Annotated in this window: 46 protein-coding genes and 1 tRNA gene (1 of these 47 running past the window's edge); 17 read left to right on the forward strand and 30 right to left on the reverse strand. The window is 60.7% G+C overall.

Annotation, left to right across the window (positions count from 1 at the left end; genetic code table 11):
• Window positions 1-274: 274 nt before the first annotated feature.
• The 9 genes from rplT to recJ all read right to left on the reverse strand — a co-directional run bounded on the left by rplT (window position 275) and on the right by recJ (window position 11,211).
• Window positions 275-634 carry a 50S ribosomal protein L20 gene (rplT, locus tag DWZ22_RS02050; RefSeq protein ID WP_006234421.1) on the reverse strand — a complete coding sequence of 120 codons (360 nt, stop codon included), beginning with the start codon at window positions 632-634 and terminating at the stop codon, window positions 275-277.
• Between the two features lie 47 nt (window positions 635-681).
• Window positions 682-873, reverse strand: a complete 192-nt coding sequence (gene rpmI / locus DWZ22_RS02055) for a 50S ribosomal protein L35 (RefSeq protein WP_117734492.1) — start codon at window positions 871-873, stop codon at window positions 682-684.
• 32 nt (window positions 874-905) lie between these two features.
• Complete coding sequence (infC, locus tag DWZ22_RS02060; RefSeq protein ID WP_117734493.1) at window positions 906-1,475, reverse strand: translation initiation factor IF-3; 570 nt, start codon at window positions 1,473-1,475, stop codon at window positions 906-908.
• A gap of 430 nt (window positions 1,476-1,905) precedes the next feature.
• Window positions 1,906-1,992, reverse strand: a tRNA-Leu gene (locus tag DWZ22_RS02065).
• Window positions 1,993-2,031: 39 nt separating this feature from the next.
• Window positions 2,032-3,465, reverse strand: coding sequence for a transglutaminase-like domain-containing protein (locus tag DWZ22_RS02070; RefSeq protein WP_118405304.1), 1,434 nt, complete (start codon window positions 3,463-3,465; stop codon window positions 2,032-2,034).
• A gap of 252 nt (window positions 3,466-3,717) precedes the next feature.
• Complete coding sequence (gene fba / locus DWZ22_RS02075) at window positions 3,718-4,584, reverse strand: class II fructose-1,6-bisphosphate aldolase (RefSeq protein WP_035137086.1); 867 nt, start codon at window positions 4,582-4,584, stop codon at window positions 3,718-3,720.
• Between the two features lie 195 nt (window positions 4,585-4,779).
• Window positions 4,780-5,463 (reverse strand): MBL fold metallo-hydrolase, encoded by a 684-nt coding sequence (locus tag DWZ22_RS02080; RefSeq protein ID WP_118405305.1) that lies wholly within the window; start codon window positions 5,461-5,463, stop codon window positions 4,780-4,782.
• Between the two features lie 84 nt (window positions 5,464-5,547).
• On the reverse strand, window positions 5,548-7,908 hold the full coding sequence (locus tag DWZ22_RS02085) for a bifunctional (p)ppGpp synthetase/guanosine-3',5'-bis(diphosphate) 3'-pyrophosphohydrolase (RefSeq protein ID WP_118405306.1): 2,361 nt from the start codon (window positions 7,906-7,908) through the stop codon (window positions 5,548-5,550).
• A 15-nt stretch (window positions 7,909-7,923) separates the two neighbouring features.
• Window positions 7,924-11,211, reverse strand: coding sequence for a single-stranded-DNA-specific exonuclease RecJ (recJ, locus tag DWZ22_RS02090; RefSeq protein ID WP_118405307.1), 3,288 nt, complete (start codon window positions 11,209-11,211; stop codon window positions 7,924-7,926).
• Window positions 11,212-11,486: 275 nt separating this feature from the next.
• On the opposite strand from recJ, the gene DWZ22_RS02095 reads away from it, so the two are divergent.
• Window positions 11,487-12,485, forward strand: coding sequence for a bile acid:sodium symporter family protein (locus DWZ22_RS02095; RefSeq protein WP_118405308.1), 999 nt, complete (start codon window positions 11,487-11,489; stop codon window positions 12,483-12,485).
• Between the two features lie 30 nt (window positions 12,486-12,515).
• Here the strand turns inward: DWZ22_RS02095 and DWZ22_RS02100 are convergent, their stop codons facing one another.
• The 8 genes from DWZ22_RS02100 to DWZ22_RS02135 form a co-directional block, all read right to left on the reverse strand.
• Window positions 12,516-13,313 (reverse strand): DUF4931 domain-containing protein, encoded by a 798-nt coding sequence (locus DWZ22_RS02100; RefSeq protein WP_117842902.1) that lies wholly within the window; start codon window positions 13,311-13,313, stop codon window positions 12,516-12,518.
• Between the two features lie 3 nt (window positions 13,314-13,316).
• Window positions 13,317-13,994 (reverse strand): copper homeostasis protein CutC, encoded by a 678-nt coding sequence (locus DWZ22_RS02105; RefSeq protein WP_118405309.1) that lies wholly within the window; start codon window positions 13,992-13,994, stop codon window positions 13,317-13,319.
• Window positions 13,995-14,319: 325 nt separating this feature from the next.
• Entirely contained in the window at window positions 14,320-15,021 is a 702-nt protein-coding gene (locus tag DWZ22_RS02110; RefSeq protein WP_035137222.1) for an ABC transporter ATP-binding protein, read from the reverse strand.
• 12 nt (window positions 15,022-15,033) lie between these two features.
• The gene (locus DWZ22_RS02115; protein WP_089573307.1) at window positions 15,034-15,894 is read right to left on the reverse strand and encodes an ABC transporter ATP-binding protein; all 861 of its coding nucleotides are present in this window, start codon (window positions 15,892-15,894) and stop codon (window positions 15,034-15,036) included.
• On the reverse strand, window positions 15,884-16,963 hold the full coding sequence (locus tag DWZ22_RS02120; protein WP_118405310.1) for a branched-chain amino acid ABC transporter permease: 1,080 nt from the start codon (window positions 16,961-16,963) through the stop codon (window positions 15,884-15,886). Before DWZ22_RS02120 ends, DWZ22_RS02115 begins: the two co-directional genes overlap by 11 nt.
• A 9-nt stretch (window positions 16,964-16,972) precedes the next feature.
• Window positions 16,973-17,854 carry a branched-chain amino acid ABC transporter permease gene (locus DWZ22_RS02125; RefSeq protein ID WP_117734504.1) on the reverse strand — a complete coding sequence of 294 codons (882 nt, stop codon included), beginning with the start codon at window positions 17,852-17,854 and terminating at the stop codon, window positions 16,973-16,975.
• Window positions 17,855-17,993: 139 nt separating this feature from the next.
• Window positions 17,994-19,181, reverse strand: coding sequence for an ABC transporter substrate-binding protein (locus tag DWZ22_RS02130; RefSeq protein WP_117734505.1), 1,188 nt, complete (start codon window positions 19,179-19,181; stop codon window positions 17,994-17,996).
• Window positions 19,182-19,452: 271 nt separating this feature from the next.
• Window positions 19,453-20,619: an ABC transporter substrate-binding protein gene (locus DWZ22_RS02135; protein WP_117807946.1), complete on the reverse strand. Its 1,167-nt coding sequence runs from the start codon at window positions 20,617-20,619 to the stop codon at window positions 19,453-19,455.
• Between the two features lie 249 nt (window positions 20,620-20,868).
• Here DWZ22_RS02135 and DWZ22_RS02140 point away from each other — a divergent pair, with 249 nt between their 5' ends.
• Together DWZ22_RS02140 and DWZ22_RS02145 are read left to right on the forward strand one after the other, a co-directional pair.
• Window positions 20,869-22,212: a homoserine dehydrogenase gene (locus DWZ22_RS02140; protein ID WP_118405311.1), complete on the forward strand. Its 1,344-nt coding sequence runs from the start codon at window positions 20,869-20,871 to the stop codon at window positions 22,210-22,212.
• Between the two features lie 221 nt (window positions 22,213-22,433).
• Window positions 22,434-23,183, forward strand: a complete 750-nt coding sequence (locus tag DWZ22_RS02145; protein ID WP_117734508.1) for an SDR family NAD(P)-dependent oxidoreductase — start codon at window positions 22,434-22,436, stop codon at window positions 23,181-23,183.
• A 161-nt stretch (window positions 23,184-23,344) separates the two neighbouring features.
• Here DWZ22_RS02145 and DWZ22_RS02150 read toward each other — a convergent pair whose 3' ends face one another.
• Complete coding sequence (locus tag DWZ22_RS02150) at window positions 23,345-24,907, reverse strand: cation:proton antiporter (protein WP_118405312.1); 1,563 nt, start codon at window positions 24,905-24,907, stop codon at window positions 23,345-23,347.
• Window positions 24,908-25,091: 184 nt separating this feature from the next.
• On the opposite strand from DWZ22_RS02150, the gene DWZ22_RS02155 reads away from it, so the two are divergent.
• Together DWZ22_RS02155 and DWZ22_RS02160 are read left to right on the forward strand one after the other, a co-directional pair.
• The gene (locus DWZ22_RS02155) at window positions 25,092-28,838 is read left to right on the forward strand and encodes a phosphoribosylformylglycinamidine synthase (RefSeq protein ID WP_118405313.1); all 3,747 of its coding nucleotides are present in this window, start codon (window positions 25,092-25,094) and stop codon (window positions 28,836-28,838) included.
• A gap of 100 nt (window positions 28,839-28,938) precedes the next feature.
• The gene (locus DWZ22_RS02160; protein ID WP_117734511.1) at window positions 28,939-29,874 is read left to right on the forward strand and encodes a DMT family transporter; all 936 of its coding nucleotides are present in this window, start codon (window positions 28,939-28,941) and stop codon (window positions 29,872-29,874) included.
• 135 nt (window positions 29,875-30,009) lie between these two features.
• Here the strand turns inward: DWZ22_RS02160 and DWZ22_RS02165 are convergent, their stop codons facing one another.
• The 4 genes from DWZ22_RS02165 to DWZ22_RS02180 all read right to left on the reverse strand — a co-directional run bounded on the left by DWZ22_RS02165 (window position 30,010) and on the right by DWZ22_RS02180 (window position 33,431).
• Window positions 30,010-30,921 carry a GGDEF domain-containing protein gene (locus DWZ22_RS02165; RefSeq protein WP_118405314.1) on the reverse strand — a complete coding sequence of 304 codons (912 nt, stop codon included), beginning with the start codon at window positions 30,919-30,921 and terminating at the stop codon, window positions 30,010-30,012.
• 339 nt (window positions 30,922-31,260) lie between these two features.
• Complete coding sequence (locus tag DWZ22_RS02170; protein ID WP_118405315.1) at window positions 31,261-32,283, reverse strand: 2-keto-3-deoxygluconate permease; 1,023 nt, start codon at window positions 32,281-32,283, stop codon at window positions 31,261-31,263.
• A gap of 142 nt (window positions 32,284-32,425) precedes the next feature.
• A complete protein-coding gene (locus DWZ22_RS02175; RefSeq protein ID WP_117807956.1) occupies window positions 32,426-32,749 on the reverse strand; it encodes an AzlD domain-containing protein in 324 nt (107 codons plus the stop codon).
• Window positions 32,739-33,431 carry an AzlC family ABC transporter permease gene (locus DWZ22_RS02180; protein ID WP_158558449.1) on the reverse strand — a complete coding sequence of 231 codons (693 nt, stop codon included), beginning with the start codon at window positions 33,429-33,431 and terminating at the stop codon, window positions 32,739-32,741. The genes DWZ22_RS02175 and DWZ22_RS02180 overlap by 11 nt, the downstream gene beginning before the upstream one ends.
• Before the next feature lie 137 nt (window positions 33,432-33,568).
• Here DWZ22_RS02180 and DWZ22_RS02185 point away from each other — a divergent pair, with 137 nt between their 5' ends.
• Window positions 33,569-34,381: an HD domain-containing protein gene (locus tag DWZ22_RS02185; RefSeq protein ID WP_118405316.1), complete on the forward strand. Its 813-nt coding sequence runs from the start codon at window positions 33,569-33,571 to the stop codon at window positions 34,379-34,381.
• On the opposite strand, the gene DWZ22_RS02190 is transcribed toward DWZ22_RS02185, so the two are convergent.
• Genes DWZ22_RS02190 through DWZ22_RS02200 form a run of 3 tightly spaced genes read right to left on the reverse strand, consistent with a single transcriptional unit; the run spans window position 34,378 to window position 38,003 of the window.
• Window positions 34,378-35,583, reverse strand: coding sequence for an electron transfer flavoprotein subunit alpha (locus DWZ22_RS02190; protein WP_117763716.1), 1,206 nt, complete (start codon window positions 35,581-35,583; stop codon window positions 34,378-34,380). The genes DWZ22_RS02185 and DWZ22_RS02190 overlap by 4 nt on opposite strands.
• Window positions 35,584-36,399: an electron transfer flavoprotein subunit beta/FixA family protein gene (locus DWZ22_RS02195; RefSeq protein ID WP_117794384.1), complete on the reverse strand. Its 816-nt coding sequence runs from the start codon at window positions 36,397-36,399 to the stop codon at window positions 35,584-35,586. It lies immediately after the preceding gene.
• Window positions 36,400-36,401: 2 nt separating this feature from the next.
• Window positions 36,402-38,003: an FAD-binding oxidoreductase gene (locus DWZ22_RS02200; RefSeq protein ID WP_233546425.1), complete on the reverse strand. Its 1,602-nt coding sequence runs from the start codon at window positions 38,001-38,003 to the stop codon at window positions 36,402-36,404.
• Between the two features lie 345 nt (window positions 38,004-38,348).
• Here DWZ22_RS02200 and DWZ22_RS02205 point away from each other — a divergent pair, with 345 nt between their 5' ends.
• From DWZ22_RS02205 to DWZ22_RS02215, 3 genes are all read left to right on the forward strand, one after another.
• Window positions 38,349-38,645 (forward strand): hypothetical protein, encoded by a 297-nt coding sequence (locus DWZ22_RS02205; RefSeq protein ID WP_089573322.1) that lies wholly within the window; start codon window positions 38,349-38,351, stop codon window positions 38,643-38,645.
• Entirely contained in the window at window positions 38,642-39,151 is a 510-nt protein-coding gene (locus DWZ22_RS02210) for a hypothetical protein (RefSeq protein ID WP_117734518.1), read from the forward strand. Before DWZ22_RS02205 ends, DWZ22_RS02210 begins: the two co-directional genes overlap by 4 nt.
• 89 nt (window positions 39,152-39,240) lie before the next feature.
• Window positions 39,241-39,840, forward strand: coding sequence for a hypothetical protein (locus tag DWZ22_RS02215; RefSeq protein ID WP_117734519.1), 600 nt, complete (start codon window positions 39,241-39,243; stop codon window positions 39,838-39,840).
• Window positions 39,841-39,871: 31 nt separating this feature from the next.
• Here DWZ22_RS02215 and DWZ22_RS10115 read toward each other — a convergent pair whose 3' ends face one another.
• The gene (locus DWZ22_RS10115) at window positions 39,872-40,084 is read right to left on the reverse strand and encodes a hypothetical protein (RefSeq protein ID WP_147352251.1); all 213 of its coding nucleotides are present in this window, start codon (window positions 40,082-40,084) and stop codon (window positions 39,872-39,874) included.
• 39 nt (window positions 40,085-40,123) lie between these two features.
• On the opposite strand from DWZ22_RS10115, the gene DWZ22_RS02225 reads away from it, so the two are divergent.
• The 5 genes from DWZ22_RS02225 to DWZ22_RS02245 all read left to right on the forward strand — a co-directional run bounded on the left by DWZ22_RS02225 (window position 40,124) and on the right by DWZ22_RS02245 (window position 48,089).
• Entirely contained in the window at window positions 40,124-41,554 is a 1,431-nt protein-coding gene (locus tag DWZ22_RS02225) for a hypothetical protein (protein ID WP_117794339.1), read from the forward strand.
• A gap of 118 nt (window positions 41,555-41,672) precedes the next feature.
• Window positions 41,673-42,389: a DUF554 domain-containing protein gene (locus DWZ22_RS02230; RefSeq protein ID WP_199407129.1), complete on the forward strand. Its 717-nt coding sequence runs from the start codon at window positions 41,673-41,675 to the stop codon at window positions 42,387-42,389.
• An 87-nt stretch (window positions 42,390-42,476) separates the two neighbouring features.
• Window positions 42,477-44,237: a TerB N-terminal domain-containing protein gene (locus DWZ22_RS02235; protein ID WP_233546426.1), complete on the forward strand. Its 1,761-nt coding sequence runs from the start codon at window positions 42,477-42,479 to the stop codon at window positions 44,235-44,237.
• Complete coding sequence (locus DWZ22_RS02240; RefSeq protein ID WP_117743407.1) at window positions 44,230-45,534, forward strand: ATP-binding protein; 1,305 nt, start codon at window positions 44,230-44,232, stop codon at window positions 45,532-45,534. The genes DWZ22_RS02235 and DWZ22_RS02240 overlap by 8 nt, the downstream gene beginning before the upstream one ends.
• 116 nt (window positions 45,535-45,650) lie before the next feature.
• Window positions 45,651-48,089, forward strand: coding sequence for a DEAD/DEAH box helicase (locus DWZ22_RS02245; RefSeq protein WP_117794340.1), 2,439 nt, complete (start codon window positions 45,651-45,653; stop codon window positions 48,087-48,089).
• Between the two features lie 118 nt (window positions 48,090-48,207).
• On the opposite strand, the gene DWZ22_RS02250 is transcribed toward DWZ22_RS02245, so the two are convergent.
• The 4 genes from DWZ22_RS02250 to DWZ22_RS02265 all read right to left on the reverse strand — a co-directional run bounded on the left by DWZ22_RS02250 (window position 48,208) and on the right by DWZ22_RS02265 (window position 52,701).
• A complete protein-coding gene (locus tag DWZ22_RS02250; protein ID WP_117807967.1) occupies window positions 48,208-49,083 on the reverse strand; it encodes a spermidine synthase in 876 nt (291 codons plus the stop codon).
• A complete protein-coding gene (locus DWZ22_RS02255) occupies window positions 49,084-50,991 on the reverse strand; it encodes an elongator complex protein 3 (protein WP_118345704.1) in 1,908 nt (635 codons plus the stop codon).
• A gap of 97 nt (window positions 50,992-51,088) precedes the next feature.
• Window positions 51,089-51,985: a DUF4097 family beta strand repeat-containing protein gene (locus DWZ22_RS02260; RefSeq protein ID WP_158573287.1), complete on the reverse strand. Its 897-nt coding sequence runs from the start codon at window positions 51,983-51,985 to the stop codon at window positions 51,089-51,091.
• A complete protein-coding gene (locus DWZ22_RS02265; protein ID WP_117734526.1) occupies window positions 51,985-52,701 on the reverse strand; it encodes a helix-turn-helix domain-containing protein in 717 nt (238 codons plus the stop codon). The genes DWZ22_RS02260 and DWZ22_RS02265 overlap by 1 nt, the downstream gene beginning before the upstream one ends.
• 265 nt (window positions 52,702-52,966) lie before the next feature.
• Here DWZ22_RS02265 and DWZ22_RS02270 point away from each other — a divergent pair, with 265 nt between their 5' ends.
• The 3 genes from DWZ22_RS02270 to DWZ22_RS02280 form a co-directional block, all read left to right on the forward strand.
• Window positions 52,967-53,839 carry a class I SAM-dependent methyltransferase gene (locus DWZ22_RS02270; protein ID WP_117794343.1) on the forward strand — a complete coding sequence of 291 codons (873 nt, stop codon included), beginning with the start codon at window positions 52,967-52,969 and terminating at the stop codon, window positions 53,837-53,839.
• A 117-nt stretch (window positions 53,840-53,956) separates the two neighbouring features.
• A complete protein-coding gene (locus DWZ22_RS02275) occupies window positions 53,957-54,796 on the forward strand; it encodes a tRNA (guanosine(46)-N(7))-methyltransferase TrmB (RefSeq protein WP_118405318.1) in 840 nt (279 codons plus the stop codon).
• A gap of 309 nt (window positions 54,797-55,105) precedes the next feature.
• Window positions 55,106-57,671: the 5' portion of an RNA helicase gene (locus DWZ22_RS02280; protein ID WP_118345706.1), read on the forward strand. Its footprint extends 116 nt past the window's final position; 2,566 of the gene's 2,682 nt are visible here — the first part of the coding sequence; it begins with the start codon at window positions 55,106-55,108; its stop codon lies off the right edge, out of view.

The following is a 57,671-nucleotide window of genomic DNA, read 5'->3' on the forward strand; positions in this document are numbered from 1 at the left end:
GAGATATATTGCCAGACCGGAGGGGCGCCGGGGGCGGGAATTCCACTCTTCACAAGTCCTACACAATACATCGCTTCCTATATAAGTAATAGAAAGGCTGGTGCAGAAATACTGCACGTATCAGATGATGACCCTTCGGTTAAGAGATATATAAAGATCGGTCACCTGTAAGTGTCTATCTACCCACGCTTTTGCTATATAAACCAGCGCTTCAGATAAAAAGAGGGAGCGCCGCGCACAACGCGACACTCCCCTAGCGATTCAAGAGAATCTATTAAGCCTCGAGAGCCTTCTTGGCGATGGTAGCCAGCTCGTTGAAGGACTCGATGTCCTCGTAAGCCATCTGAGCCAGGACCTTGCGGTCGAGCTCAATGCCGGCAACCTTCAGGCCGTGCATGAACTGAGAATAAGAAATGTCGTTCAGGCGAGCGGCAGCGTTGATACGGGTGATCCAGAGAGAACGGATCTCGCGCTTCTTGTTGCGGCGATCACGATACTGATACTGCAGGGAGTGCTGGACCTGCTCTTTAGCATGCTTGTAAGTACGCGAAGCGGCACCGTAGTAACCCTTCGCACGGTGCATAACGGTACGGCGCTTCTTCTTGGCGGCAACAGCGCGCTTAATACGTGCCATGTTCTATCAACTCCTAGACGGTAAAACGAAAAAAAGGGAACGCGAACTTAGGCGAGACGCGACTTAATGACCTTGCGGTCGGCAGCGGCGATCTCGGTCTCCTTGCGGAAGCCACGCTTACGCTTGGTGGACTTCTTGCTCAGGATGTGGCTCTTGAAAGCCTTGGCGCGCATGAGCTTGCCGGTACCAGTCTTGCGGAAACGCTTCTTGGTGCCGCTGTGGGACTTCATCTTAGGCATGAAATACTCCTTAATCGGTTACAGAACACTAGTTACTTAGTATCGTTTGCCGCTTTTTCCTCATCGAAAGCGCCCTTAATCGGGGCGAGCAGCATAAGCATGTTACGGCCTTCCATCTTAGGCTTGGACTCGACCGTAGCGTAAGGCTTGAGATCCTCGGCGAGACGCTCGAGAACGTTAAGACCCTGCTCCGGGTGAGCCATCTCACGGCCGCGGAACATGATGGTGATCTTAACGCGTGCGCCCTTCTTGAGGAAACGCAGAACGTGGCCCTTCTTGGTCTCGTAGTCGCCAACGTCGATCTTGGGTCGGAACTTCATTTCCTTGACCTCGACCTTGGACTGGTTCTTACGAGCGGCCTTGGCCTTCATGGCCTGCTGGTACTTGAACTTACCGTAGTCCATGACCTTGCAGACCGGCGGCTCCGCGTTGGGAGCGATCTCGACCAGGTCGAGACCCTGATCGTCGGCGACGCGCTGGGCATCGCGGATGGCGAACAGGCCGAGCTGAGAGCCATCGACGCCAATCAAACGGCACGAAGATGCAGTGATCTCGTCGTTGATGCGGGTGTCATCAGACTTAGCTATTTTCCCTACCTCCATTCATAAAAAATAACCCGGCGCTTCTTTGCAACCAGGTCGTACACATAGACATCCTCGGTATGAGGAAGGGAATCTAAGTTGTATGACCAGTCAGCTGCTCATTGGCGCCAAAAGGTGGGAACCCTCAGGTTCCTCTTTAGGGCATTGCGGGAACAACGCCTTGCGAATAATAACACGTACCGCGCGTTATCACATTACGTACACGAAAAAGGGGGCCGCAACCCCCTTGAAGCGCAGGTGCATGTATGGTGCCCGAGGCGAGACTCGAAGGGCCTTCGCTTCGCGAAGCCCCGGGCTTCGGGCGCACGGCGCCCTCGCCACGCTCCGCTACAAACAGGCCACAGGCCTGTTTGCCTAACGCTCCGCGCGCTCACGCGAGTTCGGCACGAAAAAGGGGGCCTTGACCCCCTTGAACGCTCACTTGCATGTATGGTGCCCGAGGCGAGACTCGAACTCGCACGTTGTTGCCAACGGTGGATTTTGAGTCCACTGCGTCTGCCAATTCCGCCACTCGGGCACGTAATGCGTGAGTTAGTTTATCACAGCTTTCAACTGATTACGCCGAAAATGGAACTTCGAGCATTTCGACGAGTTCGACCGTGCGGAGCATCTCGCGCTGACGGCATCCGTGTCCGTTAACCGAGGCTTCGCCCATCTGGTTGTCATAGGGGTCCTCGCGCATGCCGTCGAAAGCAGGCACAAACTCTGCCTGGAATCGATTGTTGGCCACCATACGCCACGGGTCGAGATTGCCAAAGTAGTGACGACGGCGCCACTCCTCCCCCATCCTGCGAGCAGAAGATCCAAATGACACGTCGGCGTTGAGCCAACCGGTCTGCGGCGTATAGAACTCTGCCCAGTCGTGCGACCCCACCGAATCGGGCGCAACGTACAGGCCGCTCTGCCAACGGGCAGGCACGCCCGCGATACGGCACATGGTGATAAACGTGAGCGCCATAACGCCGCAATCGCCGCGGAGCGAATGCGCGCAGTCATCGGCAATAGATCCCAAAAGCAAGTACGGCGGCTGATAGCGATAGTCGATATGCTGCGTCAGGTAATCATAGATAGCACGGGCGCGATCGAGCGGATCCTCGAGTCCGTCAACAACACCGGCCGTCAGCTGCAGCAGATACGGCGTGAATGCAATGTGCGGACGGTCCTCGGAAATATCCTCGGGCAGAGGCGCGTCCATACGCGGATGAACCGGAAGTGTGCCACCGTAGACATCACAATAAGCAGCATCGATGTGATAACGATAGGTCACCGAGAATGAGCGTTCACTCGAAGAAGACCACGAGGCGGTACGTGCCGAAGCGTTCGCGGGAGCAACAGCACCCTCCGGCGTCATGTCGAGAATCTCGACCCGAGACTGCTGGCGACAGGTGGCGGCAACGGGAAGCCAAGCGCGAACGGTCTCCCCCTCTAGAGCGCCGGGGACAGACACAGACGCTTTAAGCGTAATGACGCGAGCCAATCCGTTTTGCGACTCCATCTCCTTGAGCATCTCGTTGCGCAGTGCAATTCCGTCCGTAGGATCGGGACGCATGCCGGGGACCTCTTTGGGATATACGCGAAGCGAATCGAGGAAGTTGTCGAGAACGAGCAGCTCGCCATCGATAAAGCGCCAGTCAATACGCTTACGGTCAATCAGATCGTCAAACTGCTCCTCGGTAAACTCAGGCCACTCCTCGCGAATCATCGCAATAGCTCGATCGCGCGACACCGAAAAATGAAGTGGCGTCTCAAGCATGCGATACCGCTCGGCACGAACGCAGGCTGCCAGCGAAGGCTCAGGATTCTGCCCCAAAAGACGATCACAAGCCGCAACAGCCTGCACCAAATATCCGGCATCCTTGAGTCGAAGAATCTCGGGCGGCAGTCCAATATCGAGATGACGAAAGTCATCACAGCAAACATCAACAGAGCAACCAACAGGACCCTCGTCAATAACCTTCCCATCCGAAGGCAGCACATTAATAACAGCCATACCAAACTCCAAGTCATTAGAACTCTTGAAGTCCATTGTAGCGAGATAAAAAAAGAAAGCCCCAATTAAGGAGCCCTCAACACCGCTGAACGGTAGTCAATAAATATTCAGCCCAGTAACCCTGCGGCGGTAAACGAAGGAAGCCCCGTCCCCCGGAGCTGATTCCGTCTCGCGACTTCTGGCAAAGCCAGGTGAGCGCGAGGGAAACAGCGTAGGGGAAACGGGGCCTCCGGCGGGAAGTTAAACCGCTACTTACGCCTTGTTGACGGAGCCAAACTCCTCCATGAGCTCCTTGGTGCGGGCAACGATGTTGTCGCGACCAGGCTTGAGGAGCTTGCGGGGGTCAAAGCCCTTGCCCTGCTGATCCTTGCCAGCCTCGATGTACTCGCGGACGCCCTTGGCGAAGACGAGCTGCAGGTCGGTGTTGACGTTGATCTTGGAGATGCCCAGGGAAATGGCCTTCTTGATCTGATCCTCGGGGATGCCGGTGCCACCGTGCAGGACGAGGGGCAGGTCGCCGGTCTGGGCCTTGATCTCGCCCAGACGCTCGAAGGAAAGGCCAGCCCAGTCAGCGGGGTACACGCCATGGATGTTACCGATGCCGCAGGCGAGGAAGTCGACGCCCAGATCAGCAATCTGCTTGCACTCAGCAGGATCAGCGAGCTCGCCGCTGGAGGTCACGCCGTCCTCGGTGCCGCCGATGCCGCCGACCTCGGCCTCGATGGACATGCCCTTGGAGTGGGCAAGCTCAACGAGCTCCTTGGTGCGGTCGAGGTTAAGCTGGAAGGTCTCCTCGTGAGAGCCGTCATACATGATGGACGTGAAGCCGGCCTCGATGCACTTGAAGCAGTCCTCGTAAGAACCGTGATCGAGGTGAAGGGCGACGGGAACGGTAACGCCCGTGGCCTCGACGGCAGCCTTGACCATGTCGGCGCAGACCTTGAAACCGCCCATCCACTTAGCGGCACCAGCGGTGCACTGAAGGATCAGCGGAGACTTGGCCTCCTCGGCGGCCTGGAGAATAGCCAGGGTCCACTCGAGGTTGTTGGTGTTGAAGGCACCGAGACCGTACTTGCCGGCCTCAGCCTTCTTGAGCATGTCTGCTGCGTTGACGAGCATAAAAGAAACCTCCTGTAAGGTTGCTCCGATAACGCCTGAGATTTTACCACGGCGTACCCGAGCATAAACGTTCGTTTGTTCACGAATATCGTCCAAACAGACTTTTTTTGACCGTTTGCCCTACGGAATTGACCCGTTGGGGAAAAATAGCTTGACGTTTGGACGCTTCTCGTGCTTCAAAAGCCGACTATTAAGCTACATCTGCATGAACGGGTTCTGCATGAGCTCGCGTGCCATGGTGGTCGAATCGCCATGGCCCGTTAAGCAAACGGTATCGGGCGGGAGAAGCCGGGCGAGCTTGGAGAGCGAGCGCAGAATCGCTGCCTCGTCGCCACCGGCAAGATCGGTGCGTCCGTGGCTGCCCGGGAATAGCGTGTCGCCCACAAAGGCAATGTTCCCCTGCTCGGTGGCAGCAAACAAGACGATCCCGCCCGGCGTATGCCCAGGTGACTCGATCACCTGCAGGCAGATATCGCCCACCTCGATAGCATCGCCCTCGGCGAGCAGGCGCGTCGGCTCCCCGGGGTCGGGTGTCTCAATGCCCCACATAGCTCGCTGCTCCCCGATGTTCGCATACGGCACCGCCACATCCTTAGCACACAGCTCATACTGGCAACCCTCGCCAGCGGTGGTTCGCACGCCGGCAACACCACCAACATGATCGGCATGGCCATGAGTGCATACGGCGCCAAGCACGCGTACGCCGGGATGCTCGGCTCGAATATGTTCCACCAAACGCTCGCCTTCCCATGCGGGGTCGATAATCACGCACTCATTGTCCGAAATAACAGCATAGCTATTGGTCTGAATGGGACCGTTTACGAGCGTCTCAATCTCGACCGATCCCTTGGGAGTTAAATCCAAGGGCACAGCACTCATGTCCCTCTCCTCTCTATAGAACTCGAGGCATCAAACGATGCCTCGAGCGTAGCGAATATCGATAATGTGGCACGTTCGTCGCGACTAAACGCGGCGCTTAAGCTGGGCTCCACCCTCGCCGGGCATCAGGCGGCGAGCATCGTAGACCGAATCGACGCTGCTGATGGAAGCCAGCAGCGGATCCAGACCACTCGCGTCCGAGATCTCGACCATAAAGCGCAGGGTTGCAATACCCTCGCGGTTGGTCGACGTGGCGGCAGAAAGGATATTGCCGCCCGCATCGCCAATGGCAATGGTGACATCCTTGAGAAGGCCCATGCGGTCCAGGCACTCGACCACGATCTCGACCTGGAAGAGGGTGTCGGCAGCGCCGTCCCACTCCACTTCGATCATGCGCTCGGGATGCTCCATAAGACCCTTGACGTTGGGGCAATTGGCGCGATGCACCGAAACGCCACGACCGCGCGTGATGAAGCCGACGATGTCGTCGCCCGTCACCGGATTGCAGCAATGCGCCAGACGGACCAGCAGGCCGCTGTTGCTCTCGCCCTTGACGATAATGCCGTTGCTGGCGCTCTTGCCGCGCTTTTGCGGCTTGCGGTTGGAACCGCGGGCAGGCTGCTTGACGACCTCGGCAATAGCCTCGGCCTTGGAGAGCTGCTCCTCGGGCTTGGGGTCCAAGATTTGCTCGACCTTGTTACCCACAGCGCGAGGGGCAACCTTGCCGGCGCCGACGGCGGCAAACAGGTCCTCGAGCTGCTTGTAATTAAACTGCTCCGCCACGGCGTTGAGCGCACGCGTGGATCGCGGCGTAGAGATGCCATACCCGCGCTTGCGCAGGTCCTTGGCCAGTATATCGCGGCCGGCAGCAGCGTCATCGTCTTTGGTCGCGGCGGCGAAGTAACGGCGGATCTTTGACTTGGCCGAAGGTGTCTTGACGATCTTGAGCCAATCGCGCGACGGCTTGGAACTCTTGTTGGTCAGAATCTCGACACGATCGCCCGTCTTGATCTCGTGCGTGAGCGGGGCCACCGCACCGTTGATCTTAGCGCCGACGCAGTGGTTTCCCACCTCGGTGTGAACGGCATAGGCAAAGTCGAGCGGCGTGGAGCCGGCACGAAGCGCCATGACCTCGCCCTTGGGCGTAAAGACGAAGATCTCCTGATCGAACAGATCGACCTTCAGCGAATGCAGGTATTCCTTGGCATCGGTGATCTCGTCAGACGCAGCCCAATCGAGCGAATGTTTGAGCCAGTTAATCTGGTCGTCCAAGCGCTGGGCATCATTGGTCTTAGCCGCAGACGATCCGCCCGACTTCTTGTACAGCCAGTGGGCGGCGATGCCGTACTCGGCCTGCTCGTGCATCTCGTAGGTACGAATCTGAATCTCGAGCGGACGAGCCGTGGGGCCGATAACCGTCGTGTGGAGCGACTGGTAGTTATTGACCTTGGGCATGGCGATATAGTCTTTAAAGCGACCGGGCATGGGGTGCCATAGTGTGTGCACCGCGCCGAGCGTGGAGTAGCAATCGCGCACCGAATGCGTGATGACGCGCAGTGCCACCAGGTCGTAGATCTCGGAAAATTCCTTGCCCTTGCGCTTCATCTTTTGGTAGATGGACCAATAGTGCTTGGAACGGCCGTTGATCTGGAAGTCCTCCAGGCCAATGCGGTTGAGCTCGTCGGTGAGTGTCTTGATGGTCTCGGCCAGATAGCGCTCACGGACCTCGCGCGACTCCGCCACCATGCGTGCGATGCGCTGGTAGGCGTCGGGTTCAAGGTAGAAGAAGGACAGGTCCTCGAGTTCCCATTTAATGGAGCTCATGCCCAGACGGTCGGCCAGGGGCGCATACACGTCCATGGTCTCGCGGGCCTTAAACAGGCGACGGTCCTCACGCAGGGCCGCAAGGGTGCGCATGTTGTGCAGACGGTCGGCAAGCTTAACGATGATGACGCGGATGTCCTTGGACATGGCGAGGAACATCTTTCGCAGCGTGAGCGCCTGTTTCTCGTCCATGCTGTCGACTTCGATGTTGGTGAGCTTGGTCACGCCATCGACGAGCTCGGCCACCGTATCGCCAAACAGGCCGGAAACATCGGCAAGCGAGGTCTCGGTATCCTCGACGGTATCGTGCAGCAGCGCGGCGCACACCACATCGCAGTCCATCTTGAGATCGGCCAAAATGATGGCCACCTCGACGGGATGGTTGATGTACATCTCACCCGAGCGGCGCTTTTGGTTGCAGTGCTTCTCGGCAGCAAAGCAATAGGCCTGCTCCACCTTAGAAAAGTCGTCCTCATTCATATATTTGAGGCACAGGCGCTCCAGCTTGTCGTAGCTGTCCGCCATAATCTCGGGCGGCAGCTCATCGGCATGCTTATAGTGCTCCATCTCCGAGAACGGCTGGAGGGCGGAATCATGGGCGGTACGGGCTGCGGCATCCATCGAGGTCCCCTTCCCCTAGGCCCGCGGTACGATCGGGCGGTTAACTTTGGCTAGCATATCAGAAGCGCACGAATCGAGCGCCCAACTCCGGAAAGCCGAGAACTCCATGCGCGAACGCAAGCCCTCCAAATAGCGAATTGACCTGCTCAATTGCACACGGCCGGGGTTTTCGGCCATCGCGATGCGACGGGTGTCGTCAAACCCCGAAACGCGACAGAAGCCAAGCTCTTCGAAGATTCCCAGGCCACTTTCCACCGAGCGCTCGTCGACCGGCGTGCGAGCATCGATGGCAAGGCACATCTGCGCGATGTCGATATCGCTCGCGCTAAAGGAATCGTCCCCGGTCTTGCCGCGGTTGGAGCGCCACATGGTTTGCAGCGCGCGATAGAGCGTGACGAGCTCGTCGCGCTCAGGCGCATAGCAGTCGAGTAGGCGCTCGTTAATGCGGGCGTCGCGCGACGAATAGAGCAGGTGAATCACGGCGGGCTGTCCATCGCGACCGGCGCGGCCACTCATCTGGTTAAACTCAATCGCGCCAAACGGCATGTGATAGAGCACGACATGGCGAATATCGGGAAGGTTGACGCCCTCGCCAAAGGCAGAGGTCGAGACGATGCAACTGAGGTTTCCGTCACGAAACGCTTCCTCGACACGGCGGCGATCGGAGCGTGCGAGCCCCGCGTTATAGAACGCGATATGAGTCGCACAGTCGGGCACGCGTTTGCGTAGCGTCTTGGCAAGCGCCACGGACTGGTCGCGCGAGTTGACGTAGATGACGGTCTTCTCCCCCGTCGCGACGATGGACACCAGGCGGTTTTCGCGGCTCGCAAGATCGCGGTCGTCCTCGAGCCGCAAGTTCTCGCGCACGGTCTCGTCGACCACCGTACGGGTAATCGGCAGCACGCGAGCAAGCTCTGCCACGACCGGAGCCGTCGCGGTGGCGGTCGTGGCCAGAACGACCGGATCGCCCATGGTCTTGAGGATATCGGGCATGTCGAGATAGGCGCTGCGGTCGCCGCCCTTGGCAAGACCGGCATGATGCGCCTCATCGATAACGACAAAACCGATGCGCCCCGAACGCGCAAAGCGGTCGCGGTGAATGGACAGGAACTCGGGCGTCGTGAGCACGATGCCGGTGCGGCCCGAAGCCAAGCCGGCAAACACGTCATCGCGCGCCGCCTCCACGGTCTCGCCGGTCAGCACGCCAACGCCAATGCCGAGCGCAGCCATCGTCGACGAGAGGTGATAGGCCTGGTCGGCAACGAGCGCGCGCAGTGGATAGACAAAGATGCTCGCACGCCCGCGAAGGACCGCCTCGCGCGCGGCGTGCACATGGAAGATGAGCGACTTGCCACGTCCCGTCCCCATAACGGCCAAAACACTCTGGTGGTCGGCGAGCGCATCGAGCGCCTCGACCTGCGCGCGGTGCGGCTGGTTCGAGCCGATAAAGCTATGGATAAGCGAGCGCGTCAGCTCGGTATAGGAAAGCTGGGCGAGCGTTTGGCGCTTGCGGGACTCCAGACGAAGACCGGCGTCCGCAGGCTCCACGCCGCGGCGAAGCTCACATGCCGGGTCGTCAACGCTGGGCGCCGTGGTATCGCGGACCAAGACATCCTTGATCATGAGCTTTGGCTTTACGCGACCTTGCCAATGCTCGGCCACGGCCTCGAACACCAAGTCGACGGCGCTATCGCAATTGATGAGCTTATCGATCTGCGGCACGCGGAACATAATGGCCGGCACACTCGCGGCGCCATCGGTCGCCACGAAGCGCATGTGCTCGCCGGTTTTGCCCACCACGGCGCGATCGCACATTGTCACGCCCTCGGCCGCCAACAGCGGCACCTTGTTGCCCTGGCCAAACGGCTCAAGACGAGAAATCTGCTCGATAGTCTCGATATTTAGCTCGGAGAGGTCAACGGTGGCGGCAACCTCGTCAGTGTCCTCAAAGTCCTCGGCGGGAAGTTCGGACAGCACGGCGGAAAGACGACGACGGAACTCGTCGAGCTTGGACGCCTCGATGGTCACGCCCACCGCACCCGCATGCCCGCCGCGACGAATCAGCAGATCGGAGCAGCGCTCGACCGCGTCGAACAGGTTGACTTTGCCCACCGAGCGACCCGAACCGCGAGCAATACCGTCTTCGATCGAGAACAGCAGCGCCGGCACGTGATAACGGTTGGTCAGACGGCTCGCCACGATACCCTTGACGCCCTCGTGCCAGCCCTCGCCACCCACGACGATTGCGCGCCCGCCATCATAGGTCTCCTCGACCTTCGCCATGGCATCGCGTGTGAGCTCCGCCTCGATCTCGCGGCGCTGACGGTTGATCTCCTCGAGCTCGGCCGCCAGCGCGCTTGCCTCGATAGGATCGCGGGCAAGCAGCAGGTCGAGCGCCAGCTTGGGATCAGCCATGCGGCCGGCAGCATTCAGACGAGGGATGAGCGAAAACGACAGGCCGTCGGCCGTAATGGTAGAAAGGTCGGCCTTGGCAAGTGCGGCCAGTGCGATATAGCCGGGGCGGGCGGTCACGCGCATCTGCTGGATGCCCTCGGCGACCAGCGCGCGGTTCTCGGGCGTCAGCGGCATCATGTCGGACACGGTGCCCAGCGCCGCGACCTCGATCAGCGAACGCCAATACGACGGCTTGCCCAAACGCTCGCCCAGGACCTGCACCAGCTTGAGCGCCACGCCGGCACCGGCAAGCTCGCGCGAGGGACCCTCGTCCTCGAGCTTGGGGTCGGTCAGGGGCACGCCCTGCGGCACCTGGTCGGACGGCTCGTGATGGTCCGTGACCACCAAATCGATCCCCAGGCTCTCCAGATAGGAGACCTCCTCCTTGGCGGCAATACCGTTATCGACGGTCACAATCAGGTTGGGTTGGGCGAGCTCGTTGACGCGGTCGAGCGCCGCACGCGACAGGCCGTAGCCCTCGTCAAAGCGATGCGGAATAAACGGCGTGACATCGGCGCCAAACGTGCGCAATGCCTCGGTCAACAGGCAGGTCGACGTAATACCGTCAACATCAAAATCGCCAAAGACCGCAATGTGCTCGTGGCTGCGAATAGCGCGCTCAACGCGGTCGGCGACGACCGCCATGCCCGGAATAACGAGCGGGTCGGCCCAGTCGCGATCGAGCGAAGGCGTCAAAAACAGCTGGCCTTCTTCGATGGATGTAATGCCGTGCGCAACCATAATGCGCGCCACCAGCCCGGGTATGCCCAGGCCAGCCGAAAACTCCTTTTCGAGCTCGGGGTTTTGCCGAGCGACCGCCCAGCGATGCGTCGTCTTAAGCGATGACATAGGCGCCCACCCCCGATAGGGGCAGGTCGCCGCGATACCTCTCACGGTTCATAGCGATGAGTCCTCTGTGTATGCCCGCTTCGGCAGGCAGATCTGTTGAACGGATTTATTATACCGTGCGGCACGGACGCACAACGTCCAGCACGCCGCGGTTTCGATAAACGAGGGCGGTAATAGCCTCGAAATATTCGAGCGTTTCTGACGCACGGACGCATGCGAGCGTCTAGCATATCCATTCAAAACGGATTCACGAGCAAAGGGAGTCACAAGAGCATATGAAGCAATGGGTTGGACTGGGCAAGTTTCTCGCGGGGCACATGCAGGTCATCGTTCCGATTTGCGTGACGCTCGGCGTGCTCTTTCCCCAGCAGATCGGCGTGCTCAAGCCAATCGTTCCCGCCCTGTTTGCCTTTATGACGTTCCAAGGTGCGCTCAGCAACACCTTTCACCAGGTGGCCGAGGTGTTCCGCCGTCCCCTGCATCTGATTTTGGCGTTATTTGTCTCGGCCGTGCTCATCCCCATCGCGGCGTATGCCATGGGCTCACTGTTCTTTGGTTCCAACCCAAACCTTGTCTGCGGCATCGTGCTCGAGTACAGCGTACCCGTGGCAGTCACCGCCTTTATGTGGATCAGCATGTTCGGCGGCAACGGCCCGCTCGCGCTCACCATCATCCTGACGTCCTCGGTCATCTCGCCCGTCACGATTCCGCTCACGCTTAAGCTCCTGCTGGGTGCCACCGTTGCAATCGATGTTACGGGCATGATGCAGAACATGGCCTTTATGATCGCCATCCCCGCCGTGCTCGGCATCGTGATCAACGAGTTCACGCGCGGATGGGGACACGAGAAACTCTCCCCCGCGCTTTCGCCCGCCTGCAAGTTTATGATGATGGGTGTCATCGCCTCCAACTCCACCGCCATGAGCGAGTACGTGCTACACATGAATGCGGTGCGCCTGGAAGTCGCCCTCTTTATTTTGACCTTCGCCATCAGCGGCTTTGTCGTCGGCATTCTGGTCGCCCGCGCGTTGCACCTGCCGTATAGCGAGACGACCACCATGTGCTTTACCTGCGGCATGCGCAATATCTCTTCGGGCGCCGTCATCGCCACGCAGTATTTTCCCGGCGAGGTCGTGTTTCCCGTCATGTGCGGAACGCTGTTTCAGCAGGTGCTCGCCTCGGTTATCGGACATCTCTTTGAGCGACTGACCGGCGAGGAGCGCGCCGCCCAGCGCAAGCGCGTCGAGGCCGGCCGCGACGCCATGGGACGCTAGACTGTCCGCATTACGCGGGTGATAGTCTTGCTATACGAGCGTTTCCAGATGCGCACGCAGGCGCTCTGCATCGATATCGAGCGTGGTCTCGGCATTGACCTGGGCCAAACGATAACCGACAAAGTAGGGCGAAACCACCCAACGCGGCAACACCTTGGCAATGGTCCGGCCGTCCATGTGGTAGAAGAACAAGTTGTACGACTCCGCGCGGCCGCCGTGGTGCTCGTGCAGGATATAGTGCAGGGCCACCTGAATCGCATCGGCAAACAGGTCCGCTTCGGCTTGGTCGCGGGCGTCGTCGCTGGCGGCGATTCCCTGTGGAGCCGAGACGTTAACCTCAAAGAATCCCATAATCGGTTCGGTTGAGATGTTGACCGAGATTCTCCCCTGTTGCCAAACATTGATGCCTTCGAAATTGGCGGAAGCCAGCGAAGCATAGCCGTCTTCCTGCTCCAAGCCCACAATCTGCATGTGTGGATGGACGAGGCTGCCGCCCGAAAGCGGGCCTTTGTTCTTGTACATGAGCACACTGCGGTACTGTTGGGAATCGAGCATCTGCTGCCAACAGCCCAGGGCAAACCGCATCACATGATGCAGCTCATCCGGTTCATAGGTCGCCAGGTCGGCGTCGTGATTGGCAGACTCGATCAATACGGTCTGACGGGTGGCCCGCAAGGTCTTGAACTTATTCTCGAGCCAGATGCAGTCACCATCGCGCTGGATGACGCTGGCGAGCCCCTCCGTATCACAAAAGGGGCACGCGGTGCCAGGGCGACGATTATCGTCGGGCTTACCGCTCGCCTGCTGAACGTCAAATACCAGTGCCACAGGTTACACCTCCAGCGGCACGATCTTGGTGCCATGCAGCTCGGAGACGCCAAGTGCTGCCGCCACGGCATCGCGGCTGGCCGTGGTAATGCCGCCGCCAGGAAGGATGGTCAGGCGGTCGCCCGCGTACTCGATCAAGCGGACCAGGTTTTCGAAGTTGCCCTCGATCGACGTACCGGCAGCGCCGCCATGCGTGAGGATGCGCGTAACGCCGCAGTCGGCAAGTGTATCAATCGCATCGAGCTGAGCCTCGGGCGAGAGCTGGTCAAACGCCATGTGGAAGGTGATGTCAAGGGACTCGCGCTTGCACTCCTCGGCCGCACACCCCGCAGCCATCACCAAGGCACCGAGCGTGAGTTCGTCGAGCGCCCATCCGCCAGCACAAGGCTTGCAACAGCCAAAGACCAGACCATCGACGCCGGCGCTTACGGCAAGGCCCAGATCCATCTCCATCATGCGCAGCTCGTCCTGGTTGTAATGAAAGTCCCCGCCGCGCGGACGAATCATGCACATCACGCGCGCATCGTGCTCGTGAGCGTAGCTGACCGTAGCGCTGATAACGCCGGCGGAAGGTGTGGTGCCGCCAACGGCAAGGTTGTCGCACAGCTCAATACGACTCGCACCGGCCTTAATGGCCGCCGGCACCCGCTCAAAGTTCTCGGCACAAAACTCGTACAGCATAGATAGACCCCCGAAGACAGCAGATGTTTTCCGACGGGCATTGTCACACACCCCCATGAAGTTGCGGTGGAATAAGGGCTCTTTTGGCCTCTGAGGCTCCCATTTAGTCCCTATTCCACCGCAACTTAAAGGGGTAGTCGTTGGCATCTGCCACAACGTCGATGTTTTGACAACGACAGCGAAAGCCCGCCAGAGCGAGCAAGGTGCCTTGAAACAAGGCGGCATTGACCTTCTGGTCATGCCGCCGAAGTTGAAAGGCAGATTGCCGCCCTGGCGGGTTTGCAGCGTCGAGCCGTTACGCGGTTTGGTAAAACCGCGTAACTAGTTAGCCACCAAGATATGCTTTACGCACGTTATCGTCGTGCAGGAGCTCTTGGCCGGTGCCGGTCATGGTGATCTTGCCGGTCTCGAGCACGTAGCCACGCGTGGCGATCGAGAGCGCCATCTGCGCGTTCTGCTCGACCAGAAGCACCGTGGTGCCGGCCTTGTGCAGGTCCTCGACAATCTGGAAGATCTGCTCAATCAGAATCGGCGCCAGGCCCATGGAAGGCTCGTCAAGCATGAGCAGCTTGGGGTTACTCATAAGGGCGCGGCCCATAACGAGCATCTGCTGCTCGCCGCCCGAAAGGGTGCCGGCGACTTGGCGACGGCGCTCCTTAAGGCGAGGGAACTGCTCGTAGACGCGCTCAAGGCCCGGAGCCACCGTGGACTTGGGCTGCGTGTAAGCGCCCATCTCCAGGTTCTCCTCGACCGTCATCTGCAAAAAGGCACGACGGCCCTCGGGCACCTGGGCCAGGCCCTTGCCCACCAGCTTGTCGGCAGGCGTATGGGTAATGTCCTCGCCCATAAACTTGATGGAGCCGGTCTTGGAACGCAGCAGGCCCGAGACAGTCTTAAGCGTTGTAGACTTGCCGGCGCCGTTAGCACCGATCAAGGCCACGATCTCACCCTCGTTGACGTTAAAGGAGATGTCCTTGATGGCGTGGATAGCGCCGTACCAGACGTTGATGTTGTAGACGGAAAGCATCGGCTCTGCCATTTAGTTCTCCCCCTTATCCTGCTTGCCCAGATATGCCTCGATAACGGCGTCGTTGTTCTGAATTTCCTCGGCCGTGCCCTTGGCGATGACCTTGCCAAAATTAAGCACGCAAATGCCCTCGCAAATATTCATGACGAGCGACATGTCGTGCTCGATAAGCATGATGGCGATGCCAAAGGTGTCGCGGATCTTGACGATGTTCTCCATGAGCTCCGCGGTCTCGGACGGGTTCATGCCGGCAGCAGGCTCGTCGAGCAGCAGCAGCTTGGGGTTGGTGGCAAGCGCGCGGACGATCTCCAGACGACGCTGGGCGCCGTAAGGCAGCGAGCCGGCCTGCTCGTTTGCCAGGTGCTCCATATCAAAGATGGACAGCAGCTCCATGGCGCGCTCGTGGGCGGCCTTCTCGTGCTTCCAGTACGTCGGCAGACGCAGCACGCCCTCAAAACCAGAGTAGCGCTCCTGGTTGTGCAGGCCGACCTTAACGTTGTCCTCCACCGTCATGGTGTTGAACAGGCGAATGTTCTGGAACGTACGGGCGATACCCATACGGTTGACCTGGTAGACGGACTTGCCCGAGGTGTCCTCGCCGTCGAGCAGGATAGTACCGTGCGTGGGCTGGTACACCTTGGTGAGCAGGTTGAAGACCGTGGTCTTACCGGCACCGTTGGGACCGATCAGACCGGCGATCTCGGTCTTACCGATGGTCAGGCTAAAGTCGTCGACTGCCTTAAGGCCGCCAAATTCAATGCCCAAGTGGATGCACTCGAGCGCCGGGCGCTGGCCCAGGTCGCGGTCGGGAACGATGGCGCCAGAAGGATACGGGACCATCTTGCCCTTGTTGAACTCAAACTTACTGGGCATCGGCTGCTACCTCCTTCTTGGAAGCAAAGCGGTCCTTAATGCGTGCGAAGAACGCCTTGAGCTGCGGGTTGTTGGTAAAGATCATGACCAGGATCAGCACGATGGCGTAGATGAGCATGCGGTAGTCCGAGAACTGACGGAGCAGCTCGGGAAGCACCGTGAGCAACGCCGCCGCGATGACGGAGCCGCGCATATTGCCCAGACCGCCCAGGACCACGAATACCAGGATGAGGATGGACGTGTTGAAGTCGAACTTGGTGGCGGAAAGCTGCGAGAAGTTACCGCCGAAGAGGGCTCCGGCAGCGCCGGCGAGAGCGGCGGAAACCACGAAGGCGATCATGCGGTACTCGGTGACGGAGATGCCCACGGACTCGGCAGCGATCTTGTTGTCGCGCACGGCCATAATGGCACGGCCGGTACGGCTGCGAACCAGGTTGAGCACGATCACAAGTGCGACCATGACCAGGATGGCACCGGCGAGGAAGGTCGAGTACGTCGACACGCCCGATGCGCCCTGGGCGCCCTTGATGATGGCGGTGCCGTCCTCGAGCAGGTGCAGGTCGTCGATCGTGGAGTTACCTGTAATGTTAAAGATCACATGCAGGCCGCGGGAGTCGACGCCCACGATAAGGCAGGTGACGATCTCTTTGATAATCTCGCCAAAGGCCAGCGTCACGATAGCCAGGTAATCGCCGCTCAGGCGAAGGACCGGGATGCCGATCAAGAAGCCCAGGATGGCGGCAGCGATGGCGCCGACCACGATGCTGATGATAAGACGCACCGGATCGGAGGGAACGGCGCTCTCGAGGGCAACGGCGGTGACGATACCCGTATAGGCGCCGACACTCATAAAGCCCGCATGGCCCAGCGAAAGATCGCCCGCGATGCCGACGACGAGGTTTAGGGAGATAGCCATGACGATATAGGCCGTGATGGGAACCAGCTGACCGGCGATCATGCGCGGAATCATGTGGTTAGACTGCATAAAGAACACGATGGCGAACGCCACAAGGCACATGGCGTACGTAACAAAGTCGTGACGCGTCTGCTTGTCTTTAAGAAACTTCATAACGCTCACCTACACCTTCTCGGGGACGTACTTGCCCAAGAGGCCGGCAGGCTTGACGAGCAGGACGATGATCAGAACGCCAAAGACGATGGAGTTGGCAAGGCTCGTGGAAATGTAGGCCTGTGCCATTGCCTCGATGATGCCGATAAGAATGCCGCCGACAAAGGCGCCGGGGATGGAGCCGATGCCACCGAAGACGGCGGCGTCGAAGGCTTTGATGCCAGGCATGGCGCCCGTCGTGGGCTGCAGCACCGGCGAGTAGGAGCACAGCAGCACGCCGGCGATGGCGGCAAGGGCAGAGCCGATGGCAAACGTCATCGAGATGGTGCGGTTGACATTGATGCCCATGAGCTGAGCGGCGGCCTTGTCCTCGGACACGGCGCGCATGGCCTTGCCCATCTTGGTCTTGCCCGTAAAGAACACCAGGCCGGCCATGATAATCAGGCAAGCGACGATGGTGACGAGCGAGACAGCGCTCACGTTATACTTGGCCAAGAACTCCGGCACCGGGAAGGTGACGAGCGAAGTAAAGTTCTTGGGCGTGGCGCCCCACAGAAGCTGGGCGGCATTCTGCAAGAAATAGGACACGCCGATAGCCGTGATCAGAACGGCCAGCGGGCCTGCCTGGCGCAGCGGCTTATAGGCCAGGCCCTCGATGAGAACACCGAGAACCGTGCAGACCGCACAAGAGAGAATTACAGAAGCCCAGCCCGGGAGGCCGAGATACGACGTGGCGCAGAACGAGACATAGGCACCGACCATGATGACGTCGCCGTGAGCGAAGTTCAGCATCTTGGCGATACCGTAGACCATGGTGTAGCCCAACGCGATGATGGCGTAGACGCTGCCCATGGACAGGCCGTTGACCAGGTATTGGATAAAGACCGTCATGTTCCACATCCCCCTTTCGAATAGGTTTCCAGTTGATGTATGAAACAGGGACGTTACATCGTCCCTAGATACCAAGCAAGCAGGGAAGGCCAAAACCTCCCCTGCTTGGGATCAAAACCGCTCTATGTAAGGCGGTCTATTAGGCCTGTACGTACTTGCCGTCGGTGATGACGTACGCCGTGGGGTCCTTCTGGACCTGGCCCTTGTCATTCCAGGAAAGCTTGCCGGTCAGACCGTCAACGGTGATCTTGAGCATAGCCTCGGGCAGCTTCTCGGCGACCTCGGTGGGGTCGGCGTCGACGCCCAAGCCGGCCTCCTTAAGAGCCTCGACCACAGCGTGCACGCCGTCGTAGGCGTCGGCGGCAAACTGGTCGGGGGTATCGCCGTACTTATCCTTGTAGGCGTTAACGAAGTCGGCGTTCTTCTCGTCGTCGGCGGAGAACGGGGTCATGAGCAGCAGGCCCTCGGCAAGGGAGGTGTCGAAGCCCTCCACGCCCAGGATGCCGTCCATGCCGTCGCAGCCCATCATCTTGACGTCGTAGCCCATGTCCTTGGCGTTCTTGAGCAGGACGGACGCCGGCGTGTAGTAGATCGGCGCGAAGATCATGGTGGCGCCGGCCTGCTTGGCCTTGGTCAGCTGGTTGGTAAAGCTCGTTGCGGAGTCGTCCTTAAAGGTCTCCTCGTCAACGATCTCGAGCTTGGACTCAGCGGCCTGAGCCTTAAAGGAATCCGCGATACCCGAAGAATAGGCGTCGCCGGAGTTATAGAACAGAACGAACTTCTCGTCCGCATACTTCTGGGCCAGGAACTTGGCAGCGTTGACGCCCTGGTTGGGGTCGGTGAAGCAAACCTGGAAGACGCAATCCTTGCCGTCGGTAACGTCCTCGGAGGACGCGGACGGGGTGATCATGAACGTCTTGGGGTCGTTACCGCACTCGGCGGCAACGGCAACCGACGCACCCGTGGTGGTCGGGCCGACGAGGGCCTGCATGCCCCAGTCGAGCAGGGTATTGAAGGCGTTGACGGCCTTCTCGCCGTCGGCCTGGTCGTCCTCGGCCTTGCTGACAAGTGGCAGCTCCTTGGTCGAGAAATCCTTGCAGCCAAGCTCGACGCCCTGGGTAACGGACTTGCCGTAGGACGCGGCAGCACCGGTCAGCGGGCCGATGGTGCCGATCTTAAACGAGGCGTCGCTCGAAGCGGAACCGCTATCGCCGCCGTTGGAGGAGCAGCCAGCTAGAATAGACATCGCCCCCAGACCTGCTGCGCTCGCGATAACGCTCCTGCGATTCATAACAGGGTTCAATGACTTACCGGTGAGGCTCGACATGCGGCTCTCCTCTCAAATCTCGTCGGGTTTCGGTTACCCGACAGGCCATCCTTCGCCGTGTTCGGCGTTCGCAAAATAGTAGACGCTTTAGTTAGGAAAAGTGGCGATTATTTCAACTTTTCTTTTACCTCAGATTTTTATCCATATTTCTGCGTATTTTTGCCGCTTTATGCATATCTGCCACTTTATTGTGTAAAAGTAATGTTTCCATTCTGTTACAAGCATCCTCGCCCTGAATAAAAGAGCCTCACCGGTTGCGTTTTATACGCTCTTAGGCGGCGATGTACTTGCCGTCCTGAATCACATAGGCCGTAGCGGGCTTTTCGACCTGGCCCTCGTCGTTCCAGGTGAGCTCGCCGGTCAGGCCATCGATCTTGATCTTACGCATGGCGCGGGCAAGTTCGGCGGCAATGTCGGCACCGTCGGCCGTCGTATCGATGCCAGCCTTGTCGATGGCCTCGGCGATCGCGTGGACGCAGTCGTAGGCGTCGGCGGCAAACTGGTTGGGGGTCTCGTCGTACTCCTCCTTATATGCCTTGACAAAGTCGGCGTTCTTCTCGTCGTCGGCGGAGAAGGGCGTCATGAGCAGCACGCCCTCGGCAAGCGAGGTATCGAAGCCCTCCACAGAGAGCAGACCGTCCATGCCGTCGGTGCCCATGAGCGTCATGTCGTAGCCCATGTCCTTGGCGTTCTTGAGCAGGACGGACGCCGGCGTGTAGTAGATCGGCGCAAAGATGAGCGTGGCGCCGGCCTCCTTGGCCTTGGTCAGTTGATTGGTAAAGCTCGTGGAAGAGTCGTCCTTAAAGGTCTCGGTGTCGACGATATCGAGCTTGGACTCCTTGGCCTGCTCGGCAAAGGCGTCGGCAACGCCCGAGCTGTACGTATCGCCGGAGTTGTAGAACAGGGCGATCTTGGCGTCTGCGTACTTCTCGGCCAAAAACTTCGCGGCACTCGTGCCCATGGTGGGGTCGGTGAAGCAGACCTGGAAGACCGTGGTCTTGTCCTTGGTGACATCGAGCGACGAGGCGGAAGGCGTGACCATGAGCATGTCGTCGGCAATCTCACCCGAGACGGCAACGGCGGCACCGGTGGTGACGGGGCCGACGAGCGCCTGCATGCCCCAGTCGCACAGGGTATTGAAAGCGTTGATGGCTTTCTCGCCGTCGGCGACGTCGTCCTCGGACTTAAGCGAGAGCTTGAGGTCCTTGGTCGAGAAATCCTTTACGGCGAGCTTGGCGCCCTTCTCGACCGAGACGCCATAGGTGGCCGCGGCACCGGTCAGAGGACCGATGACGCCGATCTTGAAAGACTTGCCGTCATCGGCAGACCCATCGTCCGAGCCACCCGAGGAGCAGCCGGCAAGTGCGACGGTGCTGCCGAGCGCGGCGGCGCCGGCGAGGAAGTTCCTACGGCTGAGCGTGCTGTTGATGTTGAACATGGTGTCCCCCTTTTCGCTGGCCGCGGTGCGGCCGTCTTGCGGTACAGGGCAAACCTTATGGCCCAAACGTTGACAGTTTGTTACGGGAGTTCGTTTGTAGCGAGCGTGTTTCCAATATTTCCGCAGCGTTTCGGGGGTAGCGTTTTATGCGGCTCCTGTTGCCTGGCAAGCACGCGCCCTTGGTTCACGCTAGAATGCACTCAACCTTAACTGGTCAATCATCCATACAGATGCACGAAGGAGCTATCTATGAGCGAACCCCTGCGCACCGTGAACGTCGGCCTGATCGGCCTGGGAACCGTCGGCGGCGGCGTGGCCCGTCTGATCAAGAGCCACCACGATGAGTACCTGGCCGCCTACGGCATCGACCTTAAGCTGACCCGCGCCTGCGCGCTTGCCTGGGAGCAGGCCGAAGCCGCCGGTATTGAGCGCGAGGCCTTTACGAGCGACTGGCATGATGTCGTCACCGACCCCACCGTCGACATCGTCGTCGAGCTAATTGGCGGCGAGCATCCCGCAACCGAGATCTTCACCACGGCCTTTGAGAACGGCAAGCACGTCGTCTCCGCTAACAAGGCCCTGCTCGGCCGTCACGTCGAGACGCTCGCCGAGAAGGCGCGTGAGTGCGGCGTGCAGATCAAGTGCGAGGCCAGCTGCGGCGGCGGCATCCCCATCGTCAGCACGCTCGAGCACGACCTGGTGGGCAACAAGATCCTGACCATCGCCGGCATCCTCAACGGCACCACCAACTACATCCTGTCGCGCATGGACGCCGAGGGCGCCGATTACGCCGACGTGCTCGCCGACGCGCAGGCCAAGGGCTACGCCGAGGCCGACCCGTCCGCCGACGTCGACGGCTTCGATGCCGCCAGCAAGACGGCCATCCTCGCCTCCATCGGCTTTGGCACCCGTGTGACCACCGACGACGTCTACCAGCAGGGCATCCGTACCATCGGCGCCGAGGACATCGCCCAGGCCCGCGAGCTCGGCTACACCATTAAGCTGCTGGGCATTGCGCGCAACACCGATGCCGGCGTCGACGTCCGCGTGCACCCCACGCTGATCCCCGCCGACCACATGCTCGCCAAGGTCAACGGCGCCATGAACGCCGTCTACGTGGTGGGCGACGCCGTGGGCGAGACCATGTTCTACGGTGCCGGCGCAGGCTCCTTCCCCACCGCGAGCGCCGTCGTGGGCGATATCCTGTCGCTGTCCGAGCAGATCAGCCGCGGCGTGGCGCCGCTGCCCGAGATTGAGCCCTACGGCCACAACCTTGCCTTTAAGCCCATGGACGAGCTCCAGACCAAGTACTATGTGCGCCTGAAAGTCGCCGACCGCGTGGGCGCCCTGTCCGAGACGGTCGATATCTTCGCCAAGCACAACATCTCGATCTCGCTCATCAATCAGGTCGAGGACGGCAAGCCGGGCGTCACCGACACCTGCTCGGTCATCTTCCTGACGCACCGCGCGCTCGAGAAGGACGTCCAGGCTGCCGCCGCCGAGCTTGCAGGCGTCGACTGCGTGGCCGAAATCGCCAACGTCCTGCGCATCGAGGACGTCGAGGCCTGGACCGAAGGCGTCATGGCCAACTAGCCCGATTCTCGGCAAATCAAATAACGCATGAGGGGCTCCCATCCGATTGGATGGGAGCCCCTTTTAGTTACATCTTTTGCACGAAGTGGTCGACTAACGTTTGAGCAACTTGACCGTTCATCAACAACCGTGGATACCGTTTACCGATATGCGGCGTCAGCTGTTTTTTGCCGCCACTATGCTGTGCTGCAAGTATCCATGCACATAAGAGAGGAAGCGATATGCTGCTCAAGGGCAAGAAAGCAATCATCACCGGAGGCACGCGCGGAATCGGCTATGCCATCGCCTGCCGTTTTATCGAGGAAGGCGCCGCCGTCACGGTCTTTGGCTCGCGCCAGGAGACTGCCGACGCAGCCGTTGAGAAACTGGCAGCCGCCTATCCCGAGGCCAAGGTTTGGGGCCGCTCCTGCGACCTCACCTCGCTCGAGGCCGTAACTGAGGCCTTTACCCAGGCTGCCGCCGATATGGGCGGCTTGGACACGGTCGTCAACAATGCCGGCATCTCCCAGCGCTCGCCCCTTTTGGACTACACGGCCGAGGAGTTTGCCAAGGTCATGGACCTCAACGTCGTCGCCGTCTTTAACGGCCACCAGGCTGCCGCCAAGATCATGACCGAGGCCGGCCACGGCGGCACCATCACCACCACGAGCTCGATGGTCGCTAAGTACGGTCAGCCCTCCGGCGTTGGCTATCCCACGTCCAAGTTTGCCGTCAACGGCATGGTCCAGTCGCTCTCGCGCGAGCTCGCCCCCATGGGCATTCGCGTCAATGCCGTCGCACCCGGCGTGACCAAGACCGATATGGTCGCCAACCTGCCCGAAGAGGTCATCAAGCCTATCATCACCACCATTCCGCTGGGCCGCATGGGCGAGCCCGAGGATGTCGCCAACGCCTTCGTCTTCCTGGCGAGCGACATGTCCGCCTACGTCACAGGCGCCGTGCTCCCCGTCGACGGAGCCGCCCGCTCCTAAGGGACCACGAGCTTTGGCCCCTGGCCTCAACATAGCTCAACCAAAGAAGGCGCGCTGCCCGCATCAACCGCAGGCAGCGCGTCTTCGTCTGTTTGAAGGGAAACCGCGTTCCGTTTCGTGTCCGCCCTCAAACGGGAATGCCACCTCCGCACCAGCGTCGGCTATTTGCCGTCGTCCTCGTCGGCTTCTTCGTGCGCATAAAGCTCAAGCATGCGACGGCGGTACTCATGCACGGCGAGCTTGGCACGCTCTAGGCGGCGACGCTCACGCGGGGTGAGCTCGGACGGATCTATCTCGTCGCCATAGTTCTTATCGGCAAGCAGATGCGCCGCATCCACAATGCGCGCATCGATGCGTTCGCTCGCCGCCCGATCAGAAAGGCGCTCGGCAATCGTATCGAGTGTAGGCAAGCCTTCGAATACGCGACCATGTCCATGCGACGTCAATAGCTCGTGCTCGCGGGCGAGAAGACTTGCAAGGTCGTGATGGGCGCGCAGGATATTGAGCGCATCAGAAGGATGCTCGGCAACCTCCGCCACGGCGGCGACCGGCGCCGCATCGACCACGCGGTAGAAGAGCTGCGCGAGCAGTGGCATCAGGAACACCGTGATGGCGCCGGCGGCAACCATGACCGACGCAATATCTTGAGACAGCGCGCCCGCGTTGACGGCAACGCTCGTCACGGCAACGATGATCGGCAGGGCCGTGGTGCAGTAGAGCGCCACGGTGATGCGGCCATACGCCGAGACGTCACGCGTCGCGGGACAAATGCTCATAGAGATGAGAATGGGCACGGCGCGGATAACCAGCAACGCCACGATAAAGCCCACGAGCAAGCCGGGGCGCGATGCTACAGCCGTCAGGTCGATCTTGGCACCCGACACGGTAAAGAACACCGGGATCAAAAAGCCATAGGCAAGGCCATCGAGTTTAAGCTCGAGCGTATGGTTGCCCTCGGGGATGATGTAGCGCAGGACAAAGCCCGCGGCAAAAGCGCCCAGTACGATATCGAGGCTAAAAATAGCGGAAAACGCCACGAGCGTGACCAGGATGAGCACTGTGAGGCGCACGAACGTCTGAGAAGTCGTATCGGCGCGCTCCTGAATAAAGGCAAAGAAGCGGCTGCCAATACGCTTGGAGCGGCTGGGGACCACGGCAAGCAGCACGCACACCACGGCGAACAGCCCCAAGATCAACAGCGTCTCGACACCCGTACGGGCAGACAGCAGCACCGACATGGCGAGCACGGGCCCGAGCTCGCCCCACGTACCATAGGCAAGAATCGAATCGCCGACGCGCGTCCCAGAAAGCGACCGCTCGCGCAAGATGGGCATGAGCGCCCCAAGCGCCGTCGAGGTCAACGCCAGCGCCACGGCGATGCCATCAAAATGACTGACCGAAAACCACGGGGTAAAGCGCACGGCAAGCCAGGCTATACCAAACGTGACGACCCACGTCGCCATGCCGTAACGCCCCTCGATGCCCGTGATGTTCTTGGGATCGATCTCAAAGCCGGCAAGCAGGAACAGAAAGGCCAGGCCGAGCTCGGACACGAGCGAGACCTCGGCATCCACATGGATAATGCCGAGCATATGAGGTCCCAGCACCGCGCCAAACACGAGCAAAAAGACCGTCTCGGGAACGGGTTTTCCGGGAATCGCCGAGGCGATGAAGGGACTTGCAAAGGCCACGAGTGCGATGATGGCGAGCGAAACAAATGCCATGTGATGCCTTTCTCTTGTTTGCGCTCCACTGTAGCACCCTCGCCGTCCTCAACGCGCCACGAGCTGTCGTATCATAGTGAGGTTTAAAAGTATGTGGCTCAAGGCGATCGCGAGGCTTGCCCCGCAAACCGACCGCTGGCGCATACCGCACCGTACGCCCAACCGATCAGGAAGGCAGGAACCAATGGTCTCTCGTATCTACGTGGAGAAGAAACCCGGGTTCGACGTCGAGGCTCAGCAGCTCAAGGGCGAGCTGAGCGAGATTCTCGGCATCAAGGGCATCGAGGCTCTGAGGATCATCAACCGCTACGACGTCGAGGGCATCGATGAGGAGCTGTTCCGCTCCTGCGTGCCGACCGTCTTTAGCGAGCCCCAGGTCGATGTGACCTACGACGAGCTCCCCGCAAGCGATGGCGCCGTCTTTGCCGTCGAATTCCTGCCTGGCCAGTTTGACCAGCGCGCCGACTCCGCCAGCGAGTGCGTACAGCTCATCAGCCAGGGCGAGCGCCCCGCCGTGCGCTCCGCCAAGGTCTATATGATCTCGGGCGCCCTGGACGAGGCCGCCATCGATGCCATTAAGCACTACGTGGTGAACCCCGTCGAGGCCCGCATTGCCTCACTCGACCTACCCGAGACGCTGCACATGGAGACCCCCGAGCCTGCGCCCGTCGAGGTGCTTGACGGCTTCCGCGAGCTCGACGAGGCCGGTCTTGCCGCCTTTATCTCCGAGCGCGGTCTTGCCATGGACGAGGCGGACATCGCCTTCTGCCAGCAGTACTTCCGCGATGAAGATCGCGACCCCACCATCACCGAGATCCGCGTGATCGACACCTATTGGTCCGACCACTGCCGCCACACCACCTTCGGTACCGTCCTGGATGACGTGACGATCGACGACGCCGTGGTGCAGCAGGCCTTCGACCGCTACATGGAAATGCGTCACGAGCTCGGTCGCGACGCCAAGCCCGTCTGCCTCATGGATATGGGCACCATCGGCGCCAAGTATCTCAAGAAGACCGGCGTCATGACCGATGTCGACGAGTCCGAGGAGATCAACGCCTGCACCGTCAAGGTAAAGGTCGATGTTGATGGTGAGGACCAGGACTGGCTGTTCCTCTTTAAGAACGAGACCCACAACCACCCGACCGAAATCGAGCCCTTCGGCGGTGCCGCCACCTGCGTGGGCGGCGCCATCCGTGACCCGCTCTCGGGCCGCAGCTATGTGTACCAGGCCATGCGCGTCACCGGCGCCGGCGACCCCACCGTCCCGGTTTCCGAGACGCTCGAGGGCAAGCTCCCGCAGCGCAAGCTCGTGACCACCGCCGCCGCCGGCTACTCCAGCTACGGCAACCAGATCGGCCTTGCCACCGGTCAGGTCAACGAGCTCTATCACCCCGGCTACGTGGCCAAGCGCATGGAGGTCGGTGCCGTCGTTGGCGCTACCCCGGCAAACCACGTGCGTCGCGAGTGCCCCGCCCCCACCGACAAGATCATCCTGCTGGGCGGCCGCACCGGCCGTGACGGCATCGGCGGCGCCACCGGCTCCTCCAAGACCCAGAACACCGAGTCCATCGAGACTTCGGGTGCCGAGGTCCAGAAGGGCAACGCCCCGGTCGAGCGCAAGCTGCAGCGCCTGTTCCGACGCGGCGACGCTTGTCGCTTGATCAAGCGCTGCAACGACTTTGGCGCCGGCGGCGTCTCGGTCGCCGTGGGCGAGCTTGCCGACGGCCTGTATGTCGACCTCGATACCGTGACCAAGAAGTACGACGGCCTGGACGGCACCGAGCTCGCCATTTCCGAGTCCCAGGAGCGCATGGCTTGCGCCGTCGCCGACGGTGACGTCGAGGAGTTCATGGGCTACGCCGCCGAGGAGAACCTGGAAGCGACCGTTATCGCCGAGGTTACCGCCGAGCCGCGCATGCGCATGGCATGGAACGGCGTCGCCATCGTCGACCTGTCCCGCGAGTTCCTCAACTCCAACGGTGCGCCCAAGCACCAGGCCGCCCACGTCTGCGCCCGCAGCGTGTGGCAGCCCAGCTGGGCCGGCACCACGCTTGCCGAGCGTATGACCTCGCTCGTCACCGATCTTAACGTCGCCTCCAACAAGGGCCTTTCCGAGCGCTTCGACTCCACCATCGGCGCCGCCACCGTGCTCATGCCCTTTGGCGGCAAGACGCAGCTCACCCCGAGCTCTGCCATGGTCGCCAAGTTCCCCGTGGACGGCGAGACCACCACGGCGAGCGCCATGGCATGGGGCTTCAACCCCTACCTGATGGAGGCCGACCAGTTTGCAGGTGCCTACCTGTCCGTAGTCGAGTCCATCGCCAAGCTCGTCGCCGCCGGTTTTGAGCACAAGCGCGCCTACCTCTCCTTCCAGGAGTACTTCGAGCGCCTGCGCACCGAAGCCGAGCGCTGGGGCAAGCCCATGGCAGCCGTTCTGGGTGCTCTTATGGCCCAGGTCGATCTGGGTGCCGGCGCCATCGGCGGCAAGGACTCCATGAGCGGCTCGTTTGAGGACGAGGCCGGCGAGCTCAACGTTCCGCCGACCCTCATCAGCTTCGCCGTGGCCGTGGGTCGCGCCGCCCGCGCCACATCGCCCGAGTTCAAGGGCCTGACGCACCGCGTCGTCCGCATCGCCCCCGCCACCTATGGCGAAGACTACCGCCCCGATGCCCAGCAGCTGCTCGCCGCGTTTGACGCCGTCGAGGCGCTCACCGCCACCGGCGACGCCCTGGCCATCTCCACGCCCGGCTACGGCTGCGGCGCCGAGAGCCTCTTTAAGATGTGCGTCGGCAACCAGATCGGCATCGAGCTTGCCGAGGACGTGGACGTGGAGAGCCTCTTCACCCCGCTCTACGGCAGCTTTATCGTCGAGCTCGCAGAGGATGCCGAGCTGCCCGAAGTCGCCGACGGCGTTGTCGTCGAGCCCCTGGGCACCACCGTCGAGGGCTATGTCATCGACACCGGCTCCGAGGTCATCGATCTCTCCGAGCTCCAGGAAGCCTGGGAGAGCGGCATCGAGGGCGTCTTTGCCTACCGCAGCACCAGCGAGCAGCCCGAGGCCGAGACCATTGACTATCGCGCCAAGGACATCCATGTGTACGGCGGCGCCAAGATCGCCCGCCCGCGCGTGATTATCCCCGTCTTCCCCGGCAACAACTGCGAGTACGACAGCGCCCGTGCCTTCCGCGCCGCCGGTGCCGAGGCTGACACCTTCGTGATCAACAACCTCACGCCCGAGGCCGTTGCCGAAAGCACCCACGAGCTTGCCCGTCGCATCCGCCAAAGCCAGATCGTCATGATCCCCGGCGGCTTCTCGGGCGGTGACGAGCCCGACGGCTCCGCCAAGTTCATCACGGCGTTCTTCCGCGCTCCCGAGGTCACCGAGGCAGTTCGCGACCTGCTCAAGGCCCGCGACGGCCTGATGCTGGGCATCTGCAACGGCTTCCAGGCCCTGGTCAAGCTCGGCCTGGTGCCCTACGGTGACATCGTCGACGCCACGCCCGACGCGCCCACGCTGACGTTCAACACCATCGGTCGCCACCAGAGCCGTCTGGTGCGCACCCGCATCTCGTCCAACCTGTCCCCATGGTTGTCGCAATGCAGCCTGGACGACCCCTACACCGTCGCCATCAGCCACGGCGAGGGCCGCTTTGTCGCCAATGACGAGGTGCTCGCCCAGCTAATCGCCAACGGCCAGGTCGCCACGCAATACGTGGGCGAGGACGGCAAGCCCAGCATGGATCTTTCCGTCAACCCCAACGGCTCCGCACTCGCTATCGAGGGCATCACGAGCCCCGACGGCCGCGTCCTGGGCAAGATGGGCCATGCCGAGCGTCGCGGCGACAACCTGTACCGCAACGTTCCCGAGCATGTCCCCGGCGATAAGTTCATGCCGATCTTTGAGAGCGGCGTAGCCTACTTCGCCTAAAGACGTTCCCATCGGGTACAATCCCTTCGGGTAACAACACCCGCCGCCGGCACTTCCGGTGGCGGGTTCTTTTTTGCTTCGCGCATACAGGAAGGACATCATGGAAAGCCGCAAGCCGCATCTCGCCACCCTGCCCGGACTCATTCTGGGCTGCCTTATCTGCTGTGCGCTCTGGGGATCGGCTTTCCCCTGCATCAAGATCGGTTACGAGCTCTTTGGCATTCCCGCGCACGATAGTGCCTCGCAGCTGCTCTTTGCAGGCTTGCGCTTCACACTTGCCGGCGCCCTGGTCATCGTTGGGATGAGCGCGGCGAAGCGCCGCCCACTCATCCCGCAGGCTCGCGACATCAAGCCCATCTTTGTCTTGTCGCTTTTCCAGACGATCGGGCAGTACTTCTTTTTCTACCTGGGACTCTCGCGCGCCAGCGCCATGTCGAGCTCCATCATTGAGGCCAGCGCCAACTTCCTCGCAATCCTCTTTGCCGCTCTGGCGTTTCACACCGAGAAGCTCGATACAGCCAAGGTGCTTGGCTGCGTGTTGGGCTTTGCCGGTGTAGCGCTCGTCAACCTTTCGGGCGCGGATGGCACCTTTGGCTTTGCGCTCGACGGCGAGGGCTTTATCCTGGCTTCCACCGTTGCGGGCGCCCTGTCGACCTGCCTCATTGGCATTTTCTCGCGCGAGCATGACGGCGTTTTACTCGCCGGCTGGCAGTTTTTAGTCGGCGGTCTGGTCCTTACCGCCATCGGGCTTTTGATGGGCGGCGCGCTATCCCCCACCAAAATCGTCCCCGCCATCGCGCTCATCATATATATGGCACTCATTTCCGCCGTCGCATACTCGCTGTGGTCTCGCCTGCTCGCCGTCAACCCCGTCAGCCGCGTTTCGGTCTTTGGCTTTATGAACCCGGTCTTTGGCGTAGCGCTAAGCGCGCTGCTGCTCGGCGAGGGTGCTGGCACAAGCCCCGTTACCGTCATTGTGGCCCTGTTCCTGGTCTGCGGCGGCATCATCATTGTCAACAAACCTAAACAGGCCTAACAAGCCAGGCCCTTGCATATGTCGCACCTGCAGCGGACATTCGCGTGGTCGCTTTTTCTAGCGTATCTGGACGCCGGCTTTTTTCTTCTCGTGCTTTACGCGGTAGAGCTCCGCATCGGCAGCGCGAAGCAAATCTTACCAGGTATCGACACCATCACCCATCCGTGCGTAGCCGATAGACATCCGCAACAGATACGGCACCTCGGTACGCGCGAGCTCGTCGTTGATTGCCTCGCACAGGCGCATGATGTCCTGCTCTGCTATCGCCTTTTGGAGCACTACGAACTCATCGCCGCCATAACGTGCGATAAAGCCACCAGACGCCGAGCAGACATCTTTGGGCGCGGTGGAGATGAGCTGAAGAGCGCGGTCACCCTCCACATGTCCGTAGCGATCATTAATCTGCTTAAAGCCATCAGCGTCCATCATGAGCAGATACACATCGCCCGTATGATCCGCATTCGAGAAGAGCGACAGCATATAGGTCTCAAAACGGTTTCGATTGTTGAGGCCAGTCAACGGATCGGTCGAGATCAGCTGCTCCTGGCAGACGATGTAGAGCAGCAGCATGCTAATCATTATGCCGACACAAAGCCCGGGCACCGAAAACACGACCTGAAAGGTGCCGCCCACCAGGGCCGGAATGGCGAAAAATGCCAAGGTTCGATAGATGGCCTTCTTTTGTAGACTCTCGACCCTGCGCGATTGCACAAACGCGTGCAGGGACGTATGAATAACGTAGCAGTAGCTGACGATGGGCTGGATCATATAGGCAAAGCAGCGATGATACACGCCCTGCGCATCGATATAGAACAGGGCGTGCGTCCAACAGCTCGTAAACGCCAGCACGACCACCAGCACCGTAGGCAACGTTACGAGCGCCACCTTATAGCGCGCGGTCAAAAGGCGAGAGCCCTGCACTGTCTCGGAATAGATAAACCAAATGAGGCACGCGATGGCAAAGAGCGAAAACGAAACCGCGTTGGAAATCCAGTTGGTGGCAATGCCCAGCGTGCCGTCCACACCATCCGAGAGCGTCCAGATCATATCGAATAATATTTACGCGGCAGAGGTATAGCCGAGCATGCTAAACAATAGCTGCTGGGTACTCGAGAATAAAGAGCGACGGCTTCGCGCGGCAAGCCCGATAAGAACAATCATGCAGAGCACGAATATCTCAATCTTGAGTGCCTTAACCACTAGACGCCATCCCTTCAATATCCAAGTGGCCAGAATCTCCCGATTCGGGTCTGGGCAACAAACACCCCTACCCGCAGGGGTAAGGGGAATAATAGCAGAGCGCCCGAACGTTGCTGCAAGACAGCTTTCGTTCGGGCGCTCAAGCGGCGCGAATTGCACGCCGGCATCATTGATGAATGACGATTGCTACTCGCCATCGATGTCGGTCGCGACGGCTTCCTCGATGGCCTCGACACCGGCAGGCGACAGATCCTCCTTGCCCTGACAGAACTTCTTGTCGACCCAGCCAGTAAGAATCGGAGCCATGATCGCCGTGATGATAACGGCGGTGGCGATCTGGGCGTACGCGGTGGGAGCAAGCTCGGCATAGCGCGGCGCCACCTCGGCAAGAGCAACCGGCGTGGTCATAGCCGTGCCGGCGATGGTGGAGCAAGCCACGGCGGCCTTGCCGTTACCGCCGCACAGGCGCTCGAACGCAAAGGTGATGGGGCCGACGACAAACAGCGTGACAAGGCCCAGCAAGATGCCGGAAATGCCGCCGGTGACAAAGCTCGACAGGCTCATGGACGCGCCGAGTTGAAATCCGATGACGGCAATCGCGGGATTGGTGCCGGGAACCAGCAGGTTCTTTATGAACGGGAAGAGGTTGCCCAAAACCATACCGATGACAAGCGGCAGGATGGAGCCGACGATGGTGCCCAGCGGGATGTTAGCAAGACCAGAAACGCCCAGGATGATCATGGTGACGGCGGGGCCGGCCGTAAAGAACAGGATGCCCACGGCGCCCTGCTCGGACTCATCGCCAAACTCGCCCATGATGCCCGTATAGAGCGCCATGTTGCAGAAGGTGATGCCGCCGATAATGGAGACCGAGCTCAGGCCCAAAAAGTTGTCGTTAAAGAAATACGCAACGCCCAGGCCCAGCGCGGCTGCCACCACAAGCTTAGGGATCAGTACGACGACGCCGGTCTTGATAGCGCCCGGCGTGGATTTAAAGCTGATGCCGGCACCCACGAAGAGCAGGATCGCGGCGACGATGGTATTGGAACCGCCGCGACAGGCGGCGGTAAAGAAGCCACCGATCTCGAAGACCTGCGGGCAGAAGGTATTGAGCAAAAGACCGACGATCATCGGGTAGATCATGATGTCGCCCGGGATTCGCGGTACTTTGAATTTCTTTTGCTCGTTGGCGGTCGCTTCCTGTGCCATGAAACCCCCATTTCCGTTGACGGGACACAAAAGCCCACGTCATACTTTGCTACAGTAAAGTTTGACCATGGTACCAGAAGAAGCAGACAGGCTCGGTGAGAAATTCGATTCGCAAAGTCGAGACGGTAAACGCGCCCCGCTCTTATACGAGGCTCAAAACGATATAGAGCACGATGCCCGAGACGCAGCACCACAACATCGACTTTGTCTTGATTGCCACCGCCACGACGCCGGCAGATGCGATCCAGGGAATCAAGCCCTGCCACAAGCCGGCATCGAAAGCGCCGGGGCTTATCAGGTCGTTAGCGACTAGCGCCGCAAAGGCAGCGGGCGGAATATAGCCCAAGGCCTCGGTAACGCGGAGTGAAAGCGTTCTCCCACGCAAAGCAAACGCCGGGGCAATGCGGAAAAACGCGATGGCCGCCCACGACGAAAGCCACAGGACCAAAAACTCGTTAACGGGCATCGCGAGCACCCCTTCCTTCGGCGAGGGCATCGCACACGAGCGCCGCGGCAACGCCGACGAGTACGCTTACCGGCACGGCAACATTCGTCCACCCCAAGAACTTGCATACGGCGACGGATGCCGCAGCCAAAACGGCAGCTACGGCATTGCCACGCGACAGTCGCTGCGAAAAGAGCAGGCAGATAAAGAGCGATGTGCAGACAAAACTTGCAAGAGCGGTGGGGACATCGACAACGGCACCGACAACGGCGCCCATTGTGCACGAGACGCCCCATGTTGCGATGAGAATCACGTTGAGCGCAAAGGACTCGCGCGGACCCCAATCCTGCCCCTCAATCAACTTGGCAAGCGAGATGCCATATGCCTCCTCGGTGAGCGTCGCGGCAACGGCCAGCGTCTGACGCTTCGAGGCGCCCGCCAGATGCGGTGCGATCGATGCCGAGTAAAGTGCAAAGCGCGAGGAGATTGCGGCGACGCTAGCGACGATCGATGCCGCAGGCACGCCCGCCAGCCACAGGTTGCAGACCATAAACTGTCCGCAGCCCGTCACAAACGTGCTGCTCAGGGCAAAAACCATCCATGGTTCCATCCCCGCCTGCGCCATAATCATTCCGCACGGCGCACCTATCGCAACATAGGTAAGCATCACCGGCCAGACGGTTTTTAAGATCTTGAGCACCATAACGTTCCTCGTCCCGACAAGCTGTCCGAGCCGCATTCAACGACACGGCAGAATCATCGCCCGGCAGCAACCGACATCACCTACAATTGCCACCGGATCGAAATATACAGAAAGACACAACTTTTTAGGAAGTCATTATGACAGCTATCGATCGTGTGCGGGCAGCTGCGGCCTTTAAGACCTATACCGATGCCTACGATGCCGCCAATCCACGTATCGCACTCAAAATCGAGCATACGTACCATGTTGCCGAGGCATGCGATGCCGTGGCACGTAAACAGGGTTGGTCACCGCAGGACATTGACCTGGCGTGGCTGTGCGGACTGCTGCACGATATGGGTCGTTTTGAACAGCTGCGACGCTGGGACACCTTTAAGGACGCCGAGAGCATGAGCCATGCAGCGCTGGGCATCGAGGTCCTCTTTGGCGAGAATCCCGCCGATGCACCCGCCGTAACGAGCATCCGCGACTTTATCGATGACCCGGCAGAAGATGAGCTCATCCGAGCGAGCATTGCCTATCACAGTGATTTCCGTCTACCCGCGCAGCTCGACGAGCGCACGCGGAGCTTCTGCGATATCGTGCGCGATGGCGACAAGATCGACATTATGCGCACCATCGCCGACAGCACCGTCGACACTATCCTCAAAGTGGATGAGGACGCGTTTGTAGCCAGTCGCTTCTCGGCACCGACGCTTGCCGCCTTTGTCGAGCACCGCTGCGTCGCACGCGATGAACGCAACGAGCCCGCAGACTACCTGGTGGGACTCATCTGCTTTATGTTTGAGCTCGTCTATCCGACAAGCCGTGCGCTGGCGCGCGAGCAAGGCGATATCTATCGCCTGCTCGACGCGCCCTTTGGCATTACGCGACCCTTTATCGACCCCACCACGCAGGCAACCTGGAGCCGCCTTAAGGACGAGCTGCGCCGCTGGCTGGCAAGCGCTTAGCACTCGAGCTGAGCCAGCAACTCCTCAACGACCTCGACGGCGTTTCCAACAACCTTGTACTGGGCGGCGCCAAAGATGGGGGCATCCGGGTCCTCATTGATGGCGATAATGCACTCCGCCCCACCGATGCCGGCGAGATGCTGGATAGCACCCGAGACACCGATGCTCACGAGGAGCTTGGGCGAGACCGATACACCCGTCTGGCCAATTTGATGGCGATACTCCAGCCAGCCGGCCTCCACCACGGGGCGCGTGCAGCCAAGCTCGGCACCCAGAGCCTCGGCAAGCTTTCGCATCAGCGGTAGGTTTTTCTTGGAGCCAATGCCGCGGCCCACCACGACCAGACGCTCGGCATCGGCAATTGAGGCCTGCTGTCCCCACTCCTCGGCGGGAATCGAGATCTCGACACGGGCCTTAACGTCCTCCGCAAGCATCACCTGGGCAATCGTGCCGGAACGGCCGTAGTCGAAGTCGGGAGCCTTAAAGATGCCGGGGCGCACCGTTGCCATCTGCGGACGGTGGTTGGGGCAAATGATGGTGGCCATCAAGTTGCCGCCAAACGCCGGGCGCGTCTGCTGCAGCAAGCCCGTCTCCGCATCCATCGAAAGCACGGTGCAGTCGGCCGTAAGGCCCGTCTGCAAACGCACGGCAACGCCAGGCGCCAGCTCGCGGCCAAAGGCGGTCGCACCGTACAGAATGGCCTCGGGCTTGCGCTCTGCCACCAAATCGCAGATCAGGCGGGCGTAAACCTCCGCGTCGTTCTGGCGCAGACGCTCGTCGCGACAGACCAGGACCTCGTCTGCACCGGCGTAAACCAGATGCTCCAGGTCACCGAGAGAACCCTCGGGGCCCATACCGACCAGTGCGACCAGACGGCAGCCGCGAGCATCGGCAAGCTCGCGGCCCTTACCCATGAGCTCGTAGGCCACAGGAGCCACGGCGTCGTGTTCGTCAGTCTGCACGAAGACCCAAATGTCTCGATATGCATCAAGGTCCACCGCGCCAGCGGCCTCGTCGCGCTCAATCGAGATAGCGCTGACGGGGCAGGCGTCGACGCACCCGCCGCACAGGATGCAGCCGTCGGTTACGCGGGCGCAACGGTTGGGGCGCTCGCCCTCCACCACAATGCCACCCGAGGCGCAGGCGCGAACGCAGCGGCCACAGCCAACGCAGGCCTCGCTATCGATTATCAGTCCGCTCATCTATGCCATCTCCTCGATAATCTTGGCAAGTTTTACCGCCTGCTCGGACGCCGTTCCCTCAACGGCCTCGCACGTTTGGTCACGGTCGGGCACAAACGAACGCACGACCTGCGTCGGTGATCCGGCAAGGCCGCAACGCGAGGGATCGGCGTTTACGTCGGCAGCGCTAGCCACGCGCACGTCTGCATCCTCGGCCGCGCGAATACCGGCAATACTCGGCATGCGCAGCTGGCCAATCTCCTTGGCGGTCGTCATCGCACACGGCATCTCCAGGTACACCGTCTCCTCGCCGGCATCGCAGCCGTGGACGAGCGCCAGCGAGCCACACGTCGTAAATCCCGCGCTCTGCACACAGCTCACGTCGGTCACGCAGGGGATCTCAAAGGCGCCGGCCAGCTCGGGGCCGATCTGGGCCGTATCGCCGTCCACTGCCATCTTGCCGCAGATGAGCAGGTCAAAGTCCTCATCGAGTGCCTCGATACCGCATTTGAGGGCATAGGTGGTGGCTAGGGTATCGGCACCCGCAAAGGCTCGGTCGGTCAGCAGCAGCGCGTCGTCGGCACCGCGGGCGATGCAGTCGCGCAGCAGCGATTCGGTCGCGGGGATGCCCATCGACACCACCGTCACACGCACGTCCATGCCAAAGCCGATAAAGTCGTCCTTCAGCGCCAGCGCGCATTCCAGAGCGCTTGCATCGAACGGGTTAATGACCGCCTGCTTGCCATCACGCACGATAGTATTGGTTTTGGGGTCCATCTTGACCTCGGTGCTTCCGGGCACCGCCTTGACGCACACCACCATATGGAAATCACTCATCTTCACGCGCCCCCCTTCTGGACGAGTCCATCCAAGAACTTCTCCGCAAACAGGTTGCCGCGACCCAGCTGGCCGGCAGGATCGAGCTGGAGTTTGAGACGCGCCGACTCGACCATGGCCTCGTGGCCGTACATCGTCTCCAAGAAGCCCGCCTTGATCTTGCCGACGCCGTGCTCGGCAGAAACGGCACCGCCCATGGCCGTGACCTCGGAAGCCCACTGGGCAAAGAGTTCTCCACCGCGACGGTAGTCTTGCGCATCGCGCGGCAGGATGTTCACATGCAGATGGTTGTTACCGATGTGACCCCAGGCGGCAGATTCAAGCCCACTTTCGGCCAACGTGCGACGATAAAGAGCGATGACATCGGCCAAGCGTGCATTGGGCACCGACATGTCCGAGCCCAGCTTGGTGATGGTAGGATCCATGCGGCGGCGCTCGTCGATAAGCATGTTGACGCTCTCGGGGACCGCATGGCGGAAGAACCGCTGGCACTCGCGATCAACCTCGGTGCGCGCGACCCATGTCGCATCGTCGCGGCCGCCCGCAAGCTCCAGCACCCACCCCAGGTGGTACAGCTCCTCGGTCGCCTGGGCCTCGTCATCGCAGTCGAGCTCCACGTAGACACAGACCTTGGCCTCTTTGTCGAGCACCGGCAGCGAGGCAAACGCCGTCGACTGCTCGCGCTGGCGACGCAGAATATCCAGGGCGCTAGCATCGAAGTACTCGATGGCAACCGCATGGGACAGGACAGGGCGCACGGAATCGGTAAAGGACACGGCCTTGTCTTCGCTATCGAAAAAGCAGCTCACACCCCAAACGACCGCAGGTGCCGCTTGCAGGGCAATCTCGAGCTCGGTGATAACGCCGAGCGTGCCGCAAGCGCCGATAAAGAGGTCGATGGCGTCCATATCGTCCGCAACAAAATAACCCGAGGCATTTTTGGTCTTGGGCATGGTGTAGCCAGGAAGATCGAGCTCGAGTGTGTGGCCCTCTGCCGTCACGAGCGACAGGTGGCGGCCCTGGGCAAAAGCCTCGCCGCGCTGAAGCTCAAGCAAATCGCCATCAGCCAGCGCGACGTGGAGTCCCGTGATATGCGGGCGCATGGGGCCGTAAGCGTAGCTGCGGGCGCCGGAGGCGTTGCATGCCGCCATGCCGCCCAGACAGGCAGATGCCTCGGTGGGATCGGTGGGAAAGAACTGCTCGCGGGCCTCTTGAAACTCATCGTAGGCCTTAAGCGATGCCTGGTCCCAGCCATCGGCCGGCAGTACCTTCTTGCCCAGCTGCTTGCGCAGTTCCGAAAGCACAACGCCCGGCTCCACGCGCAGCAGAAAGCGGCCTTGTTCATCGCGGCGAAGGCACAAGTAGCGATTCATGCGGGAAGTATTGAGAATGTGACCGCCATGAGGCACAGCGCCGGCGGCAAGACCGGTCCGGGCGCCCTGAACCGTCACCGGGACACGCTCGGCATGGAGCTTTTTCAAAATGGCGCGGACCTCGTTCTCCGTTGTCGGAAACGAGATGCTTGAGGCCTCGCCCGATGTGCGAGACTCATCGCGGCCATACTCTTCGAACTCGTCGGTGAAGAGTTTGATGGTTGCAGACACGCGAACTCCCCCTTTAGCTAACTACAGTGTTTGCAGGGAGATGTTACCGCATCGTTTCGTCGACGTGTTCGAGACCGTCTCCATAATTGGCGTTTTTTACGTTCGTGCAATTCGGCGAACGGCAAGTCTTCCTCGACAGACGATGCTTTTAACACATATGGCCACGCCGTCGCCGATCGCTCGATTGTCGCTCGAAAAAAGTTGAAGTAATTTTTGCTGCCTTTTACCTGCGGAGACACCAATCCGTCAAGCATTTGGTCAGAAATTGGTCAAGTTGCGACTGATAGGGTCGGCGTCGACAGCCAAAACCGATAGAAGTTTTGGCCCAAGAGCAGGGAGGTTCCCATGGCATATTACTGGCCCCAGTACGGCGTCGCCATCGAGGTCGACGACGATCCCTATCTCCTGCCTTTCGACGAAGAGGCGTTCCCCGATACGGCGGTCTACCATGTCACCACCGATGTTATCTGCGACCCCGAGTCGTTCTCGGCGCTCGCCCACCACATCGCGCGTATCCACGACATCGAGCTCCCTCACGACTTCGACGAGCTCATCTACTCGCGCCGCCTGATGCTTCACATGCTCTTTGGAGCGGACCCGTCCACATTCGCACGTGTCTACACCACCAAGGATGCCGCATGAGTGCGAAGAAGCCGCCCCGCCTCGCAGGACTGGGACGTCGCAAGAAACTCGTCGTTGTCTGCCTGGCTATCGTCTGCGCCCTCATCGCCGTAGGGCTATACGCTTGGCAGTCGCAACCCGTGCCCGAAGCGGGTGCCTCAGTCACGACGGCAGAGGGTAAATCGCGCCAAGAAATCCAAGATGAGCTCGATGCCATCGTCCGCGACAACATGATGACGATCTCGGTCGCGCCGGTCGCTCAGCTGCAGGAGAACGGCAAGCTGCGCATCAACGTGCAAAACGTCCAAGACAATAAATTTCCCCAGCGATTCCGCGTCATCCAAAACGACGAGACCATGTACGAATCCGGTGTGGTCGAGACCGGCAAGACAATCGAGACATGCCCCGCCGGCAACATCAAAGAAGGCGAAGCATACATCGAGATCCAGGCACTCGATGCAAAGACCCTCGACAGCCACGGCAATCCGACACGTGTCAAGGTACGGGTTGAGCAAGCCGAGAACTAGCTTTCCGGCCGACGCGGCACCGCACGCAATTCACCGGCATTTGTCCAATCATCGCGGGGACGGCCCGCGGCGAATAGAAAGGAACGACCATGGACATCACCAGGAACATGAACGGAGCCAGAGCGCTCGTCGTGGGCGCAGGGCTCGCGCTCGCGCTCGCAATGGGCGCCGCCCCGACGCCAGCTATGGCAGCCGGGCGCGTTGGAACCACGAAGGTAATGGTCAGGACCGAGATCGACAACGTTGAGTTCAAAGTTCCGACGGTTATTCCCTTCGTCGCCAAGCCCGACGGCACGCTTCAGGGCCCCTCAGAAGACGCGACCACCATCGACAATCATTCGGCCTACGGCATCCATGTCACCAACATGAAGATCGACGCCATGAACACCTGGACCATTGCCGCCGACGCCAAGGCCGGAACCGCGCAGAACTCCATCGACTTTAAGGTCGGCCCCGACGGCGCACTCCAGAACGCTAGCACCGCAATGCAGGAGACGGGCCTCGATCTTTCCAAGAATGCAGCCTTCGACATGGGTTACCAGGGCATTGCCGGTGGCACGGACAAAATTAAGCTCAAGACAAGCGGAAACGTCGCCCGCGTCACGCGCGACATCTTCCGCGTAACCGGCGAAGGCGATCAGGTTGCAACGATCACCTGGACGGTCGAGCCCGGTGCGCACACGGCATAAGGCCGTCGCCCTGGCCGCCGCCGTCAGCATCCTAGCATTTGAGCCAGCCATGGCCTTTGCCCAGCAAGAACAGGCACAGGCCGCCACGCAAGTGACGGTCGACCTCTCGGAGCTCGACCGTGGCGACCGCGAGGAACCGTTGGCGCAGACAGGCGACAGACGATGGCTCTTGGCAGCAGGCGCCACAGCAGCAGGCGCGGGGACCGTCGGCCTCGGTCTGCACATCAAACGCAGCCAGAAACAAAACACGGACAGGCCGCACTAAATTAGCTAAGGAGACCCCATGGCATCGAAGAACCTTTTGCCCGTCGTCGCACTCTGCGGCGCGCTCGCAACCGGAACGCCTGTCGCCGCCTGGGCGACTCCCGTCATGGCGGACTTCTTACCGGCAGCCCTAAGCTCCGCACCAAATCCGTCGAGCGCCATTGCGTGCAAGCGTTTTTCGTTCGCACAGGCTGCAATCTCAACCTCGGGATGCCTTCGCCGTAATACGGACGGCTCGATAGTCGTGGATATCAATCGTTCGAACAAGGCAAACGGCTCCCAGGCGGGGTGCGCCGTCTGCACGTGGCGCTCGGTTGTGCTCGATGCAGATGGCGATCCATGCAATTTAGAGCTGCGCATCGACATCGCTTCGGTCGATGACTCGGCGAACGGAGCGAAGGTCGCCTTCGACGGTGCGTTTTTCGAGAAAGGAGGCGGTATATGTCTGGGCTGCGCCGCCGCGAATGCAGACGACACGCAGCCCACCCTCTCATTCACGGCATCGTTGCGGCTGACCAAAGCCGGCACCGATGCCATCGCGGCGGGAGAAGCGTCCCTGCTGTTCTACGCCGTCAGCACCAAAGACACAGATGCTCATTTCGAGAAGCCAGCCGGATCACTCAGCCTTACACGAGGGATAGAAGCAGGCCCTATTGAAATCGATGCCCACGCGCAAAGCAGGCAACGCATTCTTGCCGACCCGGCGCTTCTCGAAATGGAGTGGAACGGATCCGGAGCCATCGGAATTCTCCCCTCCGCGCTTGACGCCAAGACGCTCTCCTCAAACGACGAACCCATCAACGCAACCATACAAGAAGAGAGCGCGGACAAGGAAGCGGGTGCGGGCGACACGCCGTCGCCGACAAACAGCGTCCCAGCTTCTTTCGAAGCACCGAATGAGCCCGCTACCGATCAAAACGATCCCGAGCTCGCGGACAGTCTGGGGCTTGCTGATCCTCAAGAGATCGATGAAGGTAACTGCTGCGTGCTTGCCGCGCTCGACCACACGGAGGTCATCGACGCTGCGAACATCGAAGTTGCCGCCGCCAATCAGCCCGTCCGCAAGTCGGCCATCATCGCATTTCCTGAATCCATCGAAGTCGTCTTTTTGCCATCGGGCGAGGTCGTGGCCCCAACACTGCTCACCTTGTTGGGCGCCAAGAATACTCGAAACGAAATTAAAAAGGTCACGGTTGTCGACCCTGCAACCACCGCTAAACTGCGCCTATACGCCGTTGCCCCAGACGGAGGCAAGACCTTGGAATTCGATGGCGACACACTCCTAGCCTGGCGACGTCTGGACATTATGCAAGACGTCTCGTATCAGATCGAACTCGAAGGGTTTGATCGTGCCCGCGATGCCAATATCATCGCCGCGGCTATTGAATCCCCACAGCGGCTTATGACACTGCGCTTTGACTACTATCCCTATGTCCCGACAACCACCTGAGGCTTAAATACTGCGCATCATTCCTAATACCACTTATATAACGTATTAGATGAGTCGCGATGTGCCTCACATTCCATTCTGCTACGATTGCCACGTTGGCATCAATACAGGAGGGCTCATGCCGGGCTTGGGAACAATCATCAACGTTGTCCTTTTAGTTGCGGGCGGTCTTTTGGGATTAGCGGGCGGTCGCTTTATCACACCGCGTATCCAAGACACGCTCATGAAAGCGTCGGGGCTGTGCGTCCTGTTTATCGGCCTTGGCGGCACCATGCAAAAGATGCTCCTTATCGATGGGAAGGCGCTGGCGACCACTGGTACCACCATGCTCATTGTCTCGTTCGCCCTCGGCTCGCTCATCGGCGAGGCCGTCAACTTGGAGGCCGCCATTGAGAACCTTGGCGAATGGCTCAAGCGCAAAACCGGCAGCGAGGGCGATAACGAGTTCACCAACGCTTTTGTCTCGACTTCACTCACCGTGTGTATCGGCGCCATGGCCATTGTGGGATCGATCCAGGACGGCCTGCTCGGCGACTGGTCAACGCTTGCCCTCAAAGGCGCACTGGACTGCATCATCGTCTGCACCATGACGGCCTCACTTGGCCGCGGCTGCATCTTTTCCGCCCTGCCCGTCGCCGTGTTCCAGGGGACGATCACGCTGTTTGCCGGTGCACTCTCCCCCATCATGACCACGGCAGCCCTCGACAGCCTTTCGCTCGTAGGCTCCATGCTCATCTTCTGCGTCGGCGTCAACCTCATCCGTCCTCAGACCTTCCGCACTGCCAATATGCTTCCCTCCGTCATCATCGCCGTCATCTACGCCCTCCTGTTCTAAATCTATCTACGCAGCGGTATCTCGAACATCTGTTTGATGCTGTGCTATGATATGAGGTCACCGTAGCTGTGTTCGAGAGGAGGAGCGGTGGCCGACCAGGACATCAAGATGCTCATCGAGCGCATTATGGCCGAGGCCCGGACCCATCAGTCCGCCCGCTTCTCAAACGAAATCTACGCAGACGAGCCGATTCTCAAGACCGGCCGACAGATGCAGAACTTCCTCCCCGACCAATACCGCAAGATGCGTGAGATATCGCGTTGGCAAGAAGACCCAAAGGGCGGGGCGGGCCGTTGGCTTTCGGAAGCCGAGCTTTTCTACCGCCAAGGCCTGCTGATGGCCGACTTTGAGGACGACTGTCCCTACAACGGCACCTTTAAGTCGTACTTTCCCACCTACAACGCCATGAGCGACCGGCAGCTGCGCGGCTACTTTACCTGGCGTGCCCAAGTGCGCCGCGGGAATATTGAGGAGACATCGACCTCGTTTGCCTTTCTGTATCTCTATGAGTTGATTTGCGGCATTGGCGTAGATGACCCGCTCGATGGTTTTAACAAGATCAAGGCTTTTTGGGATGTCTATCGCGCCTTCGAGCCCGGCATCGACCGGTTTGCGCGCGTGTGGCTGCAGGACTACGCCGTGTTCCACAGGCTCGACCCCAAGCTGCTTCGTGACTCTAAAACCGTCATGTTCGATAACGCCCTTATCGAGCTGCGGCGAGCGGCACGAGACCTTGTACCAGCACCGGCACCGTCCGGCCAGCCCCCCAAGCGTCGCAAAACCTCCGAGCCCACGCTCCCCCTTCCGCCCGATGAGGTGCGCGAGGAGCGACTCATGGCCGCTATCAATGCCCTCTCCACGTATAACCTAAGTAACTCGCGGCTCGACCGCAGCCACCACCGCGATCTGCGCCACGTGGCGTGCGCCGTGTATGTCCGCATGGTGCGCTACTATGACACGCACCGAAAGACCGGCATCGTGGCGAGTTTATTTGGGGAGGAGACGGCCATGCCCTACACCATGTTTGCCTCGGCCGTATTCTTTGCGCCCGAGCGCCACGAGGACTGCGAATATCGCCTAGATCCTATCCATATCTACCGTTGCCAAAACGGCTTTTGGGAATGCATGCGTATCCACGGTAGTAGGCAAAAGAGCAGCAAGCTCGGTGAAATGATGCGCGCCTGCGACCAACACCTGCGCCTGGCGCTTGACCCCGCCCATCCCCTTAAGGAAGAAAAGGTCCCCAAATATCTGGCCAAGATTATCGATGACGAGATTGTGGCATGGCTTTCGTGGGACGCCGCACACCAGCCCGTCAAGATCGATATCGATCTGAGTCAGCTGGGGCACATTCGGAGCGCCGCCGCGCAAACGCGCGAGGCGCTTTTGATCGACGAGGAGCGCGAGGACGGAATGATCGCAGAGGTCGATACGGCAGGCTCCGAACGGTCGAAAGCCGAGCCCGTGGCAGACGCGACGGTCGAGGCGGTCGCGGCACCCATTCGGCAGGACGAGGCCGACGAGCCAACCATTTCCACCGAACAGTTTGGTGTTGTGGCGCCGCTTCTTGTGCCGACGCCCGCGTTTACAGCCGCTGCGCCCGTTGACGCCACGAACGAACTCGCGCCTGCTGCAGACGCCTATCTCCGCGCGCTGCTCGAGCACAATGCAGTACAGGCGGAATCGGCGGTAGCGCAATCGGAGCAGAGCGAGGACATGCTCGTCGATACCATCAACGAGGCGCTCTTTGATCTGGTGGGCGACACCGTAATTGAATTTAGCGCGGCAGGACCGCAGATTATTGAGGACTACGAAGCAGACGTGAGAGGATACCTAGACCATGAGTGATACCGCATCCGCAGCACCCCGCGTGCCCAAGCGCGTCGCCGCCGTCATTCTCAACTCGCTCAAGGGCGGCGTGGTCCCGCGCATCGGCCTTCCCTACATCACCGTAGGACGCGAGGTCGAGATCCGCGCCCTGCTCACCGATCTGAGCCTCATCGCCGACGGTGGCGCGAGCTTCCGCTTTCTGGTCGGTCGCTACGGCGCCGGCAAGAGCTTTTTACTCCAAACCATCCGCACGCACGCCATGGGCGAGGGGTTCGTCGTCGCCGATGCCGATCTATCCCCTGAGCGCCGTCTCCAGGGCGGTCAGGGACAGGGCCTTGCCACCTACCGCGAGCTCATCCGCAATATATCGACTAAAACGCGCCCCGAGGGCGGTGCGCTCAACCTTATCCTGGATCGTTGGGTCGCCTCGTGTGCCGACGTCGACGAGTCGGTCGTCAATGCCCAACTAGCCCCGCTCGAGGAGATGGTCCACGGCTTCGACTTCACCCGCATGCTTCGCCGCTATCGCGCGGCCGTATCCGAGGGCGACGAAGAGGCCATGAGCCGCGTGACCAAATGGATCCGCGGCGAATACCGCACCAAGAGCGAGGCTCGCGCCGAGCTGGGCTCCTCAACCATCATCAGCGATGACGACTGGTACGACTACGTCAAGCTCATCGCGCGTTTTTTGGTTTGCAGCGGCTACAAAGGCATGCTGGTGCTCATTGACGAGCTCGTGAATCTGTATAAGATTCCCAACGCCATCACGCGCCAGTACAACTACGAGAAAATCCTGACCATGTACAACGACACACTTCAGGGCAAGGCGCAGTACCTGGGCATGATCATGGGTGGCACGCCGACCTCCATCGAGGACCGCCGCCGCGGCGTGTTTTCCTACGAGGCCCTACGCAGCCGACTCGCCCAGGGCCGCTTTGCACGCGAGGACCTTAAGGACATGCTCGCGCCCATCATCCGCCTGCAGCCACTCACCTATGAGGAGCTGCTGGTGCTCATCGAAAAACTCATGCAGATCCATGCCGGCTACTTTGGCTGGACGCCCACGCTTACCGAGAACGACCTGGTGGACTTCCTCAAGATTGAGTTCGGTCGCGTGGGAGCCGATACGCACCTGACGCCGCGTGAAGTCATTCGTGACTTTATCGAGTTGCTCGATATCCTGTGTCAGAACCCCTATGCTAGCGTAGCCGAGTTGCTGCAAAGCGTCGGTGGCGACGCGCTGGCGCCGACAGCCGCAACAGACAACACCGGCACCGCAGGCGGCGACCGCAACTTCGCCGAGTTCACCATCTAACCTGCCAAAAAGGGACAGGTTTATTTTGGTAGGTTTTATCTCGGCAAATGCCGATATTGCAATTCGACGACCCATTGCCCGTTGCGTTTGATAACCCGTTGTTGAAAGGAGGCCCCGTGAACGCCTTTGACCGCTACGCCCCGTTTATCCAGGACTTCATCTACTCCCACGATTGGGAGAGCTTACGCTCTATCCAGGTTGCAGCAGCAGACGCCATCTTTAACACGCAAGACAACGTGCTCCTGACGGCATCCACAGCGTCCGGCAAAACCGAGGCGGCCTTCTTTCCCATCCTGACCGAGTTTTGGGAAAACCCGCCCACAAGCGTAGGCGCCCTCTACATTGGTCCCCTCAAAGCACTCATCAATGATCAGTTCGTCCGCCTCAACGACCTCTGCGAAGAGGCCGATATCCCCGTCTGGCACTGGCATGGCGACGTCTCGCAGTCGCACAAGGCAAAGCTCATTAAAAAGCCGAGCGGCATCTTGCAGATTACGCCCGAATCGCTCGAGGCGCTCCTGATCCATAAGCACATGGCGATCCCGCGCATGTTTTGCGACCTGCGCTATGTGGTCATCGACGAGGTTCACTCGCTTATGCGTGGCGACCGCGGCGGGCAGACGCTCTGCCTTATCGAGCGCCTCTCGCGCATGGCAGGTGTGCAGCCCCGACGCATTGGCCTTTCGGCTACCATCGGCGACCCCGAGCGCACGGGCGCCTTTCTCTCGCAGGGAACGGGACGCAGCTGCGTTATCCCCCGTTTTGAGGAACCGCGTCGCGTGTGGCGCATCTCCATGGAGCACTTCTACAACTCGGGCCCCCAGGCGCAGCAGCGAGGATTCGAGAGTGCTGGTCCCCAAGAGGCCGAGGTGCTTGCGTGCGAGCGCATCGAGGCGGCAACGTCCACGGCACTGCCCGCCGGCACCCAAGACAGACGTCACAGCGGACAGCTCACGCAGGAGGAGCGCCGTCAGCGTCGCGAACAGGCACGGGGCAAGGTTACCTCTAGGGATCGTCGCACTTCCTCGGCCCCCGAGGGCGAAGTCGATATCCCGCGGGCGACCGAGCAGGCGCTTCTCAACCCCACCGACACCGCGCCCGAAAACGCCGACCCCGGCATGGGCTACATCTTTGAACATACGCGCGGCCGCAAGTGCCTGGTCTTTGCCAACTCGCGCGAGGAGGCAGAGGCCGTATGCTCCATGCTGCGCAGCTACTGCGAGAGCCGACACGAGCCCGACCGCTTTCTCATCCACCACGGCAATCTTTCGGCATCGCTGCGCGAGACCGCCGAGGAGCTGATGCGTGACGAGGAGCAGGCACAGACAACCGTCACCACTTCCACACTGGAGCTCGGCATCGATATCGGTCGTCTGGAGCGCGCGTTCCAGATCGATGCACCGTTTACCGTCAGCTCCTTTTTGCAGCGCATGGGCCGCACAGGACGCCGCGATCTTCCACCCGAGATGTGGTTTGTCATGCGCGAGGAAGAGCCCGAGCCGCGCACGATGATGCCCGAGACCATTCCGTGGAAGCTCCTGCAGGGCATCGCGCTCGTACAACTCTATCGTGAGGAAAAGTGGGTCGAGCCACCCGAGCTCGATCGACTCCCCTATAGTCTGCTCTATCACCAGACCATGTCGACACTTGCCAGCACCGGTGAGCTCACGCCGGCAGAACTTGCCCAGCGTGTGCTCACGCTCAGCTATTTTCACCGCATCTCGGCCGATGACTATCGCGTCTTGCTCCGTCACCTCATTACCATCGACCATATTCAGATCACCGAGGGCGGCGGGCTCATCGTGGGTCTCGCAGGCGAGCGCATCATTAACAACTTTAAGTTCTACGCCGTGTTTCAGGAAAACGAGGAGTTCACCGTTCGCAGCGAGTCGGCCGAATTGGGCACGATCGTCAATCCGCCACCGCCCGGTGAGCGCATCGCCATCGCCGGACACTGCTGGATTGTCGAGGAAGTGGACTGGAAGCGTCATACCGTCTTTGCCACACAGGTCAAAGGTCGCGTGCCGGCCTACTTTGGCGACTGCCCCGGCGACATTAATACACACGTACTCGAGCGTATGCGCAAAGCGCTTAACGAGCACGCGGCATATCCGTACCTCATGGGTAACGCGAGAGCCCGCTTGGCGCAGGCTCGTCATACGGCCGAGATTTCGGGCGCAGGAACCAAGCCGCTCATCAACCTGGGCGGCGATACCTGGGTGCTCTTCCCCTGGCTGGGCAGCTACGCCTTTTTGGCGCTCGAGCGCATGCTCAAGATTAAATGTGCCGCTGAGCTGGGCCTTCGCGGACTCGACCCGTCGCGACCGTACTATATGCAGTTTAAGATGAAGGCCGACGAGGAGACGTTCTTTGAGGTGCTCGCCGCCGAGGCCGAGAAGGACTTCGATCCCATTGAGCTCGTCTATCCCGGCGAGGTGCCTTACTTTGATCGTTACGACGAATTTGTTCCTGAGGAACTCGTGCGCAAGGGCTTTGCCGAAGGCGTACTCGATATCGAGGGCATGAAGCAGCGCATCCGCAGCTGGACCAGCTAATTTGGGACGGGGCTCTTTTAGCTATCCCTGCCGTTAATCAGCCAAACCGTTCGCGTTACCTGCCGGGGTAGCTAAAAAGCCCAAAAAGACTGGTCGAAAGAGGCCCGCCCCGAATAGGCTAGTCGCGGAGGGCCGTGCCGAAGAAGTCGGCATCGAAGGGCACGGCTTCGGCAAAGGTGTAGTCACCGTCGCTGGCAATGAGCAGGTAGTTCTCTTCGCCGCCAAATTCCGCGTCGCCGCAGGGAACCACCCAAACATGCGCAAACACCTCGAGCGCCGTGGCAACGCAATCGCGCAGGAACGTCACATCGCTCCCCTCGTTTGCACTCACGATATTGGCAGCATAGATACCGCCGGGGTTCAGGCTGCCCCGCACCAAACGCAGCGCCTCAATCGTCGCCAGCTCGCGCACGGGTTCGGCACCGCCAAAGCAATCGCTCACGACGACATCGTAGCGACGATGCCCCACGCTCGTCACGCCCAGATACGAGCGAGCCTCGGCGGTAATCACCCGCAAGCGGTCTCCCACCGTGCGCTCCAGCTCGTCCAGATAGAACCAACGACGTGCTAGACGCGTAATCTCGGCGTCGTACTCAATGACGTCCATGCGCAAGTTCTCGTGCGACATCAGCGCAAACTTGGGATAGGCAAACCCGCCGCCGCCCAGCATAAGCATGCGGTCGATGCCATGACTACAAGCATCGCGCATGGCATCCTCGGCCTCAAACACATCGTCAAACGCACGATAGTACACAAAGACGGGCTCTGCCCAACGCTCGCCAACATAGGTCGCGCTTTGGTACACGCCGCCTTGCACCAACACGCGGACTTCGTCGCCGTTCTCATCGTGCACGCGCTTCACGCGCGCCAGCCCATTGCGGGTCCTCGCGACCTGCAGACAGGCAGCGCGAACAGCAACGGCGGCCGCACCGAGCGCCGCGGCTCCCAGGGCAACGCCGGCAACGACACCGGCAGAAACACTCGGCTTGTTCATCTAGAGCTCCTTTTGCAGATAGAGTCCATGATCATAAAAACCCAAATGGCGATAGTACTCACGCGTGCCAATCGCGCTAATCACGTTGATGCGCGCATAGCCCGCATCCCGAGCAATTTCGCACGCGCGCTCCACCAGCGAGCGCCCCAATCCATGATGCTGAGCCGCCTGGCCTTGATCGCCCACGCGCGCGGCCATACCATACACGTGTACCTCACGAATCATCGCCTCGTCCGGCGTCGTCGGCAACTCGTCCGCATGCGCGGCAACAAATGCGCGGTCGGGCAGCGACAAGCGCAAAAAGCCCGCGATCTTGCCCTGCGGCGTTACCCACTGCAAAAAGCGCTCATGCGTCACCGGCGTCTCGTACGCCACCTCCTCGTTAAGGGTCAACTCGCCCAGGTCGGCGCCCGCCGTGCTGATCTCGCGATAGCGAATCTCGCGCACCTTGGCGCCCTTGCCCTGCGCCGCCAGGCGATTCTCGACCAGCTGGCGAAGGTTGGGCTTCTTGTTGCCCACCATAATGTCGTCGGAACTAAAGTCGCGAATCATACGGCTAATGCGGCAGAACGCCGGCGTCACCACGATGTCATCGGCCAACACATCGAGCAGCTCGTCCTCGGTATAGGGGCGCCACTCGCCACGCTCGTAGCATCCCACCAAACGCGAGCCCTCAATGAGCGCACACGGGTAGACCTTGACCTCGTCGGGCATAAAGGCGCCCTCGGTCATAAAGCGCTCGTAGTCGCGCTTGTCCCCCACGGGCGTGGCGCCCAGCAAGTTGAGCATAAAATGCGCATGGATCTTAAAGCCAAAGAGGCGCGCGAGCGAAAACGCTCGCTCAATCTGCGCCACAGCAATGCGGCGCTCGTTGATATCGAGCAGATGCTGGTCGAGGCTCTGGATGCCCACCTGAATCTTGGTGCAGCCCAGGCGGCGGATGAGCGTGAGCGCCTGCGACGTCACGGCATCAGGGCGCGTCTCGATAACGAGTCCCACCACGCGATGCTTCGCCGTCTCGTTGATGCGCTGCTGCCGCTCAAGCTCCTCCATCGTTGCCGTCTGCCACTCGGCAACCCGGCCCCACGGCGTGCCGGGGCCATAGAGCTTTCGCACCGCGCGGTTATAGCCACCCACGGCAGCATCCACACGCCCTTGCTCGCCGGCAACACCGGCGGCAAGCTCAGCCTCATCGGTCGCAATGCCGGCAGTCCTATAGCGCTCGCGACGCACCGCCACCACCGGCGGCAGGGCATCGGCGGGAGCGTCATCGAGCAGGCGCCCCGCCTCGGCACGGCTGATGCCCGGACGCGCCAACATGGGGTTGGCTGCCACGCCGGCCACGGCATCGTCATTGAGCGCACGGAAAAGCTCCGACACAAACCATGTTTGATACCCTTGCGGATAGTCGCTCCAAGTACCGCCAAGTACGATGAGCTCGATCTTGTCGGTCGCATGCCCCATTTGCGAAAGCGCGGTCAGACGAGCGCTCACCTGCAGATACGGATCAAAGCAGTTTTGCTCCGCACGGGCGCACGCCGGCTCGGCGTGCAGATAGCTTTTGGGCATGCGCAGGTCGTTGGGGCAAAACAGGCAATCGCCCGAGCACGGCCACGGCTTGGTGATGACGGTAATGGTCGCCACGCCCGAAGCCGTGCGGCGCGGCTTCATACGCAACACCTGCAGCAGCTGGCGTTCCAGCTCGGCATCGATGTTCCACCCAGCCCAACGAGCCGGCTCCTCACGTTTTACCCGCTGGTAAAACGGCAGCAGACGGCGCTTGGCCAGGTCACGTTTGTCGGCACCCTCGCGGCGCGCCTCGGCATGTATCAGTTTGACGAGCGCCTTGTCGTCCACGGTATCGCCGCGGCGCAGGGCCTCGAGTATGTTCAAGATAATCTGTTCCATGCCCCCATTGTAAAGGCAAAGGCGCCGGAGCCGACCTCGGCTTCGGCGCCTTCATCAAACAGCGCGTCTATGCTTACGGGTTTTCGAAAAGCGCCCGTTACTCCGAATCAAACGACACGTCGCCCGAGCCGATCTCAAAACGATACGTGGCGGACTTATCGCCATTGTCGAACTCAGAATTCAATATGGTCTCGCCATCGTAGCCAAGCGGAAGGAAATCACTCTCGAAGTCGCCACTGCCCAGGGTAAGGCTCGCCTTAAAGCCCGTAGAGTTCGGAACCGTTATCTCTACATCACCCGAGCCCACGGTAACGTCCATCGAGCTCGCGGGGGCCTGGTAGAGCTCGAACGTCGCACCGCCCGAACCAACCTCGGCATTCAGGGTATCGGTCACGGCGCCCGTAAACTCGACGTCTCCCGAATTCAACGTTATATCCAGATCATGGCACGCAATGTCCGCGACCGTCAGGTCGCCTGATCCTACATTCGCCGTAATGCCCACCAGGCTATCCGCAACATCTCGCGGCAGCTCAATGGTAATTGTGCGGTCAATCGCGCGCTTACCATCGTAGTAGAACTGACTGATCTTGAGCGTAGAGCCCTTGACCTCAGCAAGGTTCCGGGTAGCCGCATCAGAAGCAGACGTCCCCTTCGCAACGCGGCCGCTTTCGATAACACGCACCGGGCCGCCGGTGACGTGTTTGACCTCGACCGTGCCCGACGTCACGTCCAAGTCAAGCGATGTGAACGCGCCGGCATCAAACGTTTCGCTCGAAAGTTGTTGAGGCCGAGCGGAATAGTTACCGCTATCCAAGAGATCATCGTCGTCAAACATATCGTCAAAATCAGACAAATTGCCAGATAGAATACCGGTCGTACGCACCATATCGGAATGAGCCAATAGCCGCGAAGTGCCAAAGACAAGTCCGATGATGAGCATAAACGCTCCGATACCAACACCCAGGCGCACCTTAGATTCATGCGAGAGTTTCATCATTCATCACCTTCTTTGGTACTCGTCTCAGCGGAGGTTGTAGCAGCCGCGTCAGCATCAACCGCAGGGAAATCATCCTGAGCCTTGGCTGCCACCGGCGCCGGACCAACCTGAATATCCCCGCGCGCCCAATCACCATCGAGCGCACGCGCCACCCAGTGATAGATGGGAATCGTAAAGAAGATCAGCGCGGCAAAGGGACCGGCGCCAAACAGGAACATCAGCAAAAAGAACAGCATCCAGCACACAGCCCAATACGGGAACGACTGGAACGGTCCTTTCACCGGAGTCGGATTGACCGCACCGGCGTTCGTCGCTTGCGCCGTCGCGGCGTTAGCCGCCTGCGCGCTCCAGCTTGCAGCCTGCGCCGCCTTAGCCGCGGCATCACTCGCCTGCGTTGCGGCCTCGGTAGCGCGTGCCGCCGCCTCGTGGGTACGGGCTCGCTCCGCCGCCTCGGCCTCGCGCTGGCGGGCGCGGTCCTCATTCTCAAACTCGATATCGTCCTCGATCTCGTCGCTCGGATTGAGCAGCTCGTCCAGACTCACACCATAGAGCTTGGCGAGCGAGATCAGGTTCTCGGTATCGGGCGAGCTCTCCGCGCGCTCCCATTTACTGACCGCCTGGCGCGACAGTCCCAGCTTTCGCGCCAATCCCTCTTGGCTAAAGCCCTTGCTGCGGCGAAGGTCGGCGAGCCGCTGCGCAGTTTCTACATTCATGGTTCCTCCTATGCGATGCCAGCCGTGCCGCCGGACCGTTTTTTCTTAAGGCGCCTTGCACAGTTAAAAATCTATCCGCCACCGCCAAAAGCATGCCACCTATTCTAGTGAGATTTTTGACAACCGACGGTTGCGGGCACATATGAGCTGCGAAAATGCGTCCAAACAAAGCAATGGCCCGCAGCTCGGTTGTCCCCGTTGCGGTGTTAACGGTAGTATGGTCGTACTGTTTATTCCGCACCGCCAACGGAGGGAGTTCCGCGCCGTGAACCGCGATTTCGCCTCATCGCTCATCCAGCTCAACAATACGTTCTATCGCGAGCACTCCGCCTCTTTTTCCGATACGCGCCAGGCCCCGTGGCCTGGCTGGGTGCGCACCATGGACATCGCGCTCGGGCAGCTCGACGTCGCCACGATCGAGCATCCCGTCCGCGTCTTCGATCTCGCCTGCGGCAATATGCGATTCGAGAACTTTGCCGCCGGCGGCACACTTGCCGCCAAAGGCGTCGACGGCACGAGTCCCTCGGCAGACGCCAGCTGCCCGCTTGAGTTCTATGGCGTCGACTCGTGCCAAGACCTGGCCATCGATGCTCATGGCCACGCCCTGCGCATCCCCAACCTGCACTTCCAGGAACTCGACGTGCTCGATGCCCTCATGAAGCTCAACCCCGCCGAGACACCCGACGCGCTTTTCGACGCCCCGCTCGCCGACATCTCGGTCTGCTTTGGCTTTATGCACCACGTGCCGTCGTGCGAGTATCGCGTGCGCGTGCTCGACGCCCTGGTGCGCCAGACGCGCCCGGGCGGTATCATCGCCATCAGCTTTTGGGAGTTTATGAACGACGAGCGTATGGCACGCAAAGCCGTTCGCGCCGAGGCCCGCGCTGAGCTCACCCCGCCGTTTGAGGACTACGATTCCGCGCAGTTCGAAGCCGGCGACCACCTCATTGGATGGCAAAACGACCGCCATGCCTACCGCTATTGCCACCACTTTGACGATCAGCAGATCACCGACCTGGTGCGCGGCGTTCGTACGTTCTACAAGAGTGGCGAGGTTCCCGTACGCGAGCTCGAGCGTTTCCACGCCGACGGTCGCAGCGGCGAGCTCAACCGCTATGTGATCCTCAAGCGCCTGTAGGCATCGGCGACCCGCCGCCGAGTCGCGCCGCAACTTCCGGGCAAACCATGCCCACCTTTTCCAACCCGTTGACGGAACGCGTAGTCATGCGTTCCATGCGTATAACCAAGGAGCCTCATGGGAGCCGTCCACGTTCGCACGCCTAAGAACTTTGTGCTCGAAGAGCGCCTGGAGCGCTACGCCGATGCGATTGAGACGAACCCCGAGGCCTATGCCGGGAATTGGGGCGAAGCCTGCGCGCCAGCCGGCGGCCTGCCCTTTACCCGCCTTCATCTGGATCTAGGCTGCGGCAAAGGCACCTATCTGGTTGAGCGAGCTCGCCGTGAACCCGACACGCTCTTTGTCGGTATGGACCAGGAGCCCATCTGCATCGCCTATGCCGCACAGAAAATCTGCGAGCAGGGGCTGCCCAACGCGCTCGTACTCCCGCGCGGAGCTGCAGCGTTGCCCGCGCTGTTTGCCGCAGGCGAGCTCGATGCCATCACCATCAACTTTCCCACGCCGCAGCCCAAAGCCAAGTACGCCAAAAAGCGGCTCGTCCATGTCGACCATCTGATGCTCTACCGCCCGCTCCTTGCAGCTGGCGCCACCGTCACGCTGCGCACCGACAGTAAACCATTGCGCGACTACGCCCTGGGGCAGTTTGCCGCGGCAGGCTACGACACGCGTTGGATAAGTGACGACGTCCGCCGCGACCATCCCGAGTATCCCGAGACCGAATATGAGTGCCGTACGCGCGAGATGGGTGCCGCTGTCTACGGCATTTGCGCCACACCCGGCGCACAGCCCGGTGACGATGAGCTCACGGCGGGGCGCATGCAGGAGCAAAGTCTTGCCTGCTACCTGCCCGACGACCTTAATGAGCTCACGTACGTGCCCCTGGGCATGGAAGAGGCCGTCGAGAATTTTAAAAACCGCGCCCGCAAGGGCAAGAAGCGCCTGCCGCAAGAGTCCTAGGGGCTTTTGGCAGTCGCGGCGCCGGTAGCCAAACGCAAATAGGCGCCGACGAACGACCCTCAAACCTAAGTGAGTAGACTTTTTGGCAATAGCCAAGCACGACCCGTATGGCGAAAACTAAAATCGCAGGTAGAGCCCTTGCGTAAAATTCGCGTGCTCGCGATATCGCAAAAAGTCTACTCACTTAGTTAGCGGCCGCCCCAAACAGCTGGGCAGAACGCCCATTTCCTGCATTTTCTTGCCTGCGAACGCATCGATGCGACGCTACGCCATAATAGTTGGCGGACAAACGCGAGAGAAAGCAACCACATGGCACAGACCACGACAGATACCGCCGCCAGCACCGTCTCCGGCGCCGGCGCTGCCAGCTCATTCTCGGGCGGCACGGGAACCGAGGCAGAGTTCGGCTCGCTCGGCGCGCTCTCCCCCACTTGGTGGGAGCCCGAGGATGGCAGCGAGCCCGAACCGTGGCTCACGCCCGATCAGGCCTTCGAGCGCTTCTTTGAATGGACGAGCGACCGCGGCATTGAGCTGTGGGACCACCAAGAAGAGGCCCTCATGGACCTGGCCGCCGGCGATCACGTCATCTTAGGCACGCCGACCGGATCGGGTAAATCGCTCGTCGCGCTGGGCATGCTTTTTATGGGCATGGCGCAGGGCAAACGCTGTTATTACACGGCCCCTATCAAGGCCTTGGTCAGCGAAAAGTTCTTCGACCTGGTACAGGTGCTCGGCCGCGATAACGTCGGTATGATCACCGGCGACACGCACATCAACACCAAGGCGCCCGTCATCTGCTGCACGGCAGAGATCCTTGCTAACGACGCACTGCGCGAGGGCGAAGATGCCGACGTGGGCTGCGTCGCCATGGACGAGTTCCACTATTTTGCCGACCCCGATCGCGGTTGGGCCTGGCAGGTACCGCTGCTCACCCTGCCCCACACGCAGTTTATGCTCATGAGCGCCACGCTCGGCGATGTCACCGCCATCGCCGCCTCACTCGAGGAGCACACCGGCGCTGCCTGCGACTTGGTCGTCGATGCACCACGCCCTGTTCCGCTGAGCTACGACTATGTGACGACCTCCCTCGAGGGTACGGTCGAGCTCGCCATGCGCCGTGGCGAAGCCCCACTCTATATCGTGCACTTTAGCCAGGATGCCGCACTTGCAACGGCGCAGTCACTCGCCAACTTTGGTATTGCCAGCAAGGAGCAGCGCGAGGCCATCAAGGAGGCGGCCAAGGGCACGAGCTTCTCCACGGCCTTTGGCAAGATTCTCAAGCGCCTGCTCGGATGCGGCGTCGGCGTGCACCATGCCGGCATGCTGCCGCGCTATCGCCTGCTGGTCGAGCGCTTGGCGCAGCAGGGCCTACTGCCCGTCATCTGCGGTACCGATACGCTCGGCGTCGGCATCAACGTACCCATCCACACCGTGGTGCTCACCGCACTCACCAAGTTCGATGGCTACAAGATGCGTCGCCTGCGTGCCCGCGAGTTCCACCAGATTGCCGGTCGCGCCGGCCGCTCGGGCTTCGATACCGAGGGCATGGTGATTGCCGAGGCACCTGAGCACGAGATTGAAAACGCCAAGCTCATGGCAAAGGCGGGCGACGATCCCAAGAAGCTTCGCAAGATTAAAAAGAAGAAGGCGCCCGAGGGCTTTGTCACCTGGAACAAGCAGACCTTTGAGCGCCTGATCGAGACGCAGCCCGAGACACTCAAGCCGCGCCTGCGCATCACGCACTCTATGGTGATTAGCGTAGTCGAGCAGGACGGCGACGCCCGCGCCCGCGTGCACGACCTTATCGAGACAAGCTTGCAGACCCCCGAGGAAAAGGCCAAGCTCGAGGTTCGCGCCGACGAAATCTTCGCCACGCTCATCGATTCCGGCGTCGTCGTGCGTACCGAGGTGCCGCCCGCACCCAACGCCCCGGCCGACGCCACGCCAGACATCGACTATGCGCTGACGGTCGATCTACCCGAGGACTTCGCGCTCGATCAACCGCTCTCGCCATTTTTGCTTGCCGCGCTGGAGCTGCTCGACCCCGAGAGCGAGACCTATACCATGGATCTCATCAGCATGGTCGAGGCCACACTCGAAGACCCTAAGCAGGTGCTCCGCGCCCAGGAGCGTGCCGCGCGCGACCGCGCTATGGCCGAGATGAAGGCCGACGGCGTCGAATATGAGGAACGCCTAGAGCGCATTCAGGACGTCACGTACGAAAAGCCGCTCGAGGAGCTGCTCGATGCCGCCTTTGACAAGTACTGCCAGGAAGTGCCCTGGGCAAACGACTACCAGCTCTCGCCCAAGAGCGTCCTGCGCGACATGTTGGAGAGCGCGAGCGACTTTAAGGGCTATATCCAAAAGCTCGGAATCGCCCGCTCCGAGGGCATCTTGCTGCGCTACCTGGCAGAGGCCTACCGTTCGCTCGACCGCACCGTACCCATCGAGAAGCGCGACGAGTGCCTGCGCGACATTATCTCGTGGTTGGGCTTTGTGGTGCGTTCGGTGGACTCGAGCCTGGTGGACGAGTGGGAGAACGCCGGCAACCCCGCCGCACTCGACGCCGCACCGCCGCAGGGCATCGACGAAGTCGTAGCCGACCGCCGCGGCTGCACGCTGCTGGTGCGCAACGCGCTCTTCCGCCGCGTAACCCTTGCCGCCCGCGAGCATACGAGCGACCTAGGCGAGCTCGACGAGGACTGGGGCATGAGCGAAATCCGTTGGCAAAAAGCGCTCGATGCCTACCATGAGCAGCACGAGGAGATTCTCACCAACGGCGACGCGCGCAGCTCCGCCATGTTCTCGATCGACGAGTCCGACGAGAAGGCACTCCACGTGTGGCACGTGCACCAGATCTTTGCCGACGAGGACG

This window comes from Collinsella sp. AF31-11, from assembly GCF_003475605.1.
GTDB lineage: Bacteria > Actinomycetota > Coriobacteriia > Coriobacteriales > Coriobacteriaceae > Collinsella.

Bases quoted from the DNA above. Each gene is read 5' to 3' on its own strand.
- rplT (WP_006234421.1), bottom strand. From the start codon at position 634: ATGGCACGTATTAAGCGCGCTGTTGCCGCCAAGAAGAAGCGCCGTACC.
- rpmI (WP_117734492.1), bottom strand. From the start codon at position 873: ATGCCTAAGATGAAGTCCCACAGCGGCACCAAGAAGCGTTTCCGCAAG.
- infC (WP_117734493.1), bottom strand. From the start codon at position 1,475: ATGGAGGTAGGGAAAATAGCTAAGTCTGATGACACCCGCATCAACGAC.
- DWZ22_RS02070 (WP_118405304.1), bottom strand. From the start codon at position 3,465: ATGGCTGTTATTAATGTGCTGCCTTCGGATGGGAAGGTTATTGACGAG.
- fba (WP_035137086.1), bottom strand. From the start codon at position 4,584: ATGCTCGTCAACGCAGCAGACATGCTCAAGAAGGCTGAGGCCGGCAAG.
- DWZ22_RS02080 (WP_118405305.1), bottom strand. From the start codon at position 5,463: ATGAGTGCTGTGCCCTTGGATTTAACTCCCAAGGGATCGGTCGAGATT.
- DWZ22_RS02085 (WP_118405306.1), bottom strand. From the start codon at position 7,908: ATGGATGCCGCAGCCCGTACCGCCCATGATTCCGCCCTCCAGCCGTTC.
- recJ (WP_118405307.1), bottom strand. From the start codon at position 11,211: ATGTCATCGCTTAAGACGACGCATCGCTGGGCGGTCGCTCGGCAAAAC.
- DWZ22_RS02095 (WP_118405308.1), top strand. From the start codon at position 11,487: ATGAAGCAATGGGTTGGACTGGGCAAGTTTCTCGCGGGGCACATGCAG.
- DWZ22_RS02105 (WP_118405309.1), bottom strand. From the start codon at position 13,994: ATGCTGTACGAGTTTTGTGCCGAGAACTTTGAGCGGGTGCCGGCGGCC.
- DWZ22_RS02110 (WP_035137222.1), bottom strand. From the start codon at position 15,021: ATGCTTTCCGTCTACAACATCAACGTCTGGTACGGCGCTATCCACGCC.
- DWZ22_RS02115 (WP_089573307.1), bottom strand. From the start codon at position 15,894: ATGCCCAGTAAGTTTGAGTTCAACAAGGGCAAGATGGTCCCGTATCCT.
- DWZ22_RS02120 (WP_118405310.1), bottom strand. From the start codon at position 16,963: ATGAAGTTTCTTAAAGACAAGCAGACGCGTCACGACTTTGTTACGTAC.
- DWZ22_RS02125 (WP_117734504.1), bottom strand. From the start codon at position 17,854: ATGACGGTCTTTATCCAATACCTGGTCAACGGCCTGTCCATGGGCAGC.
- DWZ22_RS02130 (WP_117734505.1), bottom strand. From the start codon at position 19,181: ATGTCGAGCCTCACCGGTAAGTCATTGAACCCTGTTATGAATCGCAGG.
- DWZ22_RS02135 (WP_117807946.1), bottom strand. From the start codon at position 20,619: ATGTTCAACATCAACAGCACGCTCAGCCGTAGGAACTTCCTCGCCGGC.
- DWZ22_RS02140 (WP_118405311.1), top strand. From the start codon at position 20,869: ATGAGCGAACCCCTGCGCACCGTGAACGTCGGCCTGATCGGCCTGGGA.
- DWZ22_RS02145 (WP_117734508.1), top strand. From the start codon at position 22,434: ATGCTGCTCAAGGGCAAGAAAGCAATCATCACCGGAGGCACGCGCGGA.
- DWZ22_RS02150 (WP_118405312.1), bottom strand. From the start codon at position 24,907: ATGGCATTTGTTTCGCTCGCCATCATCGCACTCGTGGCCTTTGCAAGT.
- DWZ22_RS02155 (WP_118405313.1), top strand. From the start codon at position 25,092: ATGGTCTCTCGTATCTACGTGGAGAAGAAACCCGGGTTCGACGTCGAG.
- DWZ22_RS02160 (WP_117734511.1), top strand. From the start codon at position 28,939: ATGGAAAGCCGCAAGCCGCATCTCGCCACCCTGCCCGGACTCATTCTG.
- DWZ22_RS02165 (WP_118405314.1), bottom strand. From the start codon at position 30,921: ATGATCTGGACGCTCTCGGATGGTGTGGACGGCACGCTGGGCATTGCC.
- DWZ22_RS02170 (WP_118405315.1), bottom strand. From the start codon at position 32,283: ATGGCACAGGAAGCGACCGCCAACGAGCAAAAGAAATTCAAAGTACCG.
- DWZ22_RS02175 (WP_117807956.1), bottom strand. From the start codon at position 32,749: ATGCCCGTTAACGAGTTTTTGGTCCTGTGGCTTTCGTCGTGGGCGGCC.
- DWZ22_RS02180 (WP_158558449.1), bottom strand. From the start codon at position 33,431: ATGGTGCTCAAGATCTTAAAAACCGTCTGGCCGGTGATGCTTACCTAT.
- DWZ22_RS02185 (WP_118405316.1), top strand. From the start codon at position 33,569: ATGACAGCTATCGATCGTGTGCGGGCAGCTGCGGCCTTTAAGACCTAT.
- DWZ22_RS02190 (WP_117763716.1), bottom strand. From the start codon at position 35,583: ATGAGCGGACTGATAATCGATAGCGAGGCCTGCGTTGGCTGTGGCCGC.
- DWZ22_RS02195 (WP_117794384.1), bottom strand. From the start codon at position 36,399: ATGAGTGATTTCCATATGGTGGTGTGCGTCAAGGCGGTGCCCGGAAGC.
- DWZ22_RS02205 (WP_089573322.1), top strand. From the start codon at position 38,349: ATGGCATATTACTGGCCCCAGTACGGCGTCGCCATCGAGGTCGACGAC.
- DWZ22_RS02210 (WP_117734518.1), top strand. From the start codon at position 38,642: ATGAGTGCGAAGAAGCCGCCCCGCCTCGCAGGACTGGGACGTCGCAAG.
- DWZ22_RS02215 (WP_117734519.1), top strand. From the start codon at position 39,241: ATGGACATCACCAGGAACATGAACGGAGCCAGAGCGCTCGTCGTGGGC.
- DWZ22_RS02225 (WP_117794339.1), top strand. From the start codon at position 40,124: ATGGCATCGAAGAACCTTTTGCCCGTCGTCGCACTCTGCGGCGCGCTC.
- DWZ22_RS02230 (WP_199407129.1), top strand. From the start codon at position 41,673: ATGCCGGGCTTGGGAACAATCATCAACGTTGTCCTTTTAGTTGCGGGC.
- DWZ22_RS02240 (WP_117743407.1), top strand. From the start codon at position 44,230: ATGAGTGATACCGCATCCGCAGCACCCCGCGTGCCCAAGCGCGTCGCC.
- DWZ22_RS02250 (WP_117807967.1), bottom strand. From the start codon at position 49,083: ATGAACAAGCCGAGTGTTTCTGCCGGTGTCGTTGCCGGCGTTGCCCTG.
- DWZ22_RS02255 (WP_118345704.1), bottom strand. From the start codon at position 50,991: ATGGAACAGATTATCTTGAACATACTCGAGGCCCTGCGCCGCGGCGAT.
- DWZ22_RS02260 (WP_158573287.1), bottom strand. From the start codon at position 51,985: ATGAAACTCTCGCATGAATCTAAGGTGCGCCTGGGTGTTGGTATCGGA.
- DWZ22_RS02265 (WP_117734526.1), bottom strand. From the start codon at position 52,701: ATGAATGTAGAAACTGCGCAGCGGCTCGCCGACCTTCGCCGCAGCAAG.
- DWZ22_RS02275 (WP_118405318.1), top strand. From the start codon at position 53,957: ATGGGAGCCGTCCACGTTCGCACGCCTAAGAACTTTGTGCTCGAAGAG.